Genomic DNA, 55,145 nt, shown 5'->3' with positions numbered 1-55,145 from the left:
ACGGGATCACCAGCGTCAGGCCGGCAATGTACCCGTTACTGACCCAGGCAAGCGCTGAAGGCGTGGCGTTAAAATCGTGTGCCATCGCCGGAAAGGCGACGCTGGCAATGAACATATTGATCAGATCAAGAAAAAAGCCCAGCAGGTAGACTGCGGCGACTTTGCTGCGATACGTCATGGTAGATCCTCCGGTGAGGTGGCGTATCGTATCGGCCGGTGACGCACGGATAAACCTGACAAAGCGCGATATACTGTCAAAATTATTTTGACAATAAAAAGAGCGATGATGATTAACTTACAGCGCACGCAGATGTTTGTTGCGGTGGCCGACACCGGCAGCTTCACGGCGGCAGCGGATGCGATGGGCCTGACAAAAGCGGTGGTCAGCTTCAATATTCGCCAGCTCGAAGCTGAGCTGGGCGTCACCCTGCTGCTGCGATCCACCCGCCGTCTGACGTTAACCGAGGCGGGCGCGCTGTTTCATCAGCGCAGCGTCGCACTTCTGAAGGACGCAGAACAGTTGCAGGATGATGTCCGCGCCAACCATGCGGGGCTCACGGGGGAACTGCGGATCACGACAACGCCCGAGTATGGCTCGCAGGTCGTGGTGCCGCTGCTAGCCAGGTTTAGCCAGCAGCATCCGGATCTTCGCGTGCGTCATGTTTCGTCGTCACTGCACGCCGACCTTATCTCGGAGCGCTTTGACGTGGCCATCCGGCTGGGAACGCTTGCCGATTCACGCTACCACGCCGCGCTGATTTCGCACTTCTCCATTCTCCCCGTTGCGGCGCCCGAGTGGCTCGTGAGCCATCCGGTCGAATCGCTGGCGCAGCTGGCGCAGGCCGACTGGATTATTCACGAGCGCGTCGCGTCGCCGCTGCGCTGGCAGGTGAAAGATGCCGGCGGTGCGCCTGAAACGCTGGAGATTAAAAAAGCACCGCGTTTGTTTGCCGACAGCGCTCAGGCGCTTATGGCCTTTGCGCTTGCGGGAGGTGGGATGGCGTTACTGCCGGAATGGCTGGCGCGCGAGGCGCTTGCTGCGGGAAAACTTGTCCCGGTTTTACCGGAATATACCTTTGCGCAGCAGGGCATCTATGCGGTCTATCCGGATGCCCGGCATGTGCCAGCGAAGGTGCGCACCTTTATTGATTTTATGCGCACCAGCGTGAATTAACCGTGCATCATCTTTTTGATGAGGGCAGAGAATTGCTCCCGCTCGGCCTGAGAGAGACGTCCTAAAAACGCCTCATCCACCGCGTTGCCCACCGGCTTACAGCCTGCAAGCAGAGCTTCACCTTCTGGCGTCAGGAAGACAAACCGGCGGCGCTTGTCTGCCGGGTCGTGCTCGCGCTTGACCAGCCCGCGCGCCTCCATGCGGCTCAGCATTTCCGCCAGGGTCGCTTTCGTGCTGACCGCCACTTCGGTCAATGCCACCTGTTCAATACCCGGATGCTCGGCAACTGAGCGCATAACCGCGTACTGCGGCTTGGTCAGTTCCGGTAAGGCATGCTGCCACTGCGCGGTATGCTGTTGAAAAAGCTGACGTAACAGGTGGAACGCCTCTTGTCTTAGTTCCATGAACACTCCGACGGGAAAAATCTCCCACTATGATAGCCGCTATTGCTCCGGATTTTAACGCGGCATTTTTTAGCTATTCGTGTGATCGTGTGCGAACGATCTTGTCAGGAAAACGTTCCGGGAGTAGCTTATCTATAATGTTCGTGTACGAACAAACTGATTGAGGTGCTGAATGAGATTGATCGTGGGAATGACCGGGGCGACGGGCGCTCCGCTGGGCGTGGCGCTGCTGCAGGCGCTGCGGGAAATGCCGGAGGTGGAGACCCACCTGGTAATGTCGAAGTGGGCAAAAACCACCATTGAGCTGGAAACGCCCTACACCGCGCAGGACGTTGCTGCCCTGGCTGACGTTGTCCACAGTCCGGCCGATCAGGCCGCCACCATCTCCTCCGGTTCGTTTCGCACCGACGGCATGATCGTCATTCCCTGCAGCATGAAAACGCTGGCGGGTATCCGCACTGGCTACGCCGAAGGGCTGGTGGGCCGTGCTGCAGATGTGGTGCTGAAAGAGGGGCGCAAGCTGGTGCTGGTTCCCCGTGAAACGCCGCTAAGCACCATTCATCTGGAGAACATGCTTGCGCTTTCCCGCATGGGCGTGGCGATGGTGCCGCCCATGCCTGCGTATTACAACCATCCGCAAACCGCCGATGACATCACCCAGCATATCGTGACGCGCGTGCTCGACCAGTTTGGTCTGGAGCATAAAAAGGCGCGCCGCTGGAACGGGTTGCGCGAGGCGAAACATTTTTCACAGGAGACTAAAGATGGCATTTGATGATTTGAGAAGCTTCCTGCAGGCGCTCGATGAGCAAGGGCAACTGCTGAAAATTCAGGAAGAAGTGAACGCTGAGCCGGATCTGGCGGCGGCGGCCAACGCGACCGGACGCATAGGCGACGGCGCACCGGCGCTGTGGTTCGATAATATTCGCGGGTTTACCGATGCCCGCGTGGTGATGAACACCATCGGCTCCTGGCAGAACCACGCCATTTCGATGGGGCTACCGGCGAATACCCCGGTGAAAAAACAGATCGACGAGTTTATTCGCCGCTGGGATAAATTCCCGATCGCGCCGGAGCGCCGGGCCAACCCTGCATGGGCGCAGAATACGGTGGACGGTGAAGACATTAACCTGTTCGACATCCTGCCGCTGTTTCGCCTGAACGACGGGGACGGGGGTTTTTATCTCGACAAAGCGTGCGTTGTCTCGCGCGATCCGCTCGACCCGGATAACTTCGGCAAGCAGAACGTCGGGATCTACCGCATGGAAGTGAAGGGCAAGCGTAAGCTTGGCCTGCAGCCGGTACCGATGCACGATATCGCTCTGCATCTGCACAAAGCGGAAGAGCGTGGTGAAGACCTGCCGATTGCGATTACGCTGGGCAACGATCCGATCATCACCCTGATGGGCGCGACGCCGCTGAAATACGATCAATCCGAGTATGAAATGGCGGGAGCGCTGCGTGAAAGCCCGTACCCGATTACGACCGCGCCGTTGACCGGCTTCGATGTGCCGTGGGGATCAGAAGTGATCCTGGAAGGGGTGATCGAAGGCCGTAAGCGTGAAATTGAAGGACCGTTCGGTGAGTTTACCGGCCACTATTCGGGCGGGCGCAATATGACGGTCGTGCGTATTGATAAAGTCTCGTACCGCACCAAACCGATTTTCGAATCCCTCTACCTCGGCATGCCGTGGACCGAGATTGACTATCTGATGGGGCCAGCCACCTGTGTGCCGCTTTACCAGCAGCTGAAAGCAGAATTCCCGGAAGTGCAGGCGGTGAACGCGATGTACACCCACGGTCTGCTGGCGATCATCTCCACCAAAAAGCGTTACGGCGGTTTTGCCCGCGCGGTCGGTTTACGCGCCATGACCACGCCGCACGGTCTGGGCTACGTGAAGATGGTGATTATGGTGGATGAGGATGTCGATCCGTTCAACCTCCCACAGGTGATGTGGGCGCTGTCATCGAAAGTGAACCCGGCAGGAGATCTGGTGCAGCTGCCGAACATGTCGGTGCTTGAACTCGACCCGGGATCCAGCCCGGCGGGCATTACCGACAAACTGATTATCGATGCCACCACGCCTGTCGCACCGGACACCCGTGGCCACTATAGCCAGCCGGTACAGGATCTCCCTGAAACCAAAGCCTGGGCTGAAAAACTGACCGCCATGCTGGCAGCACGTCAATAAGGAGGAAAAGATGATTTGTCCACGTTGTGCCGATGAGCATATTGAAGTGATGGCAACATCACCGGTGAAAGGGATCTGGACGGTTTATCAGTGCCAGCATTGTCTGTATACCTGGCGCGATACCGAGCCGCTGCGTCGTACCAGCCGCGAGCACTACCCTGAAGCGTTTCGCATGACGCAGAAGGATATTGACGAGGCACCGCAGGTGCCGACCATTCCACCGCTGTTGTAAAAAAAAACCGGTGGCGCTGCGCTTACCGGGCGATAACATCGTGCGGTCTGTTTTGCCGGGTGGCGGCTTCGCCTTACCCGGCCTACAAAACCCGTAGGCCCGGTAAGCGCAGCGCCACCGGGCAAAAGACCGCAGAAAACTAGACCAGACTCTTCAGCCGATAAATCCACTCCAGCGCCTGTCGCGGCGTCAGGGAATCCGGATCGAGGTTCTCCAGCGCTTCTACCGCCGGAGAGGTCTCTTCCGCAGGTGCCAGCAGCGACATCTGCGTACCGTCAATCTGCGTCGCCGCCGCGTTTGGTGACAGGCTTTCCAGTTCACGCAGTTTCTGACGCGCGCGCTTGATCACCTCTTTCGGCACGCCTGCCAGCGCCGCGACGGCCAGACCATAGCTTTTGCTCGCCGCGCCCTCCTGCACCGTATGCATGAAGGCGATGGTATCGCCGTGCTCCAGCGCATCAAGATGGACGTTTGCCACGCCTTCCATTTTCTCCGGCAGTTGCGTCAGCTCGAAATAGTGGGTAGCAAACAGCGTCATGGCCTTGATTTTATTCGCAAGGCTTTCAGCACAGGCCCAGGCCAGCGACAGGCCATCGTAGGTTGACGTTCCGCGTCCGACTTCGTCCATCAGCACCAGGCTGTGCTCCGTCGCGTTATGCAGAATGTTAGCCGTTTCGGTCATTTCGACCATGAAGGTTGAGCGGCCGCTCGCCAGATCGTCCGCTGCCCCGACGCGGGTAAAGATACGGTCGATAGGGCCAATCTCCACTTTTTGCGCCGGAACGTAGCTGCCGATATAGGCGAGCAGGGCGATCAGCGCCGTCTGACGCATATAGGTACTCTTACCGCCCATGTTCGGACCAGTAATAATCAACATTCTTCGCTGCGGCGACAGGCTCAGCGGGTTAGCGATGAACGGTTCGTTCAGCACCTGCTCAACCACCGGGTGACGGCCTTCAGTGATGCGAATGCCGGGTTTGTCGGTAAATGTCGGACAGGTATAGTTCAGCGTTTCCGCGCGTTCCGCCAGATTTACCAGCACGTCCAGTTCCGCCAGCGCGCTGGCGCTCAGCTGCAGGTCGGCAAGGTGCGGCATCAGCATGTCAAACAGCTCTTCATACAGCTGTTTTTCCAGCGCCAGCGCTTTGCCTTTCGAGGTGAGAACTTTGTCCTCGTACTCTTTCAGCTCGGGGATAATATAGCGTTCAGCGTTTTTCAGCGTCTGGCGACGCACGTAGTGAATCGGTGCCAGGTGGCTCTGCCCGCGGCTGATCTGAATGTAATAACCGTGTACCGCGTTATAGCCCACCTTCAGGGTGTCCAGCCCAAGGCGCTCGCGCTCGCGGATTTCCAGCTTATCAAGGTAGTCCGTTGCGCCGTCGGCCAGCGCGCGCCACTCGTCCAGCTCCTCGTTGTAGCCTGGGGCAATCACGCCGCCATCGCGCACCAGAACCGGAGGCGCATCGATAATGGCGCGTTCAAGCAGCTCGCGAAGCTCGGTAAATTCGCCCATGGTTTCGCGGAGCTTCTGTACCGGCGCGCTGTCAACGTCGCTCAGCTGTGCACGCAGTTCCGGCAACTGCTGGAAAGCATGACGCATCCGCGCGAGATCGCGTGGTCGCGCGGTTCGCAGAGCCAGACGGGCCAGGATACGCTCCATATCGCCCACCTGGCGCAGGACGGGCTGCAGCTCGGTATAGCGATCCTGCAAAGCGGCAATTGTCTGCTGACGGCAAACAAGCGTGTCGGTATCGCGAACCGGCATATGCAGCCAGCGTTTGAGCATGCGGCTGCCCATTGGCGTCACCGTACTGTCGAGGACCGACGCGAGCGTATTTTCTACGCCCCCCGCCAGGTTCTGGGTAATCTCCAGGTTACGGCGCGTGGCGGCATCCATGATGATGCTGTCCTGCTGGCGCTCCATGGTGATAGAGCGGATATGCGGCAGGGCGGTGCGCTGGGTATCTTTCACGTACTGCAGGAGGCAACCTGCCGCACACAGCCCGCGCGGGGCATTTTCAACGCCAAAGCCAATCAGATCGCGGGTGCCAAACTGCAGATTCAGCTGCTGGCGCGCGGTATCAATTTCGAATTCCCACAGCGGACGACGGCGCAATCCGCGACGACCTTCAATCAGCGCCATTTCGGCGAAATCTTCGGCATAGAGCAGTTCTGCCGGGTTGGTACGCTGTAGTTCGGCCGCCATCGTTTCACGATCGGCCGGTTCGCTCAGACGAAAACGTCCGGAGCTGATATCCAGCGTCGCGTAGCCAAACCCCTTGCCGTCCTGCCACAGCGCGGCCAGCAGGTTATCCTGGCGTTCCTGCAGCAGGGCTTCATCGCTGATGGTGCCTGGCGTGACGATGCGTACGACTTTGCGCTCAACCGGACCTTTCGAGGTCGCCGGATCGCCAATCTGTTCGCAGATGGCGACGGACTCACCCTGATTCACCAGCTTCGCCAGGTAATTCTCTACCGCGTGATGCGGGATACCGGCCATGGGAATGGGCTCGCCTGCCGATGCGCCACGTTTGGTCAGCGAGATGTCGAGCAGCTGCGATGCGCGTTTGGCATCGTCATAAAACAGCTCGTAAAAATCGCCCATACGGTAAAACAGCAGGATTTCAGGATGCTGTGCTTTCAGCTTCAGATACTGCTGCATCATCGGCGTATGTGCGTCGAAATTGTCGATTGTGCTCATGGAGTTATGATGTCCATTTCTTTGAAAATAAACCGTTTTGAGCGGCTCAGTGGCCGTTTGTTCCTTCTATTGTCGCATGAAAAAAAGATACGGCGCAGAAAAATGTCGTCGCTTTACGAGGTGCCTTCCGACATGAGCTCAATGACGATTTTTCCGTGCTCCACGCCCACTCTGACCCGGGAATGGGTGGTAAACCCCGCCTGTTCAAGCCAGTCGCCTTTCAGGCTCAGCGCCGCATGCACGCTGTAACGCTTCGGTATCTTGGTATTGCGGTCTTCATGGCGCTTTCTAAAATATCCCACTTTTAAATGGCGATAGGGTTTGCTGCTCGCTCTCTCTTGCATAGGGTCTCCTGAAAACATGGACAACGGTCATGTTTGATGCCTGTATAAAATACCAGTGATTGTCGGGCGGTGCAGGGCTAAAACTGGAATCAGGCTTCAGAAAACGGCATGCAACAACTGAAATTCTGCGCTTAAAGGTGTATTGTGAATGCACTTTATTATTAGGTAAGCCGTTATGTCCGGTAAACGCATATCACGAGAAAAAGAGACCATCGCGAAGATGATCGCGTTGTATGAAAAGCAGTGCCCGCAGGCTTCGCAGGACGCAGGTCATTATCAGGCGCTCAAGGCGTATGCGGAAAAGCGCCTGGATAAATGCGTTTTTGGGGAGGAAAAGCCGGCCTGCAAACAGTGTCCGGTGCACTGCTACCAGGCCGCCAGGCGCGAAGAGATGAAGCAGGTTATGCGCTGGGCAGGCCCGCGTATGTTATGGCGCCATCCCATCCTGACCGTTCGTCATCTGATTGATGACCGCCGTCCCGTGCCGGAATTGCCGGAGAAGTACCGTCCGAAAAAGTGACCGGTTCAGCGTCTCAGCGGGCGGAAAATCACGTTGAGGGCCAGCGCGCTAAAGAGCGGGAAAATTGCCAGCAGGAGCCAGGGGTATATCGCCTGCGTTGAGGGCACCAGAGCGCGATCCAGTAGATTGCCAAACAGCAAATTTCCAGCCAGTACCGCGACGCCTCCGGCGGTAGAGAGTGCGCCGTAATGCGCCCCCAGCGTTGATTCCTCGGCGAAGCGCGGAATGAGATCTTTCGCCGATGGCACCAGCAGCATCTGTCCCAGCGTCAACAGCGTCACAAAACATACCGACGGCATAAGCCGCAGCCAGCCCTCAGGCGGTTCTGTCGCCGCAAACATCGCCACGCTCGCAAAGGCGGCGGAGAGCAGCAAGAAGCCCACCGGCAGAATTCTCACCGCCCCCACGCGTCGGGCGAAGCGGGCCAGCGGTAGCTGCAAAGTGATGATCAGCACCGAGGCCAGCATAAACAGCGGGCCAAGATCTTTCTCGTTTCCGCCAGAGCGCTGGATTTCTACCGGCAGCGCCAGATAGAGCTGGTTATAGCTTAACAGCCACGAGCTGTAGGCAATGATAAAGGCGACAAAGCGCGGCTGGCGGAACGTCGTCCACCAGGGCTGTATGTTTAGCGTCTGTGAGCGGTGGTGGGAAGCAGGAAGGCAGAAGTACAGCACCACCAGGGCAATAATGAAAACCCCTGCACCCGCCAGCGCCACCTGGCGGAAGCCAAGCCCAGTCAGCAGAGCACCGACAACCGGGCCCAGTACCGCGCCGAGTTCACCGCAGACGGCAAAGAGGGCAAACCACTCCGCCCGGCTGCGCTTGCCTCTCGCCTCGCTTTGCGTGCCTGCTTTTGCCAGCAGTGCCTCAATCGAGGGGGAGAACAATGCGCCGCCGATACCGGTCAGGCACGCCCCAAGAATGATGGGCCAGAGTGCGTGACCGAACGCCAGCAGCAGATAGCCCGCGACGCGAATAATACACCCGCTCAGAATAACGACTTTCGCGCCAAACCGGTCCGAGAGCGCACCGCCGACGATAAACATCCCCTGCTGGGAGAACGTGCGAAGGCCCAGGATCAGCCCGATAAGCCCGCCTGAGAGCAGCATATCGTCGCGCAGGAATATCGCCAGGAAGGGAACAACGGCGTAAAAGCCAATGTTAAAAACAAACTGGCTGCCCAGTAAAACGGGCGGCCAGAGCGTGGTGGCAGGGCGAAGGAGCATCGTCGTTCACTCGCCCCTAAACGATAAAGTGAATGTGCTTTTTGCCATGGAACGGCGAGATCTCAATTTTGGTTTTGACCCGGAAGACATCCCACAGCAGCGACTCGGATAAAATGTCCTGCGGCGTTCCCGTCGCCACAATTTGCCCTTTCTGCATCACAATCAGCGAGTCACAGAACATCGAGGCGTGATTGAGATCGTGGATTGCGACAATGCTGGTGACCGGTAATTCGCTGATCAAATGCATCAGCTGCATCTGATGATGAATGTCCAGGTGGTTGGTCGGTTCATCCAGCAGGATTTCAGTCGGGGTCTGAGCCAGCGCGCGGGCAATGTGTACGCGCTGGCGCTCGCCGCCGGAGAGGCTCAGCCAGCCCTGGTCGCTTTTATCCAGCATATCCACGCGCTGCAGGGCGGCGGTGACGGTCTCGTCATCGTGCGTGCTCCAGTTGGAGAAAGGGGAGTGGTGCGGAATACGCCCGAGCTTCACCACGTCGCGCACGCGCATATTGGCGTCGGTCATCCCGTGCTGTTCAACGAAGGCGACCCGGCGGGCAAGCTGCTTTTTGGCAATGCGAGAGATGTCCTGGCCGTCCAGCGTCACACAGCCCGCATCCGGGCGGCGCAGACCAGCCAGAATGCGCAGAAGCGATGATTTACCGCAGCCGTTAGGGCCAAGCAGTCCTACCGTTTCTCCCCGTGACACCTTCAGTGAAACGTCATTAACGATGACTTTTTTACCCACCTTCCAGGTAATATTTTCAGCGCAGATACTCATCACTTATTCCTTGAGCGGTAGATAATCACGGCAAAGAACGGAACGCCAACCAGCGCGGTTACCACGCCCACGGGCAGGCTTTGCGGGGCAATCAGCATGCGCGAGGCGATATCTGCCAGCACCATCAGGATTGCGCCTGCCAGCGCGCTGGCAATCAGCAGCGTACGGTGCAGCGGCCCGAACAGGAAACGCATGACGTGCGGTACCACCAGCCCCACAAAGCCGATTGAGCCCGCCATGCTAACGATGGTCGCGGTAATCAGTGCGGTGGTGGTGAAGAGCGCCAGGCGCACCCACGGGACGGCGATGCCCAGAGACGCCGCGGCGTCATCGCCGAACGTAAAGGCATCCAGCGCCCGGGAATAGTAAAGGCAAACGGCTAGCCCAATCAGCACCACCACCAGTGCCAGCTGGAACTCAGGCCAGCGAACGCCGCTGAAGCTGCCCAGCAGCCAGAACATTACGTCGCGCGCCTGCTGCGCGCTGGCGGAGGTGCTGATGGTGTAGGCGGTAATGGCGTTAAACAGCTGAGAGGCGGCTACGCCCGCCAGAATGGTGCGTTCATTGCCGCCGCGCGCGCCGTTGGTCAGGAAGGCGACAAACGCAAAGGCGGCGAACGCCCCGGCAAAGGCGCCGGCGGAGAGCGACACCGCGCCGGTGCCGATCCCCAACACCACGACGGATACCGCCCCGGTCGACGCGCCTGCGGACACGCCAAGCACGTACGGCTCCGCCAGCGCGTTCTTCAACAGGCTCTGCAATACGGCACCGCAGATGGCCAGCCCTGCGCCGCAGCAGGCTGCCACCAGCGCGCGGCTCAGGCGAAAGTCCCAGATAACGCTCTCATAGATGCGGTTGAGCGGAACCCCGGTGAACCCCATTTTATTGCTGATGGCATAAAAGACGTTCTGCAGCGGGATGGACAGCTCGCCGACGCTGACGCTTAGCGCGATAACCAGAAATAACAGGACAAAGGCGAGCAGGCACGAGCTCGTCAGCACCAGGCTCTGCCGGGCCTGAAGAACGGCGGATGTCATCAGTTCAGCCCCAGTTTTCTGAGCTGTTCGCCGACCTGCTCAGCCCCGTAAATCGTGCGGATTGTCGGGTTCATCGCCTGGCCGTCCATCACCACGATATGGCCTTTTTTCACCGCGTCCAGCTGGCTTACCGCCGGATCGCTCTTCAGGAATTTGATTTTTTCTTCCGCGTTATCCAGCGCCCAGCGGTTGCGGTCGAGGCTGGACACCACGATGACATCCGGATTGGCGGCAATAATGCTTTCCCAACCGACGGTTGGCCATTCGGTCTCAGAAGTGATGGCGTTGTGCCCGCCCAGCACGTCAGCGATGAACCCTGAGGCGCTGTTTTTACCGCCGACGTAGGCGTCCGCAGAAGGGGATGAGCTGGAGAACCAGAAGACAAACGACAGGTCTTTTTTATTCTTGCTGAATTCCTTACGCAGGTCGGCCTCGCGTTTTTTGAAATCCGCAATGACGGCCTGGCCGCGATCTTCAACGTTGAAAATTTTAGCGAAATCCTCAATCTCTTTATAGAGATAGGTCATATCCCACAGCTTCTGGCGGCTGCCGTACATATCGCCGGCGGCCTTTTTGGTCGCGCACATGCCCGGTGATAAATAGCTGTTCACGCCGACGGTGGCCAGATCTTCACGCTTTGCGACCTTACTCTCCGGCCCGAGCAGCAGAGGAAGCTGGGCAGGAACAAAATCAGGGTTTTGCGACAGGATGGATTCCAGCGTCGGGATTTCTACCGTCAGGGTTTTGATTTTTGCATTCTGTTCCGCCAGCTGCGGCAGCACTTTGGTCGGCCAGAAGGCGCTGGCCTTCACCTTATCTTCCAGGCCCAGCAGGAGCAAAATTTCGACGGTGTTCTGACCCAGGGCCACGACGCGTTCCGGCGCTTTGGTGAACGTCTCTTTATAGCCACAGTTTTCAATCGTCAGGGGATATGTGGTTGCCAGAGCAGAACCGACCGACGCAATCGCCAGGCCTAACGCGCAGATGACCTTTTTCATTAAACGCTACCCTTCATAAATATTATTGTTGTTGCAAATGAAACTCATTATTAAGGCGGAATTTTATACAGAGGAAACGATTTTGTGTCAATGAGGGACAGTTGCGCAGGGTAACGAATGGCGGTGTCAGAAAAACACCGCCGGAACGCGGCCTTAAGCCAGGCTCTCTTTATCAATCCCGAGACGCTTCATGCGCGACAGCAGGGTGGTACGTTTTAACCCCAGGCGCTGGGCGGCACCTTTTGGTCCGGCGACCACGCCGTTGGTCTCTTTCAGCACGCGCATTATGAGCTGATATTCATCTTCTCCCTCTTTTGCTGTCTCGGCGGCGGGCGCGATCGCGTCAGGAAGCGTAACCTCAGGCAGGGAGAGCTGCAGCACATTGCCGCGCGTCAGCAGCACCGCGCGCTCAATGACGTTTTCCAGCTCGCGCACGTTGCCGGGCCATTCCATTGATGAAAGGGTGCGTAACGTCTCGGCAGGGATACTGTCGATGTTGCGTCCCATCCGGCGCGCAATCTTCGCGGTAAACGCTTTGACCAGCAGGGGAATATCTTCCGGGCGTTCGCGCAGCGGCGGCAGGAAGATCGGGAAGACGTTCAGGCGATAGTAAAGATCGCTGCGAAACTCGCGGTCGGCGACCATTTTTTTCAGGTCGCGGTTGGTGGCGGCAATCAGCCGCACGTCGGTCTGGATAAGCTTGTTGCTGCCCAGGCGCTCAAACTCCTGCTCCTGCAGGACGCGCAGCAGCTTCGGCTGTAGCTCCAGCGGCATATCGCCCACTTCGTCGAGGAACAGCGAGCTTTTGTCCGCCAGCTCAAAACGGCCCAGACGCTGGCTGCTGGCCCCGGTAAACGCGCCGCGCTCGTGGCCGAACAGGTCGCTTTCCAGCAGTCCCGCTGGCATCGCGGCGCAGTTCATCTTCACCATCCTGCGGCTGTTGCGGTTGCTCAGATTGTGGATGGCGCGGGCAATCAGCTCTTTACCCGTGCCGGTTTCGCCCAGGATCAGCACCGTGCTGTCGCTTTGCGCCACCATTTCAACCTGCTTGAGCACGCTGTACATGGCATCGCTGCGCCCGATGATTTCACCAAACTCGCTGTCCACGTTGTTGAGCTGTTCGGTCAGGGCGAGGTTCTCATCCACCAGCCGCTCTTTCAGACGATGAATTTCCTGATAGGCGAGGGCGTTATCCAGGGCGATGGAAATACGCTCGGCGATCTGGCGCAGCAGCTTCAGGTTGGCGGTGGTGAATACGCCCTCCTCACACTGCGCCAGCTTCAGCACGCCGAGCATGGTGTCACCGGACATGAGGGGCAGCAGGCACAGCGTCTGAATTTTGTTGCCCCAGGTGTTGAACAGCATTCGCTCGTAAGGGGCCACCGGATCCTGTTCGTTCAGGTTGAGCAGCAGGATCTCTTTGCTTTTAAACACCCGCTCGGAGAGCGTACCGGCCTCATCGACCTCGCTCTGCTCGTGTGCCGGATTGGCCTCATCAAGATAGTGGGTGGAGTAGATGTTGAGCTTGCCCTTGCGATGGCCGCGCAGCGCGATGCTGATAGCGTCGATTTTAAAATAGTGGTGGATCTCTTTTGAGACTTCGCTGACCAGCTCGTCCATGTCGAGCCGTGACAGCACGGCGTTGGTGATGGCGACCAGAATGCGGAAGTTGTCGCGCTCGCGGCTCAGCAGGTCGTAATCGACGTTATTGGTGACGCGGCTTTGGATCTGCTCCGCGACGACGGCCACAATCTGGGTAAAGGTGTGCAGGCGTTCGTACTCCGCCTCGCGCCACGGCTGGTCGGTGGTGCGGATAAACTCGCAGCCGCCAAAAATCTGGCCCTCTGCCGCCAGCGGCAACATGCAGTAATGCCCGAAAGGCTGATAAAGGTTGCTCTCCGCAAGCCTCGGCCACGCCTGCCGGAACTCGTCAAAATTGCAGTGCAGCACTTCAGGCCGGGAAAGAATGCGGCGCACCGGGCCATGCGCCAGATACGTTTCGTCTTCGTATTCAAACGTTTTGCCATTATCGCGCGTTGAGTAGTAGCTCGCGCGATGCGTTCCGCTATGCCAGAGCACAATCGCGGCGCTGTCGGCCAGCGCCGACTGCCTGACCAGCCGCGTCAGGGCATCGCTCAGCGCGCCGAGATCGGGCTGCTGTAAAAGTGTGCGCGTGATGTCAAACAGGCCCTGCTGTCCAAGATCGCTCATCGGTGTATACGGCATATTGCTTTCCAATAGAAACTGGCAAAAAGAGACGTTCAGTGCTGACCGCTTTTGGCGCGGTTCTAGCAAATACGGGGTAAGGGTTCCGCGTGCGGCAGATCCAGCGTGCGTTTCACGCCGTAAAGCCCGGTCAGGCGCACCCCTTTGCGCTCAACCACTTCACCAATGATTGCCGCCTCGCGTCCTGAGGGGTGCGCCCGCAGCTGTTCAAGCACGGCCTGTGCCGCGGCGCGTTCAACGCCAACCACCAGCTTGCCTTCGTTGGCAAAGTTGAGCGGGTCAAGCCCCAGCAGTTCGCAAAGCCCGCGAACGGCGGGCTTAACGGGCAGGCTGCGCTCGGCGAGCTCAATCCCGCACCCGCAGCTTGCCGCAAATTCATGGACCACGGCGTTTACGCCGCCTCGCGTCGCGTCCCGCAGGGTCTTCACGCCGGGGATCGCGCGCAGCGTCTGAATCAGCGGGGTGAGTACCGCGCAGTCGCTGCGCAGTTCGCCGTCCAGCCCCAGGCCTTCGCGCAGGTTCAGGATGGTCGCCCCGTGGCAGCCCAGCGTTCCGGTCACGATCAGCACGTCGCCCACGCCGAGGCGCTGCGCGCCCCAGTGAATATCGGCGGGGATTGCCCCCATGCCGGCGGTGTTGATGAACAGTTTGTCGGCCGCGCCGCGCTGTACCACTTTGGTATCGCCGGTGACGATAGCAATCCCCGCCTCGCGCGCGGTCTGCGCCATGCTGTTGACCACCGCGGTGAGCGTCTCCATCGGCAACCCCTCTTCAAGGATAAACCCGCAGGAGAGGTAGCGCGGAATGGCGCCGCTGACGGCGACGTCGTTCGCCGTACCGCAGACGGCGAGCTTGCCGATATCGCCGCCCGGGAAGAACAGCGGGTCAATCACGTAGCTGTCCGTAGAGAAGGCCAGCCTGTCGCCCTGCGCGGTGAGGGTCGCGAGGTCAATGCGCGCCTGGTCTTCCTGCTCGGCGAGCCAGGGGTTGTTGAAGGCTTCCATAAACAGCCGGTTAATCAGTTGCTGCATCGCCTGTCCGCCGCTTCCGTGCGCCATTTCAACCGTATTCATGCTTCACTCTCCTGGTTGCGATACTGATACCACGCGGCACACGCCCCTTCGGAGGAGACCATCAGCGCGCCAAACGCCGTTTGCGGATTACAAGTGTTGCCGTATAGCGGGCATTGATCAGGCTTGCATTTACCGGTGAGCACCTCGCCGCAGCGGGCACGGGGATCGTCGCAAACCTGCTGCGGCTGCGGGCGGAAATGCGCTTCGGCGTCGAACGCGCGATAGGCCGGCGTCAGGCGCACGCCGGATTCGGCAATCAGCCCCAGGCCACGCCATTCGCTGTCGCCCTCAACGCAAAACACGTCGGCTATCGCCTGCTGGGCCCGTTCATTGCCTGCATCCGGTACCACGCGGCGGTACTGGTTTTCCACTGCACTCAGGGCCGCTATTTTCTGCTCAACCAGCATGGCGACACCTTGCAGTAGATCAAGTGGTTCGAAACCAGCGACCACTAACGGACGATTGTACTGTTCAGCGATAAAACCGTAGGCGTCTGTGCCAATCACCATGCTGACATGCCCCGGCGCCAGAAAGGCGTCAATTCCGTTTCCCGGCTCTTCCAGCAGGCTGCGCAGCGTGGGGATGAGCGTAATGTGCTGGCAGAAGAAGAAAAAGTTATCGACGCCGCGCGCTTTCGCCTGCTGCAGCGTGATGGCGGTGGCGGGCATGGTGGTTTCAAAGCCCAGGCCAAAAAACACCACCTTGCGCGCGGGGTTATCCGCTGCCAGCGTCAGGGCATCCATCGGCGAATAGACGATCCGGATGTCGGCCCCGCGCGCTTTTGCCTGCAGCAGCGAGCCGTTTTTCCCCGGCACGCGCATCGCGTCGCCAAAGGTGCAGAAAATGGCGTCGGGCCGGCTGGCAATCTCGATGCAGCTGTCGATACGCCCCATCGGCAGAACGCAGACCGGGCAGCCGGGGCCGTGAATAAACTCGATGTTGTCCGGCAGCAGCTGGTCGAGGCCAAATTTGAAGATGGCGTGCGTGTGTCCGCCGCACACCTCCATGATCCGCAGCGGTTTTTCTGCCGTGTACTCCAGCAGCGCCGCGCGCGTTTTCAGATGCCCGATAAGCTGCAGCACCTGCTCCGGGGCGCGGTATTCATCAACGTAACGCATGATTATCGCTCCTCGCCGTACAGCAGCGCGCCCACGTCAGGCTCCACGTCGAACATGTTTTGCAGGGCGTCGAGCGTGTCGCGGGCTTCCGCTTCGTTAATTACGCTCATGGCAAACCCCACGTGCACCAGCACCCACTGGCCGAGACGCGATGCGCCGCTTTCATCGCTGCTGCCGACCAGCGTCAGGTCGACGTCGCGCAGGATGCCACAGACCTCGACTTTGGCCTGATTACCGTCGATGGAGTGAATCTGTCCCGGTACGCCTATGCACATCGTTCGTTCTCCAGCCAGCGAAGCCAGCCGTCCATGCCGTCGCCGCGCGTGGCGGAGACCAGCAGAATGTTAATGTCCGGGTTCACCTCTCGGGCGTACGCCAGGCACTTATCCACGTCGAAGTTCAGGTACGGCAGCAGGTCGACTTTGTTCAGCAGCATGAGGGAGGCGGCGGCAAACATATGCGGGTACTTCAGCGGCTTGTCTTCGCCTTCGGTCACCGAAAGCACCGCGACTTTATGCCGTTCACCGAGGTCGAAGCTCGCCGGGCAGACCAGGTTGCCGACGTTTTCAATAAACAGAATACCGTTGTCCGCCAGCGGCAGGCGCGGGGCGGCGTCGGCAATCATTTGCGCATCCAGGTGGCAGCCTTTGCCGGTGTTGACCTGAATCGCCGGTGTGCCGGTTTCGCGAATGCGCGCCGCGTCGTTAACGGTTTGCTGATCGCCTTCGATCACCGCGCAGGAGACGCGCCCGTTCAGGCGCTTGAGCGTTTCCGTGAGCAGCGTGGTTTTGCCGGAGCCGGGGCTGGAGACCAGGTTCAGCACCAGCTGCTTGCGGGTGGCAAAGCGGGCGCGGTTGCGGGCGGCGAGCTGGTTATTTTTGTCCAGCACGTTGATCTCCACCTCCAGCATCTGGCGCTGGCTGATGCCCGGCGCGTGGGTACCCGCTTCGCCGTGGCCGTAGTGCAGATCGCCCGCATCGGAGCGTTGCGGGGCGAAAGCGATCCCGGTCAGTGCCGCAGAGGGACGTGGGGCTGGTGAAAAGGGCGCGGAGCGAAACGCGGAATGAGGATGGTGTTCATCCCCTTCTATATACAGGTTGCCTTCGGCGCAACCGCAGGTGCTACACATACTTTACTCCTTCTCGATTTCGAGGCGTTGGATCTGCATGCCGTCATCTGCCACGATGCGCAGCCCGGTGCTCTGGCACTGCGGACAGCGCTGAACCTTCGATGACAGCAGGGTGACGTACTGCTGGCACTGCCCGCACCAGCACTCCGCCTGCTGCTCTTCAATATGCAGTTCGCAACCTTCCGCCAGCGTGCCGCGGCACACCAGCTCAAAACAGAAGTTCAGGGCGCTGGTCTCGACGCAGGAAAACGCCCCGACCTTCAGCCAGACGCCGGTGACGCGCTTCGCGTGGTTTTGCACTGCCTGCTGTTCGATAAGTTCCAGAGCCCGCTGGCAGAGGGTGATTTCGTGCATGACGCCTCCTCAATGAATTGCGCCATTGAATGCAATAACAGTGCCAGCTTGATTTTTGTTAAGGCGTGTCGATGTCAACGCTGTCGAAATGACACGTCGACACCGCGGCGTTGACAGCGTCTTTTTGGTTTAATTTCTTTAAAATCAGTCAAATAAAAACTGGCATGGAATCTGCTTAACAGCCGCTATCTCCATTAAACGGATACCTTCTATGACTATTTGGGAAATCAGCGAAAAAGCGGATTACATCGCGCAGCGTCATCAGCAGCTGCAGGACCAGTGGCACCTCTACTGCAACTCTCTGGTCCAGGGCATTACCCTCTCGAAAGCGCGTCTTCACCACGCGATGAGCTGTGCGGCGCAGGGCGACATGCAGTTTGTCCTCTTCGGCCATTTCATCATCAACGTTACCCTGGCGGATAACTTCAACAGCCACACCATTGAGTACCACCTCGAGACAAAAGACGGCCAAAAACAGTGTATTGCGAAGGCGCAGCTGATGGCCGATGGCATGGTGGACGGCCACGTCAGCAACCGCGATCGCCAGCAGGTGCTGGAGCACTATCTGGAAAAAATCGCGCCGGTTTATAACGGCCTGTACGCCGCAGTCGAGAACGATCTCCCGGTCAACCTGAAGCAGCTGATGGACGGAAATGCCTCAGCAAACGTGGCCTGACCGATGCGTGTCGAGAAGTGTCGACAAGACAGTTTTTCGTCAAAAATGACTATCACCAGAGGATGACCCGGTGAACCGTTTTGTAATTGCTGACTCGACGGTCTGTATTGGCTGTCGAACCTGTGAGGCGGCGTGTTCGGAAACGCATCGCCTGCATGGGCTGCAGTCCATGCCGCGCCTGCACGTCATGCGTAATGAAAAAGAGTCTGCCCCGCAGCTCTGCCACCACTGTGAAGATGCCCCCTGCGCAGGCGTCTGTCCCGTGAATGCCATCACCCGCGTTGATGGCGCTGTCCAGCTGAACGAAAGCCTGTGCGTAAGCTGCAAGCTGTGCGGCATTGCCTGCCCGTTCGGCGCGATTGAATTTTCCGGCAGCCGCCCGCTGCACATTCCGGCGAACGCCAACTCGCCAAAAGCCCCGCCGGCGCCGCCGGCGCCTGCGCGCGTAAGCACGCTGCTGGACTGGGTGCCCGGCATCCGCGCCGTTGCGGTGAAGTGCGATCTGTGCAGCTTTGATGAGCAGGGGCCGGCCTGCGTGCGCACCTGCCCAACCAAAGCGTTGATTCTGGTTAACATTCGCGACATCGCACGTACCAGCAAGCGTAAACGCGAGCTGACCATCAACAGTGATTTTGGCGACCTTTCTCTGCTACAGGCGCTTAACGAGGGGGCGAAATGAACGCGGCGATGATGATTACCAGCGCGGTAGCCTGTTTTGCTGCCGCCGCCGTTCTGGCGCAGATCTTCTCTTTCCATAAAATCTTCAGCGGCTTGGTCGCCGGGGTCGGCGGGGCGGTAGGTAGCTTGATGACGCTGGCGGCAGGCGGTGCCGTTCTGCTCGGCGGGCACTCCGTTGACGCGCTCGTGCCGCTGATTCGCCACGCCGTTGAGATCGCGCCGCTGAACGCCGTCTGGCTGGTGACGTTTGGCTTGTGCGGGCTGTTTATCAGCCTGTTCAATATCGACTGGCACCGCCACCCGCACGCTAAAGCCAACGGCCTGCTGGTCAATCTGCTGATGGCGACGGCGGTCTGCACCGTTATCGCCAGTAACCTCGGCGCGCTGGTGGTGATGGCGGAGATCATGGCGCTCTGCGGCGTGTTCCTGACGGGCTGCAGCGCCTCCGGCAAGCTGTGGTTTGCATTGGGACGCCTGGGGACGCTGCTGCTGGCGCTGGCCTGCTGGCTGGTGTGGCAACGCTTCGGCACGCTGGACTTTGCTGCGCTCAACGGCCATCCGCTGGGGAATGACGTCTGGCTGCTGGGCGTGATTGGCTTTGGCCTGCTCGCCGGAATCATCCCGCTGCACGGCTGGGTGCCGCAGGCGCATGCAAATGCCTCCGCGCCCGCCGCCGCGCTGTTTTCTGTGGTGGTGATGAAGGTCGGTCTGTTCGGGATTCTGGCGATTACGCTGACCGGCGGCCAGCCGCCGCTGTGGTGGGGCGTCGTGCTGCTGGTCGCCGGGATGGTTACCGCCTTCGTCGGCGGCTTGTACGCCCTGATGGAGCACAATATCCAGCGTCTTCTGGCGTATCACACCCTCGAAAATATCGGCATCATTCTGCTCGGCCTTGGCGCGGGCGTGACCGGGCTGGCGCTGAATCAACCGGCGCTGATTGCCGCCGGCTTTATCGGCGGTCTCTATCACCTCGTCAACCACAGCCTGTTTAAAAGCACCCTGTTCCTCGGCGCGGGAAGCGTCTGGTTCCGCACCGGCCATCGGGATATTGAAAAGCTGGGTGGGATTGGCAAAAAGATGCCGGTGGTTTCACTGGCGATGCTGGTCGGGCTGATGGCGATGGCCGCGCTGCCGCCGCTGAACGGCTTTGCCGGGGAGTGGGTGATCTATCAGTCCTTCTTCGCGCTCGGCCAGAGCGACGTCTTTATCGCACGCCTGCTCGGCCCGCTGCTGGCGGTCGGGCTGGCGATTACCGGGGCGCTGGCGGTGATGTGCATGGCGAAAGTTTACGGCGTCACCTTCCTCGGCGCGCCGCGCACGCGCGAAGCTGAAAACGCCTGCTGCGCACCGGTGTTGATGGGTGTGAGCGTGGTTGCGCTGGCGCTGTGCTGCATCGCGGGCGGGGTTGCCGCGCCGTGGCTGCTGCCGCTGCTGGGTAACGCTATTCCGCTGCCGCTGACCGTGGCGAATACCACCGTCTCTCAGCCCACGATCGCGCTGCTGCTGATTGGCGCACCGCTGCTGCCGTTCGTCCTGATGCTGTTCTTCAAACGCGACCGACTCTCTTCCCGCTCGCGCGGTGCGGCGTGGGCCTGCGGCTACGAACACGAACAGTCGATGGTCATCACCGCCCACGGTTTTGCCATGCCGGTGAAAGAGAACTTTGCCGCGGTGCTGAAGCTGCGCCACTGGCTGAATCCGGTGGGCTGGGTACCCGGCTGGCAAAGTGCTGCCGCGCCCGCACTGTTCCGTCGTCTGGCGGTCATCGAGCTGGCGGTGCTGGTGGTGATTGTGATTTCACGAGGAGCCTGACATGAGTTTGTTACTGGCATTACTTCAGGCGCTGGTGCTGTTCGCCGCTGCGCCGCTGCTTTCCGGGATTAGCCGCGTGGCGCGCGCCCGGATGCACAACCGTCGCGGGCCTGGCGTGCTGCAGGAGTACCGCGATCTGTTCAAGCTGCTCGGTCGCCAGAGCGTCGCCCCGGATGCCGCAGGCTGGGTCTTTCGCCTGACGCCGTTTGTGATGGTGGGGGTGATGCTGACCATCGCCACCGCGCTGCCGGTGGTCAAGGTGGCGTCGCCGCTGCCCGTGCTTGGCGATCTGATTACGCTGATTTACCTCTTCGCCATTGCCCGCTTCTTCTTTGCCATTGCGGGTCTGGACACCGGAAGCCCGTTTACCGGCATCGGCGCCAGCCGCGAGGCGATGCTGGGCGTGCTGGTTGAGCCGATCCTGCTGCTGGGGCTGTGGGTCGCCGCGCAGGTCGCGGGTTCCACCCATATCAGCTTTATCACCGACACCGTTTATCACTGGCCTGTGGCGCGCTCGATCCCGCTGGTGCTGGCGCTGTGCGCCTGCGCGTTCGCCACGTTTATCGAGATGGGCAAACTGCCGTTCGACCTTGCGGAAGCCGAGCAGGAGCTGCAGGAAGGGCCGCTCACCGAATACAGCGGCTACGGCTTCGCGGTGCTGAAATGGGGCATCAGCCTCAAACAGCTGGTGGTGCTGCAGATGTTTGTCGGCGTCTTTTTCCCGTGGGGGCAGATGACGCACTTCTCCACAGGCGGCCTTGTGCTGGCCGTGGTGGTGGCCGCCCTCAAGTTGCTGGTCGGCGTGCTGGTGATTGCCCTGTTTGAAAACAGCATGGCGCGCCTGCGTTTTGTGGAAACGTCGCGCATCACCTGGGCCGGTTTTGGTTTTGCATTTTTAGCGTTCGTCTCCTTGCTGGTGGCGTGATTAAAGAGAGTTTTTATGTCTGAAGAAAAGAAAGGTCAGCAGTATCTCGCCGCGTTGCATCAGGCTTTCCCCGGCGTGGTGCTGGAGGAGTCCTGGCAAACCAAAGACCAGATAACCGTCACCGTAAAGGTGAACTACCTGCCGGAAGTGGTGGAGTTCCTCTATTACCAGCAGGGCGGCTGGCTGTCGGTGCTGTTCGGTAACGACGAGCGTCAGCTGTGCGGCAATTACGCCGTGTACTACGTGATGTCGATGGAGCAGGGGGAGAAGTGCTGGCTCACCGTGCGCGTAGAGGTCGATCCGGCTAAACCGGAATACCCGTCCGTCACGCCGCGCGTGCCTGCCGCCGTCTGGGGCGAGCGCGAAGTGCGCGACATGTACGGCCTGGTGCCGGTTGGCCTGCCGGACGAGCGCCGCCTGGTGCTGCCGGACGACTGGCCGGACGAACTTTATCCGCTGCGTAAAGACAGCATGGACTACCGCCAGCGCCCGGCGCCGACCACCGACAGCGAAACCTACGAGTTCATCAACGAGCTGGGCAGCAAGAAGAACAACGTGGTGCCGATCGGCCCGCTGCACGTCACCTCCGATGAACCGGGCCACTTCCGCCTGTTCGTCGACGGCGAGAATATCATCGACGCCGACTACCGCCTGTTCTACGTCCACCGCGGCATGGAAAAGCTGGCGGAAACCCGCATGGGCTACAACGAAGTGACGTTTCTTTCTGACCGCGTGTGCGGCATCTGCGGCTTCGCCCACAGCACCGCCTACACCACCTCGGTGGAGAACGGCATGGGGATCGTGGTGCCGGAGCGCGCGCAGATGATCCGCGCCATTCTGCTGGAAGTGGAGCGCCTGCACTCGCACCTGCTGAACCTCGGTCTGGCCTGCCACTTCGTCGGCTTTGACTCCGGGTTTATGCAGTTCTTCCGCGTGCGCGAGGCGTCGATGAAGATGGCGGAGATCCTCACCGGGGCGCGCAAAACCTACGGCCTGAACCTGATCGGCGGGATCCGCCGCGACCTGCTGAAAGACGACATGATCCAGACCCGCCTGCTGGCGCAACAGATGCGCCGCGACGTGCAGGAGCTGGTGGACATGCTGCTCAGCACGCCTAACATCGAACAGCGCACCGTGGGCATCGGCCGTCTTGACCCGGAGATCGCCCGCGACTTCAGCAACGTCGGCCCGATGGTGCGCGCCAGCGGCCACGCCCGCGACACCCGCGCCGATCACCCGTTCGTCGGCTACGGCCTGCTGCCGATGACCGTACACAGCGAGCAGGGCTGCGACGTCATATCCCGTCTGAAGGTACGCATCAACGAGGTGTTCACCGCGCTGAACATGATCGACTTCGGTCTGGATAACCTGCCGGGCGGCCCGCTGATGGTCGAGGGCTTCACCTATATTCCGAACCGTTTTGCCCTCGGCTTTGCCGAAGCGCCGCGCGGGGACGACATCCACTGGAGCATGACCGGCGACAACCAGAAGCTTTACCGCTGGCGCTGCCGCGCGGCGACCTACGCCAACTGGCCAACCCTGCGCTATATGCTGCGCGGCAACACGGTTTCCGATGCGCCGCTGATCATAGGCAGCCTCGACCCGTGCTACTCCTGCACCGACCGCATGACCGTCGTGGACGTGCGCAAGAAGAAAAGCCAGGTGGTGCCGTACAAAGAGCTTGAGCGCTACAGCATTGAGCGTAAAAACTCGCCGCTGAAATAAGGACTCGCCATGTTTACCTTTATCAAAAAAGTGATCAAAACCGGCACGCAGACCAGCCGCTATCCGCTGGAGCCGATGCCGGTGGATAAAAACTTTCGCGGCAAGCCGGAGCATAACCCGCAGCAGTGCATCGGCTGTGCGGCCTGCGTCAACGCCTGTCCGTCGAATGCCCTGACGGTGGAAACGGATCTCAAAACCGGCGAGCTGGCCTGGCAGTTTAACCTCGGACGCTGCATCTTCTGCGGCCGCTGCGAGGAGGTCTGCCCGACGGTCGCCATTCGCCTGTCTCAGGAGTACGAGCTGGCGGTGTGGAAGAAAGAGGATTTCCTCCAGCAGTCGTGCTTTGACCTGTGCAGCTGCCGCGTCTGCCGGCGTCCGTTCGCCGTACAAAAAGAGATCGACTACGCCATCGCGCTGCTGCAGCACAACGGCGACGCCCGCGCGGAGCATCATCGTGAAAGCTTTGAAACCTGCCCGGAGTGCAAGCGTCAGAAGTGCCTGCTGCCGTCCGACCGCATTGATATCACCCGCCATATGAGAGAGGCCAGCTGATGGACAATTTACTCGGCCCGCGCGACGCAAACGGCATTCCGGTGCCGATGACGGTGGACGAATCCATCGCCAGCATGAAGGCGTCGCTGCTGAAAAAAATCAAACGCTCGGCCTACGTCTACCGCGTGGACTGCGGCGGCTGCAACGGCTGCGAGATTGAGATCTTCGCCACGCTGTCGCCGCTGTTTGACGCTGAGCGCTTCGGCATCAAGGTGGTGCCGTCTCCGCGCCATGCGGACATCCTGCTGTTCACCGGGGCAGTGACACGCGCCATGCGATCCCCCGCGCTGCGCGCCTGGCAGTCTGCGCCGGACCCGAAAATCTGCATCTCGTACGGGGCCTGCGGCAACAGCGGCGGCATCTTCCACGACCTTTACTGCGTCTGGGGAGGCACCGACAAAATCGTGCCGGTGGACGTCTACATTCCGGGCTGTCCGCCAACGCCCGCCGCGACGCTGTACGGCTTTGCGATGGCGCTCGGCCTGCTGGAGCAGAAAATCCACGCGCGCGAGCCGGGCGAGCTGGATAACCAGCCTGCGGCCATCCTGCACCCGGACATGGTGCAGCCGCTGCGGGTCAAGGTCGACCGCACGGCGCGGAAACTGGCGGGCTACCGCTATGGCCGCCAGATTGCCGACGATTATCTGCGCCTGCTGAGCCAGGGCGACCATCAGGTGGCGCGCTGGCTGGAGGCGGAAAACGATCCGCGCCTCAACGAGATTGTGGCGAACTTGAACAGCGTTGTGGATGAGGCGCGTATCCGATGAGTGAAACGGTGGTGTTCAGCCAGCTGAGCCGTAAGTTTATTGATGAGAACGATGCCGCGCCGGATGCGGCGCAGCAGGTGGTCTATTACAGCCTGGCGATTGGGCACCACCTCGGGGTGATCGACTGCCTGGAGGCGGCGTTAAGCTGCCCGTGGCCCGAGTACCTGACGTGGATCGCCACGCTGGAGGAGGGCAGCACGGCGCGGCGCAAAATGGAGGGCGTGCCGAAGTACGGCGAGATCGTTATCGACGCCAACCACATTGCGATGCTCGCCAACGCCTTTGACGCGGCGCTGAGCAGACAAACCCCCGAGCAGCAGGCGTGGAGCAAAACGCTGCTCGGCATGCTGCATGACATTCATCAGGAGAGCGCCATCTACCTGATGGTGAGGAGATTACGTGACTGACGTTTTACTGTGCGTGGGCAACAGCATGATGGGCGACGACGGCGCGGGGCCGCTGCTGGCAGAGATGTGCGCCGCGAACCCGCAGGGCGGCTGGGTGGTTATCGACGGCGGCAGCGCGCCGGAAAACGACGTGGTCGCCATTCGCGAACTGCGTCCTGACAGGCTGTTAATCGTCGATGCCACCGATATGGGGCTCAACCCCGGCGAGATCCGCCTGATAGACCCGGACGACATCGCCGAGATGTTTATGATGACGACCCACAATATGCCGCTGAACTACCTCGTAGATCAGATCAAGGACGACGTGGGCGAGGTGCTGTTTTTGGGCATTCAGCCGGACATTGTCGGATTTTATTACCCGATGACGCCGCCGGTGAAAGAGGCGGTGGACGTGGTGTATTCACGGCTTGCCGGGTGGGTTGGGGACGGGGGATTTTCCCGGCTCTGAACAGCGCCCGGTGGCGCTACGCTTACCGGGCCTACGGTTTTGTAGGCCGGGTAAGGCGAAGCCGCCACCCGGCAAAACAGGCTACTCGAGATCCGCCCCGTTACTCGCAATCACTTTCTTATACCACCCGAACGACTTCTTGCGCTTGCGGTCCAGCGTGCCGTTTCCGGCGTCGTCCCTGTCAACGTACACAAACCCGTAGCGCTTGCTCATCTCGCCCGTTGAGGCCGACACAAGGTCGATACAGCCCCAGGTGGTGTAGCCCATCAGCGGTACGCCGTCCTCAATCGCGTCGCCCATCGCGCGGATATGCTCGCGCAGGTAGCTGATGCGGTAGTCGTCGTTGATCTCGCCGTTTTCATCAATCACGTCTTTCGCCCCGAGGCCGTTTTCCACCAAGAACAGCGGCTTCTGGTAGCGGTCGTACATCATGTTCATGGTGATACGCAGGCCGAGCGGGTCAATGCCCCAGCCCCATTCGCTCACCTGAATGTGCGGGTTGCGCAGGGACTTCACGATGTTCGCCGCGCTGGTGTTGCCCGCGTTCATGTCCGCCGACGCGCAGCGCGAGGCGTAATAGCTGAACGAAACAAAATCGACGGTGTTTTTCAGCAGTTCATCGTCGCCCGGGTCTTTGACGATCGCCACGCCTTTCTCGCGGAACACGCGGGCGGAGTAGGCCGGATAGCGGCCGCGCGCCTGCACGTCGATAAAGAACAGGTTCTCGCGATCTTTCTCCAGCGCCATCCACACGTCTTCCGGCTTGCAGGAGTACGGGTAGAAATTGCCGCCCGCCAGCATGCAGCCCACCTGGTTTTCCGGGTTCACCTCGTGGGCGATTTTGGTTGCCAGCGCGCTTGCCACCAGCTCGTGGTGCGCGGCCTGGTACTTCACCTGGTCCTCGTTTTCACCTTCCTCGAACACCAGCCCCGCGCCGGAGAACGGGCTGTGCAGCATGATGTTGATTTCGTTGAAAGTCAGCCAGTATTTCACCAGCCCGTTAAACTCTTCAAAGCAGGTGCGGGCGTAGCGGGCGAAGAAATCGACCATCTTGCGGTTGCGCCAGGAGCCGTACTCCGTCACCAGGTGCATGGGGACGTCGAAGTGGCAGAGCGTCACCAGCGGCTCGATATTGTACTTTTTGCACTCCTCGAACACCGCGCGGTAGAAGGCAATGCCTTCCTTATTCGGCAGCGGCTCGTCGCCGTTCGGATAGAGGCGGCTCCAGGCAATCGAGGTGCGGAACACCGTAAAGCCCATCTCCGCCATCAGGGCGATGTCTTCTTTATAGCGATGGTAAAAATCAATCGCCTCGTGGCTCGGGTAGAACTCGTCGTCACGCAGCGAAAAACGCTTTTCCTTACCGAGCTTCACCGCCAGGCGATTCGCGCCGTGGGGGATCATATCGACCGTCGTCAGCCCTTTGCCGCCTTCACGGTAAGCCCCTTCACTCTGGTTAGCGGCAAGCGCGCCGCCCCATAAAAATCCTTGTGGAAAAACAGACATTCTTACCTCGCTTTCAATTTATGCTTGTGCCGCTTTGCTCTGGGCCGGTGCGGTCTGCAGGGCGCGCGCTTTTTCGGCGTGGTCTTCAACCGGGATATCCTCAAAGCCGAGTATCAGGGTCAGAACAAACGACAGCACCACTGCCAGCCCCATCACGCCAAACACCCAGACGATGGTCATCGGGTTCGCCGGGTCAAAGAACTGCACGCTGGTAAACAGCCCTGGCGCCGCCATCGAGTGGCTGGCAAGACCCGCGATGCCGGCCACCGCGCCGCAGATAAAGCCGCTGATCAGGCTCGCAATCAGCGGACGCTTCAGGCGTATTGCCACACCGTACAGCGCCGGTTCAGAGATCCCCGCCATAATGGCGGAAGCTGCCGCCGCCAGCGCCGTCTGGCGCAGCTCCGGGTTTTTGGTTTTCCACGCCACCGCCAGCGACGAGCCGCCGAGCGACAGGTTGGCGCCGATTTCTGACGGCATCACCATCCCCTCTTTGCCCGTTTCGGCAATGGTCTGAATGATAGTTGGCGTAAAGACGCGGTGCATCCCGGTCATCACCAGCAGCGGCCACAGCGCGCCCATAATGGCGACGGAGAGCCAGCCCAGATAGCCGTGAATGGTGTAAACCAGCGCGGAGATGGCGCTACCGATCCAGATGCCCAGCGGCCCAATCAGCACGATGGCAAGCGGGGCGGCAATCAGCACGATCAGCATCGGCTTGAGGAAGTTTTTCGTTACCGCCGGGGTAATGCGATCGACCCAGCGTTCGATGTAAGACAGGCACCAGGTCATCACCAGCGCGGGGATGACGGTGTAGGTGTATTTCACCGCCGTCACCGGGATAAAGGCGAACTCAACGTGCTCGCCCTGCGCGGCTTTCGCCATCAGCTCGATAAAGCTCGGGTGGACCAGCACGCCCGCAATGGCTATCGCCAGCGACATGTTGGTTTTGAACTTCACCGCCGCCGAGGCCGCCACCATCAGCGGCAGGAAGAAGAACGCGCCGTCGCCGATGACGGTCAAAATGGTGAGCGTCGGCGCGCCTTTTGGCAGCACGCCGGTCATCTCAAGGATCATCGCCAGCAGCTTGACCATCGAGCCGCCGATGATCGCCGGGATCAGCGGGGACATGGTACCGATCAGCGCGTCGAGGATCCCGGCGCCGATGCGGCGTAATGTCAGTTTCTGCGGGCCTTCCGGTACAGCAGGCTGCAGGCTGGTTGGCAGCAGGCTCACCACTTCGCGGTACGCCTGAGAAACGGTGTTGCCAATAATGACCTGACACTGGTTGTCATTGCGTACCACGCCGAGCACGCCGCTGATGCTTTTCAGACGCGCGGCGTCGGTAAGGCTTTCGTCTTTCAGGACGAAGCGTAGACGCGTCATGCAGTGGGTGACGGCGACAATGTTCTCTTTGCCGCCCAGCGCGCTGACAACGTCGTTCGCCAGCGCGGCGTAATTTTTGGCCATCGGATGTGATCCTGTTATCGTTGTGAGAAATGTAGGAAACCGGTTCCACATAATCATCATGAGTTTTTATGAATGAAACAAGATCGCTTTTTGACCATTTTTTCGTTTCGTGATGCGGATCGCAATGGGGTGCTAAAAGCGTGATTTCGCCGCTGCGACAATTTCCCCGCGGTGCAGTACACTGCGCATCATCAGAGGCAGACGGATTAACAACATGACCACGATGCTTGAAGTGGCGAAGCGGGCAGGCGTTTCGAAAGCCACGGTGTCCCGGGTGCTGTCGGGAAATGGCTACGTCAGCCAGGAGACCAAAGACCGGGTGTTTCAGGCCATTGAAGAGAGCGGCTATCGCCCGAATTTACTGGCGCGCAACCTGGCGACCAAGCGTACCCAGACGCTGGGGCTGGTGGTGACGAACACCCTTTATCACGGCGTTTACTTTAGCGAACTGCTGTTTCACGCCGCGCGCATGACGGAAGAGAAAGGGCGGCAGCTGATCCTCGCGGACGGCAAGCACAGCGCGGACGAAGAGCGCGAGGCGATCCAGTACCTGCTTGATATGCGCTGCGACGCGGTGATTATCTATCCGCGTTTCCTGAGCGTGGAAGAGATGGATGAGATCGTCGAGAAGTGCGAGCAGCCCATCATGGTGCTCAACCGCCGCCTGCGGAAAAACAGCAGCCACAGCGTCTGGTCCGATCATAAAGCTTCCAGCCAGGACGCGGTGGCGCAGCTGATTGCGAAAGGCCACCGGGACATCGCGTTTATTACCGGCTCGCTGGATTCGCCGACCGGGGTTGAGCGTCTTTCCGGCTACAAAGACGCGCTGGCGCAGCACGGTATTCCGCTGCGCGAGGGGCTGATCGCGCAGGGGAAGTGGAACCCCGCCAGCGGCGCGACGGCGGTGGCTGAACTGCTGACGCGCGGCGAGCGCTTTACGGCGCTGGTGGCGAGCAATGACGATATGGCGATTGGCGCGATGAAGCAGCTGCACGACAGCGGCGTTGCCACCCCGGACGCGGTGTCGGTGATCGGTTTTGACGACGTGGCCATCGCGCCTTACATCGTGCCGTCGCTCTCCAGCGTTCGCATCCCGGTGACGGAGATGATCCAGGAAACCATTAGCCGCCTGATCTTCATGCTCGACGGCGGTGAGTTCAAATATCAGCAAACCTTCTCCGGCGAGCTTGTCCTGCGCGACTCGGTTATTGACGGCCCGCACCGCTGATGTCGACAGCTGTCATCGTCATAAGTGACGATGACAGCGCCGCTGTGATTTTTAAAATCGCTTTAAATCAATAGGTTAATAATTGGCACGGTTTATGAATATCTCCGCGCATAACTGTAATGCTGGAGAAGCAGATGAATCGTTTTATTATGGCCGATGCCAGTAAGTGTATTGGTTGCCGTACCTGTGAAGTGGCGTGCGTGGTTTCCCATCAGGCAGAGCAGGATTGCGCGTCGCTTACCCCTGACACCTTCCTGCCGCGCATTCACGTCATCAAAGGCGTGAATATTTCCACCGCCGCCATCTGTCGTCAGTGCGAAGACGCCCCGTGCGCGAACGTCTGCCCGAACGGGGCGATCAAACGCGAGAAAGGCTTTGTGCACGTGATGCAGGAGCGCTGCATTGGCTGCAAAACCTGCGTAGTCGCCTGCCCGTACGGCGCGATGGAGGTGGTGGTCCGTCCGGTGGTCCGCAACAGCGGAATGGGGCTGAGCGTGCGCGCGGAAAAAGCCGAAGCCAACAAATGTGACCTCTGCTACCACCGCGACGCCGGCCCGGCCTGCATGGAAGCCTGTCCGACGCACGCGCTGGTCTGCGTCGATCGCGACAAGCTTGAGCAGATGAGCGCGGAAAAGCGCCGTCGCGCGGCGTTCGACACCTCCTCATCACTGCTGTTCTGATCCGCCATGAGCAGTAACGGCGTACAGCTGCGCGTGCGCGGCAAGGTGCAGGGCGTGGGGTTTCGTCCCTTCGTCTGGCAGCTGGCGCAACAGCTTCAGCTTGCAGGCGATGTCTGCAACGACGGAGAGGGCGTGCTGGTGCGCCTCGCGGGTAATGGGGGGGCCTTTACCGCGAGGCTGCATCAGGACTGCCCGCCGCTGGCAAGCATTGACCGCGTTGAAACGCAGCCGTTCACCTGGGCGCGCGTGCCGAAGGACTTTACCATCCGCCACAGCGCGGGCGGGGCGATGGACACCCAGATTGTGCCGGATGCCGCGACCTGTCCGGCATGTCTGGCTGAAATGCGCGATCCGCGCGAGCGCCGCTATCGCTACCCGTTTATCAACTGCACCCACTGCGGGCCGCGTTTCACCATTATTCGCGCCATGCCCTATGACCGCCCGGCGACGTCGATGGCGGCATTCCCGCTCTGCGCGCCGTGTGAAGCGGAGTACCGCAACCCTGCCGACCGACGTTTTCACGCCCAGCCGGTCGCCTGCCCGGACTGCGGGCCCGCGCTTGCGTGGCGGGCGGGCGACGTCACTGCTGCCGGTGAGGCTGCGCTGAGCGCGGCGGTGAAGACGCTGAAAAACGGCGGTATTGTCGCCATTAAAGGGCTGGGGGGCTTTCACCTCGCCTGTGACGCACGGGATCCCCAGGCGGTCGCGACGCTTCGCTCGCGCAAGCAGCGTCCGGGTAAACCGCTGGCGGTGATGATCCCGAATGCCGACGCGTTACCCGCGTCGATTCAGACGCTGCTCGGCTCACCCGCTGCACCCATCGTACTCACGCCGAAAGCCTGGCTGCCCGCATTTCCCGACGGCATCGCGCCGGGTCTGGATGCGTTAGGCATCATGCTGCCCGCTAACCCGCTGCATCATTTACTGATGCAGGACTGCCGGCATCCGCTGGTGATGACCTCCGGCAACCTCAGCGGTCGTCCGCCTGCCATAACCAACGAGCAGGCGCTGGAAGAGCTCGGCGAAATTGCGGACGGCTTCCTGCTGCACAACCGCGACATCCTGCAGAGAATGGATGATTCGGTGCTGGATCGGGACGGGGCAGTGCTGCGCCGTGCGCGCGGCTTTGTGCCGGATGCCGTCACGCTGCCGGCAGGGTTTGACGATATCCCCGCCATGTTGGCTACCGGCGCGGAGATGAAGAATACCTTTTGCCTGGTGCGCGGGAACCAGGCGGTGCTGAGCCAGCACTTTGGCGATCTCGGTGACGACGGCGTCGAGGCGCAGTGGCGTTCGGCGCTGGCGGTGATGCAGCAGATCTACGCCTTTCAGCCGCAGCGCGTGGTGTGCGACGCCCACCCCGGCTACCACACCCGGCAATGGGCGCAGGAGCAGGCGCTGCCGGTTGAAACCGTACTGCACCATCACGCCCACGCGGCGGCGTGCCTGGCTGAAAACGGCTGGCCGCGCGACGGCGAAGACGCTATCGCCCTGACGCTGGACGGAACGGGCATGGGCGAGAACGGCGCGCTGTGGGGCGGGGAGTGCCTGCGGGTGAACTATCTCGAGTGTGAACGTCTGGGAGGGCTGCCTGCCGTTGCGTTGCCGGGCGGCGATCTCGCGGCGCGGCAGCCGTGGCGCAACCTGCTCGCCCACTGTCTGGCGTTTGTCCCTGACTGGCAGCAATACCCGGAAACGCGCGCGGTACAGTGCCAGAACTGGCCGCTGCTGGCGACGGCTATCCAGCGCGGCGTCAACGCGCCGCGGTCCTCGTCGTGCGGTCGCCTGTTTGATGCGGTTGCCTGCGCGCTGGGTATCGACACGCAAACCTGGGAAGGCGAAGCGGCCTGCCGGCTGGAAGCGCTGGCGGCACGGTGCAATGGTGTGGAACACCCGGTCACGCTTGCGGTGGATAACCTCGCGCGCTTCTGGCAACAGTGGCTGAACTGGCGGGCGGAACCCAGCGAGCGCGCCTGGGCGTTTCACGATGCGCTGGCAAAAGGGCTGGCGGATCTCGCCGCGTTCCATGCCCGGCGCTTATCGCTTTCGACAATCTGCCTCAGCGGCGGCGTGTTACACAACCGTCTGCTGCGCGCGCGCCTGCGCCATTATCTTTCTGACTTTACGCTTCTTTTTCCTTCGCGCCTGCCTGCAGGCGACGGAGCGATCTCCTTTGGGCAGGCGGCGATCGCCGCTGCCCGGTCATGTTCAAAAAGGATTTAAAATGTTACGACTCTTACGCAATGAACCTCGCGCCGCGCTACTGCTGCTGGCTCTGGTAATGGCAAACCTGCTGGCCTGGGGATGGGCATGGCGCACCTTCAGCGACAGCACGGCGCTGATGGCGGCAAGCCTGCTGGCCTGGTGCTACGGGCTGCGTCATGCGGTAGATGCCGACCACATTGCAGCGATTGATACCGTGACGCGTAAGATGATGCAGCAGGGGAAACGCCCGTCCGGCGTGGGGGCGTGGTTCTCGCTGGGGCACTCCACCATCGTGGTGCTGGCGTCCATTGCCATCGCCGCGACCGCCACGGCATTTCAGAAGAATATGGCGTGGTTTCACGAGACCGGCAGCCTGATTGGCACGGCGGTGTCGGCGACCTTCCTGCTGGCGATGGCGCTGGTGAACATGGTGATCCTGCGCGGCGTCTGGCGCAGTTTTCAGGCGCTGAAAAACGGCAGGCCGGTGCAGGGAGACGTCACGCTCCCGGCGCAGGGCGGAGTGATGAACTGGCTGTTCGGCGCGACGTTCCGCCTGGTGAATAAAAGCTGGCAGATGTACCTGGTCGGTTTTCTGTTTGGCCTGGGGTTTGATACCGCGACCGAGATTGGCGTATTGGGCATTTCTGCCGCCAGCGCCTCTCACGGGATATCGGTCTGGGCAATCATGATCTTCCCGGCGCTCTTTGCGAGCGGCATGGCTCTGGTCGATACCCTCGACAATTTGCTGATGGTGGGTGCCTACGGCTGGGCGTTCAACAAGCCGCAGCGCAAGCTGTACTACAACATGACCATTACCGGCACCTCCGTGGTGGTGGCGCTGTTTATCGGCGGGCTGGAAGCGCTGGGTCTGCTGATGGATAAATTCGCCCTCAGCGGCGGCGTCTGGGATGTAATTGGCGCGGTGAACGATAACCTGGGCAACGCCGGGTTTGTGGTGGTCGGGCTGTTTGTCGCCTGCTGGCTGATCTCCATGGTCAACTACCGCTGGCGCGGCTACGACGCGCTGGTGGTGCGCTCCTGAGCCGGCGGCAGCCAGGCGCGGGTAAAATCAAGCCATCCGCTGGCGGTCAGCACAATACCCTGCACGTTTTCCAGGGTATTAAGACGATAGCGGTAGTGGAACAGCGGCGTGCAGGCGCCGCTTTCGAGCAGGCGCTGAAAGAAGGCGGGCAGATGCGTTCGCAGGCTCTCTTCGCTTTCGCAATAGGTCATCAGCGTCTGCTTCGCTTTTTGCCACGGGGCCTGCCCCAGCGCCGTGGCCCACGCGGGTTCTTCCGTAAACCACTCTGCCAGCGCAAACTCCGGCACCTCGCCCGCCAGATAATCCCCCAGTAAGATATCCGCCTGCGCCAGCGCGTCGGGGGCATGCCACGCCTCACGGTCTTTCCAGCGAATGATGACCTCACAGCCGCGCTTTTTCAGGCGCGCTTGCAGCATGCTGGCCAGATCGCACAGTCCCGGCGCGTGATAGCAGACCAGCGACAGGGTGGCGGGAAGGGTAACGTCGGACGCTGCCGGAAACGCGGGCGTCGTGATGCCGTGCAAAATTTCGGTGCGGGTGTCGATATCGTCCCGGCGGACGTACTGCTGATTAATATGCTGAATTTCCTGACGCAGCCAGGCGGCCAGCGGCTGCGCTAACCCGGCGTTCAGCATCAGCCAGGCGAATCCTCCGCTGGTGGAGGTGACGGACTCCCGGGCATTTTCTCCTTTACCTACGGTGATCCACGCGGGTTTTTCCGGCTCGCTGCGGGTGCGCCAGAACTCTATCGCATGCAGCAGCGGGTGCGCCGCAAAGTACCACGGCTGGCGCTCAAGGCGCAGGTAGTGCGAGTGGTGGTGGGCGATAGCAAAGGGACCTGCGCCAACGGTCGGCTGCTGCGGATGCGGCAGGCGACAGGCGTGATGCGCAAGACGATGCGCCAGCATGGCATCGGGGGCGCTGAGGACGATCTCCAGACACCAGGGGGCGACAAGCGACACCTGGTGAACGTGCGCGAGCCCCGCGCTGCGCGCCGGATCGGCCAGCAGCTGGTGCAGCGCGGCGAGAATATCCTCATCGCTGATGGCTTGCCCGTTGTGCCAGTGCGCGCCGCTGCGCAGATAAAAACGCCAGCAGCGCATGTCGTCGCGGGTATCCCAGTGATGGGCTAAATCCGCGACCGGCTGCGAGTGGCCGGGCGCGTAGCGCGTCAGCCCCGCGTGAACCGCGCAGATAATATGCTGTTCGGCGCGGCGGCGCTGAAGGGCCGGGTGCAGCGACGCGAGCGGGCGATGCCACGGAATGCGCAGCGTCGGCTGGTGCTTAAGCCATTTACCGCCTAAAAACGGGGTGATGATGTGGTGCAGGCTGGCGGGGTCGCCGTCGGCCAGCTGCAGCGCGCTCTGGTAATCTCCTTTCTCCAGGCAGGCGTGCATCAGCGGCGCGCTCAGCTCGCCGGTGGTCGTCAGGCAGTGCAGGATGGCGCGATGCCCGCGCCCCGGCTGCGCGCTCCAGCTTAGCCAGCCGCTTTGCGCGAGCTGGCGCAGCAGGGTGCGCGCATGTCGTTCGCTGCACAGCGCAACTTCCGCGACTTCAGCGATGGTCGTGGGCGCTGGCGCTGCGCCGTAGTGCTGATAAAGCCGTTGATACTGACGGATTTTCTGAAGCTGGCGCATAGCGGCATACCGGAAAAGAAGGATGCTGAGAGTGTAGGGCTTTTTGCGGAATAAATAAGGCCGGGATGAATAAAGTGTTCCGGTTTTTTGCCCCGCGGCGCTATGCTTGCGCGGGCCTACGGGCATTGCAGGCTGGGTAAGCGTAGCGCCCCAGGCAATTACTGCTCAGGTTTACTTACCGGTTCTATCAATTCACGCAGACGTTCAATGCGCGCCTCCGGGCTCAAATAAAGCCAGCGGAATAAAATGTGTTCCGCATTTTTCGTCTGCTGGAAATAATGAGAAAGATAATTGAGTTCTTTATTAAAAGTCGCCATGATTCGCCTCCGGCTGATTAATACCTTTTCAGCGTAAGCCGGATGCGAATAATAAAACAGGGTGATGTTTTTCAGCTGTTCCGCATTTAAGTATCAATGGAAATAATAAATTAGGGATGAATAGCGATGATTTATCTGTTTTGTATTTATTTGATGAATAGAATGCGCAAAAAAAAGCCCCGGGACAGCGGGGCGGCGGACAATAAAATCCAAAGGTTAAGTAAGCGTGGCAGGAGGTTGCGGGTTAAGCGGGCAGCGATTTCAGCAGGGCGAAAGCCTCCTTCATCCGGTCTTCACTGACGACAAAAGCGCGCATCTGGCCCTCGTTATCCGCGCCTCGCGCGACCATGCCTTCCTGCTCGAGGGTGATTTGCCAGTTCAGATCCTTACGCTGGGTTTCACCGGCAAGATGCAGCGGTAATTCCGGCGTTTTGACTTTAACCAGCATGGCGGGTAATTTCAGCGGCGCGCTGCCGCCGAGCAGGTTTTTCGCCAGATACATCGCACTTAATTGAATCGGCTGTAAAAAGGGCAGCACCTGACCGTTAATTTCGGCGCAGTCCCCCAGCGCGTAAATATCGGGCTGCGTGGTTTGCAGGTAGCTATCTACCTTCACGCCGCGCTGTGTTTCCGCGCCGGCACGGTGAGCCAGCGCGGTTTCCGGACGCAGCCCCGTCGCGGCAACCACGACATCCACCTCAACGCTGCGGCCGCCGTCAAGCGATGCGCGAATGCCGCCTTCGGTTTTAGCGAGGCTCTGCAGCTGCGATTTGAGCAGCAGATGGACGCCCATGTCGGTCAAACGATGCTGCAGGCGGCTGCTTACCTCTGCGGGCATCAGCGCCGACAGAATGCTCGCCGCGTGGTCAACCAGGGTAATGGCCTTGCCTGCCCGGCAGAAATCCATCGCCAGCTCGGTACCGATCAGCCCGCCGCCGACAATCATTACACGCTTTGCATCGCGCAGCAGGGTTTCGCTGGCCTGATACTCCTGCTGGCTGTTGAGCGTTATCATCAGCTCGCGGCCTTCAACCGGCGGCACGAACGCAGAGGCTCCCGTTGCCAGCACCAGCTTGTCGTACTGCCAGGTTTTCTCCTTCGCTTTCACCACGTGCGCGGCGGCGTCGATATCGGTGACCCAGGTGTACGGAAACAGACGCAGGTTGAACTGTTCTGCGAACTCCCCCGCCGTCTGGCGGGTGAGATCTTCGGCGCGCTGATTCTGGCTGATGACGTGGCTTAAATCAGGCTTGTTGTACTCGTCCATGCTGTCGGCGGCGATCACCGTCAGCGGCACGTTAGCATCCTGTTTGCGGATATTTTTCACCAGCTGGCGGGCGGCAAAGCCCGAGCCGATGATGACGATGCCGTTATTCATTTTGCCTCCGTACCCAGTTCATCAAAGACGTCTTTACCGAGGGAACATTCCGGGCAGAGGAAGTTGTCCGGCACGTCACTCCACGGCGTGCCTGGCGCAACGTCCTGCAGCGGCTCGCCCAGCTCTGGGTCGTAGATCCACTGGCAGACGCTGCACTGCATGCGTGGGCCGAGATCGGCGGCGGCAGATTCACAGGCGGTCGCTGCAGGCGCTGGGGCCGCGGCGGGTGCGGCTTCCGGAAGCGGTGCAAGCGCCCACTGACGGGCAATATCGCGGCCGTGCTGGCGGCAGATCTCCAGGGCGTCGATATCCGGGCGCCACTTGGCCTTCAGGCTCATGGACATCTCAAAGCCCGCATCCTGTAAGCGGGTGGAGAGACGGTCTACCGCGCCGCCGCTCCAGCCGTGAGAGCCAAAGGCGCTGGCGCGTTTGTTACGGAAGCGCAGGCCGGTCATCTCTTCTACCAGACCGGCAATTTTCGGCATCATCACGTTGTTCATGGTGGAGGTACCCACCAGCACGCCTTTAGAGCGGAAAACGTTGGTGAGGATTTCGTTTTTATCGCTGCGCGCCACGTTGAAGATTTTCACCGCCACGTTAGGATCAACTTCGTTGATGCCCTGGGCAATGGCGTCCGCCATCATGCGGGTGTTGTTGGACATGGTGTCGTAGAAAATCGTAATGCGGTCTTCCTGATAATCCGCCGCCCATTTCAGGTACAGCTCCACTATCTGGGTTGGGTTTTCACGCCACACCACGCCGTGGGAGGTGGCAATCATATCCACCGGCAGGTTAAAGCCGAGGATCTCGGTGATTTTAGGCGTCACCAGACGGCTGAACGGGGTCAGGATGTTGGCGTAGTAGCGCTGGCACTGTTCGAACAGTTCGGTCTGATCCACTTCGTCGTTGAACAGGCGCTCGTCGCAGTAGTGCTGGCCGAAGGCGTCGTTGCTGAACAGCACCGCGTCGCCGGTCATATAGGTCATCATGCTGTCCGGCCAGTGCAGCATCGGGGTTTCCACGAAGATCAGCTGTTTGCCGTTGCCGATATCCAGGGTGTCACCGGTTTTCACGGTGTGGAAATTCCACTCCGGATGGTGGTGGTGACCGTTGATCGAGTCGATGGCGTTGGTGGTGCAGTAGATCGGCGTGTTCGGAATGTAAGACATCAGCTCGGTCAGCGCGCCGGCGTGGTCCTCTTCCGCATGGTTGATGATGATGTAGTCGATGGCGTCGAGATCGATTTCGCTGCGCAGGTTCTGCACGAACTCGCGGCTGAATTTGTGATCGACGGTATCGATCAGCACGTTTTTACCTTCCCGGATGAGATAGCTGTTGTAGCTGCTGCCGCGCAGCGTTTTGTACTCCGTCCCGTGGAAGTCGCGTACTTCCCAGTCACGTTGACCAACCCAATGAATGTTATTTTTAACCAGAATAGACATAGCAACCTCAGCGTAATATCGCGTTTTTCAAATAAGATGGTTTGCTTATATCAAGTTGCGTGCCAACTTTTATTTTATTGATTTTACTGGATTATTATTTTTATGACTCTTAATGGGTAGTCATTATGACTATTCATATTGCAGTCAATATGACAACATGCATTGTCAAAATGACAGCGAGGCAGACATGAGCTTTTCCGTAGACGTGCTGGCGAAGATCGCCATTGAACTGCAAACCGGCATCGGCCATCAGGACCGCTTTCAGCGGCTGATCTCCACGCTGCGCCACGTGCTGGCGTGCGATGCCTCGGCACTGCTCCGCTACGAGGGGCGGCAGTTTATTCCGCTGGCTATCGACGGGCTGTCCAGGGACGTTCTCGGGCGGCGTTTTGCCCTTGAAGGTCATCCGCGGCTGGAGACCATCGCCCGGGCCGGGGACGTGGTGCGTTTCCCGGCGGACAGCGATTTGCCTGACCCGTACGACGGGCTTATTCCGGGCCAGGAGAGCCTGAAGGTGCACGCCTGCATCGGCCTGCCGCTGTTTGCCGGGCAAAACCTGATTGGGGCACTGACGCTCGACGGCATGTCGCCGGACCAGTTCGACACCTTCAGCGACGAAGAGCTGCGCCTGATTGCCGCGCTGGCCGCCGGGGCGCTGAACAACGCCCTGCTGATTGAACAGCTGGAGAGCCAGAACATTCTTCCCGGCAGCCCGGCGGCGTTTGAGCAGGTGGCGCACACGGAGATGATTGGCCTTTCGCCGGGCATGGCGCAGCTCAAAAAAGAGATTGAGATCGTCGCCGCCTCCGATTTGAACGTGCTGATCTTCGGTGAAACCGGCACCGGTAAAGAGCTGGTGGCGAAGTCCATTCACGAAGCCTCGCCGCGCGCGGTTAACCCGCTGGTGTACCTCAACTGCGCCGCGCTGCCGGAGAGCGTGGCGGAAAGCGAGCTGTTTGGTCACGTCAAAGGGGCGTTTACCGGGGCCATCAGCAACCGCAGCGGCAAGTTTGAAATGGCCGATAACGGCACGCTGTTTCTGGATGAGATTGGTGAGCTTTCCCTGTCGTTACAGGCCAAGCTCCTGCGCGTGCTGCAGTACGGCGATATCCAGCGCGTGGGGGATGACCGCAGCCACAGAGTGGACGTGCGCGTGCTGGCGGCGACGAACCGCGACCTGCGTGAAGAGGTACTTGCCGGGAACTTCCGCGCTGACCTGTTCCACCGCCTGAGCGTGTTCCCACTTACCGTGCCGCCGTTGCGCGAACGCGGGGACGACGTGCTGCTGCTGGCGGGCTTTTTCTGCGAGCAGTGCCGTCTCAGGATGGGGCTTTCCCGCGTGGTGTTAAGCCCGGGGGCGAGAGCGCATCTGCTGAGCTACGGCTGGCCGGGCAACGTGCGCGAGCTGGAGCATGCGATTCACCGCGCGGTGGTGCTGGCGCGGGCGACGCGTTCGGGTGACGAGGTGGTGATCCACGCGCGTCATTTTGCGTTGCATGATGATGCTGTACAGACGGTGGTCCAGCGTGAGCCAGAGAGTGCGAATGAGAACCTGCGCGAGGCGACGGAAGCGTTCCAGCGCCAGATGATTACCCGCGCGCTGAAGCAGAACAACCGCAGCTGGGCGGCGTGCGCGCGGGCGCTGGAGATGGACGTCGCCAACCTGCACCGGCTGGCGAAGCGTCTGGGGCTTAAATAATCCCGGCCTGGTAGAAATCCTGCAGGTTAATGGCGCCGCACAGCCTGCCGGCGTCATCCACCACCGGCGCGGCGGTGATTTTACGCTTCATCAGACTCTCTTTGGCCTCAATGGCGCGGCTCTCGGCGTTCAGCGTTAGCCCGCCCTGGGTCATCGCTTCCGAAACCCGCGCTTCCAGCCTGCCGCCGCCCACCAGCCAGCGGCGCAGGTCGCCGTCGGTAAAGACGCCCTTCACGAAGCCGTCGCTGTCGCAAACCGCCACCAGGCCCAGGCCGGTGCGGCTGAGCTCCAGCATCGCGTCCATGACGCTGGTGTCGAGTTTAACCTGCGGAATGGCATCGTCGGTGCGCATCAGGTGATGCACTTTATTGAGCAGCCTCGCGCCGAGTGCCCCCGCCGGATGCGAACGGGCAAAATCTTCTTCGTTAAAGCCGCGCGCCTGCATCACCGCCATCGCCAGCGCGTCGCCCATCATCAGGGTGTTAACGGTGCTGGAGGTTGGGGCGAGGTGCATCGGGCAGGCTTCGCGCTCAACGGAAATGTCCAGCGTCGCTTTGGCGGCCAGCGCCAGCGGCGAGCGGGACTTCCCGGTCATCGCCAGCAGAGCGACCGACTTTTCCTGCAGGCGCGGAATAATGAGATCCAGCTCTTTCGCCGAGCCGGAGTAGGAGATAAACAGCATCACGTCGCGGCTTTCAATCATTCCCAGATCGCCGTGCAGCGCTTCCGCCGGATGCACGAAGAAAGCAGGCGTTCCGGTGCTGGCCAGCGTCGCGGCGATCTTTTTGCCAATATGGCCGGATTTCCCGATCCCGGAGACAACCACCTTTCCTTCGCAGTGAATAATGGTGTTGGCCGCGCGAACAAACTCCTCGCCCAGGCGCTCCGGCAGGCGGCTGGCTTCCTGCAGCTCCAGCATCAGGGTCTGGCGGCCCGCGTTTAACAGAAAATCACTCATCTTTCTCTCCGGTTACGATCACGTCGATGCCTTTTTCTTCCAGCGCTTTTTTGAACGCCGGGTCGATACCCGCGTCGGTAATCAGCTTGTCGACGCTCTCCAGGCTACAGACAATGTTGGGACTTTTGCGGCCAAACTTCGACGAGTCCGCCATCAGAATCACTTCCCGCGCGGCGTTGCACATCGCTTTGCTGACGCTGAACACCTCGTTGAAGGTGGTAACGCCCGCGTTCAGGTCGATGCCGTCGGTGCCCATAAACAGTTTATCGAAGCTGAAGTGGTCGAAGGCGTTCTCCGCCAGCTGGCCGTGAAACGATGCGGATTTTTTACGGAAGGTACCGCCGGGCATCAGGATGGTCTGTTCGCTGTCAAACTCCGACAGGGCGTTGACGATGTGCAGGCTGTTGGTCATCACCGTGATGTTATTAAAGCGGCTGAGCAGGGGGATCATCTGCAGGACGGTGCTGCCGGCGTCAAGGATAATGGAGTCGCCATCGTGGATAAATTTCACCGCCGCTTCGGCGATCAGCGCCTTCTGGTGGGTGTTGATCAGCGTTTTGTGATCGATAGGCGGGTCCGCTTCGTCCTTATTGAGCACCACGCCGCCGTAGGTTCGAATGACGGCGCCAGAGTTTTCGAGCAATACCAAATCCTTGCGTATTGTTGTGCCGGTGGTGTCAAAGTAGTGGGCCAGATCGTCTACCGAGCATTTTCCCTGCTTTTGCAGATGCTCAAGAATGGCCGCCTGCCGCTGACGAGGTTTCATAGGCGCTTCGTTCCTTAGGTTGCGAAATGATAATTTCGCAAGTCTATAGCTTTCACAACGAAATTATCCATGTTTCAGATTAAGCGCTAATGATAGTGCATTCTGACAGAGTGGATCATGGGGAAAGATCACATCAGGCCGCAATTCCTGCAGCGAAATGCCGTTAATTGCCTGGATTTTCACCGGTCGCGCGAAGACCGTCATGCCGCGCATGATGAGCGAATCGCAGACGTTATTATTTTCATCCAGCGCCACGGCGACGACGACCCGCGGTTTGAAGCGTCCGCCGGAACGCCCGACGCCCACGCGGCCTTTCTGACACAGGGCGTCGAACGCGCGGTTAAACTGGTGGATCTGCCAGCCGCCAAACGCCATCTGGCAGATCCAGGCGAGGGCGGCAACGGTGATGAGTGCGGTGACCATATCGGCTCCTTAACTGCCGGGTGGCGGCTGCGCCTTACCCGGCCTACGGGGATTGTAGCCCCGGTAAGCGCAGCGCCACCGGGGAATGAACTCAGAACATTACCTGCCCGCCGGTGACGTTAATCGACTGCCCGGTGCAGTAAGACGCTTTCGGGCTGGCGTAAAACAGCAGCATGTTCAGCACGTCCTGATAGTCGCACCCGCGCTTGAGCGGCACTTTATCGATGTAGTACTGCTCCACCTCTTCCGCTTTGATGCCAAGCTTGGTGGCGTACTGCGGCAGCAGGGACTGGAACATCGGCGATTTCAGCAGGTTGCCCAGCATCAGCGAGTGAACGGTAATCCCGTATTCGGCCAGATCCAGCGCCAGAGACTGCGTCAGTCCCACGCCGCCAAACTTCGCCGCGCTGTAGCCGGAGTTGTGCTTGCTGCCCACTTTCCCTGATTTTGAGTTGATCTGAATGATGCGTCCCTGAATGCCGTCGCGGATCATCAGGCGGGAAAACTCGCGGGCGCAGAGGAAATAGCCCACCAGGTTTACCTGCAGCGAGCGGTCAAAATCCCCCAGCGCGAAATCGCTGATAAAGGCCGCTTTCGCAATTCCCGCGCTGTAGACCAGCAGATCGGTACGCCCAAAAATCTCGTCCACGCCGCGGGCCAGCGCCATCACGCTCTGCTCGCTGGTGGCGTCGGCACCAAAGCCATACGCCATCCCTTCGCCAAACTCGGTGTTGATGGTATCCGCCACGCGGGCGGCTTTTTCACTCTGAATGTCCACTACCGCCACGCGGTAACCTTCTGCGGCAAGCCCACGGCAGAGGAACTCGCCTAAGGTTTGTCCCCCACCAATGACAACGGCAACCTGACTCATGTGTATCTCCTTAATTACGCAACAAATTTTAACGTGCAACCTGGGGTGACAGCCTGCGGAACCGGGCCCGCCACGTGAACCGTACCGGGATACTCCGCCTGCGGCTGGCCGTCGAAACGCAGGGTGATGTGGCCCAGCTCGCGCAGGTTTTGCTCGGCCACGTCGCCGACGGCGGTCACCGCATAGCGCGCCTCGCCCAGTTCAAGCTGGCTTCCTGCCTTCAGCTCACCGTTAAGCTCGCCGTGGCAGTGAATAAAACAAAACTCTTCGATATCCGCCGGGGCGCCTTCCCGGAAAGTGATCAGCATCTGGTCGCTCAGCGCGTCGGCGGCGCTCTGGCCGATGCGGGTAATGGTGGTCTGGTAAATCACGGTCATGACAGGAACCTCTTATTGATAAATAAAACCGGAGACAAACCAGGCAATCAGCACCGTCGGTGCGCCCGTCAGGAAGCGGCTGACCAGGACGGACGGCACGCCCACGCGCACGGTGTCCTGCCGCGCTTCGGCCAGCGACAGCCCAACCGGGATGAAGTCACACGCCGCCTGCGCGTTAATGGCAAACAGGGCGGGCAGGGCGAGGTGCGGGGGAATGTTGCCCAGGCCGATCTGCACGCCAATCAGCACGCCGATGACCTGGGCAATCACCGCGCCCGGGCCGAGGAACGGCGACAGCAGCGGGAAGGAGCAGATCAGCGCCAGCGTCACCAGGCCGAGCGGGTGGCTGGCGAGCGGGGCGAGGCCGTGGGCAATCCAGTCACCCAGGCCGGACGCCATGATGATGCCGATGAGTGCCGAGACGAACGCCATAAACGGCAGGATGGTTTTCAGCACCGTGTCGATGGTGTCGCGCCCGGACTGGAACAGCACCGCCACGGCGGACCCCATGCCCATCCCGACCTTCGCCAGCAGGCCGTCGCTCTGCTCGGTGATCTTCTTGCTGGTGTCGTACTCGCGCGGTGCCGCTTTTTGCGGCGCGGCAGTGCCATTCACCAGAGTGATGTTGTCCTCCTTCACGCCCGAGACATAAATGTCTTCAAGGATGTACTGCGCCAGCGGGCCTGATTTTCCGGTGGAGTGAATATTCACCGTCGGAATGCGACGCTTCGGATAGATGCCGCAGCGCAGCGTGCCGCCGCAGTCGATGACCGCCACGCCGATTTCTGCTTCCGGCGGCTCGCCCTCTTTGAAGCCGTCGACCGCTTCCCAGCCGGTCAGCTCGCGCAGCTTATCGACGATCGCCGGGCGCGTGCCCGCGGTGATGTAGACGATCTTTTTGCCTTCTGTGGCGTCGAACTCCAGCGGGCCGCCCCAGCCGCCCGTGCCTTTCTCAATGCGGATCCGGTTCATGCTGTGGCTCCTGAAAGATGGACTTTTTGTTCAAGCTGAATGCCCATTTTCTTCTCGAAAATGGCGGTGGTGAGGTCCGTCACCCAGCCGCGGAAGAAGTTGGTCACCAGACCAACCAGCAGATAGCTCACCGCCAGCGGGCCGAGCGGCAGGCCAAGGGTGGTGAGGCCGCTGGCGATCCCGAGATAGACAAACAGCTCGCCGGGGTTGATGTGCGGAAACAGGCCGTTCATGGAATGGCAGCTGTAGGAGGCGGCGGCGTAATAGCTCGGCTTGTACTTTTCCGGCATGAAGCGACCTAGGCTTAAGGTCATCGGGTTGCAGAACACGAAGGTGCCGATGAAGGGTAAAACCAGGTAGCGGGACAGCGGGTTCCCGGCGCAGCGCTGGGCGAAGCGTTCAATGCGCTGCTGGCCGATAAAGTTAATCAGCGCGTTCATGATCACCAGCAGGCTGATCAGCAGGGGCAGGATCCCGGTCACCATGCCGGTGAACACTTCTCCGCCTTTCTGAAACAGCCCGATGAACCACTCGGCGCCATGGGTGATGGTTTCTATCATTCTTCTCTCCTGTGGGGCTTTTTTGTTTTTGTCTGACTGCGGTTAATAATAATCACTTTGAAAGGTTTTAAAGTGTTAGTTAGATCTCACAATGAAAGAAAAATGGGTTATTTTGAAAGTTAATTGATGGAGTGAATGGTTTTCGGTGGAAAAAAGGGCGGATTTGCGTTGGGGAGGTGCGTACCGCTTCCTTGAGGTGTTGCGGATGCTTTACCATACTGGGTTCTTATCGAACCCGTTAAATGGATGTCTCATGTTCAAGCGTCGTTATGCAGCGCTGTTGCCTGCGCTTATTCTGCTGTCTGCCTGTAGCAGCAAACCTAAGACCGAAGCCGTTCAGCAAACGGCGGGCGCGCCTTCCGGGGGATTCCTGCTGGAGCCGCAGCACAATATGATGCAGATGGGCGGCGACTTCGCGAATAACCCGGCGGCCGAGCAGTTCATCGATAAAATGGTGAGCAAACACGGCTTCGACAGACAGCAGCTGCACGAAATTTTGTCGCAGGCCAAGCGTCTGGACTACGTGCTGCGCCTGATGGACAGGCAGGCGCCGACGGCTCAGGTGCCGAGCGGGCCGAACGGCGCGTGGCTGCGCTATCGCAAACAGTTTATTACCCCGGACAACGTGCAAAACGGCGTGGCGTTCTGGAATCAGTATGAAGATGCGCTCAACCGCGCGTGGCAGGTGTACGGCGTACCGCCGGAAATCATCGTCGGGATTATCGGCGTGGAAACCCGCTGGGGCCGCGTGATGGGGAAAACCCGCATCCTTGACGCGCTGGCGACGCTCTCCTTTAACTACCCGCGCCGCGCGGAGTATTTCTCTTCCGAGCTGGAAACCTTCCTGCTGATGGCGCGCAGTGAACAGGATGACCCGCTCGATCTGAAAGGGTCGTTTGCCGGCGCGATGGGCTACGGCCAGTTTATGCCGTCCTCCTATAAGCAGTATGCCGTCGACTTTAACGGGGATGGTCATATCAACCTGTGGGATCCGGTGGATGCCATCGGCAGCGTGGCAAACTACTTTAAAGCGCACGGCTGGACGCCGGGCGGACAGGTGGCGGTGCAGGCTAACGGCGAGGCGTTTGGTCTGGACAACGGCTTCAAAACTAAGTACAGCGTCGCACAGCTGACGGCGGCGGGCTTAACGCCAACCCAGCCGCTGGGCAATGTTGACCAGGTGAGCCTGCTGCGTCTGGACGTAGGAACCGGCTATCAGTACTGGTACGGCATGCCGAACTTCTATGCGATTACCCGCTACAACCACAGCACCCACTATGCGATGGCGGTGTGGCAGCTGGGGCTGGCGGTATCGCAGGCCCGCGTGCCGGCAGCGTCACCGTTTAGTCAGTAAGTCGCTCAGACGGGTAGGCCGGGTAAGGCAACGCCGCCACCCGGCATGGCTGCACTCACGGTGCGGCCTGATGCCCTCACCCTTACCCTCTCCCACGGGAGAGGGAAGTTTTGCAGAAACATTTCGCCACACTCCCTTTTCAAACGCGCCATTTACATCTCAATCGCCTTTCATTATTGTTATGTTATAACATTAAGTGTGGTGTCGAGATGTCAACGTCCCTTTTTTCTCTCTCTGCGCTGGTTCGGCTTTTGCTGGCGCTGGTACTTGTTGTTTTCATCGGGCTGGCCGTGCGCTGGGCGGTGGCATTGCCATGATTGTGATGAATGCGCTTACGGCGGGCTATGACCGCCAGCCGGTTACGCGTCCTCTTTCGGGCGTGATCGAACGGGGAAGCATGACCGCCATTATCGGCGCTAACGGCTGCGGGAAATCCACGCTGCTGAAAACGCTGGCGGGGTTTATTCCTCCCGTGAGCGGCGGCTTCCGCTGGCAGGGAAAGCGCCCGGTGATTGGCTGGCTGGCACAGCGTCACGCGCTGGAGGCGCAGTTTCCGCTGACCGTACAGGACGTCGTCAGCATGGGCTGCTGGCCGGGCATTTCGCTTTTTTCCGGGTTTCGCCGCGAAACGCGGTTGCGCATCAGGAGCGCGCTGGAGCGCGTCGGGCTGGAGTCCATGGCGTTATCCACCATCGATGAACTCTCCGGCGGCCAGTTTCAGCGCATGCTGTTTGCCCGCATACTGGTGCAGCAGGCGCCGCTGGTGATGTTGGATGAACCTTTTACCGGCGTCGATGAAGCCACCTGCAACGTGCTGATGGACCTGATGCTGGAGATGTATATGCAGGGGCAAACGCTGCTTGCGGTACTGCACGACAGCGAGCGCGTGTCGCGCCACTTCCCGCAGACGCTACGGCTGGACGCCGACGTTCCCCAGTGGAAAACCGAGCGGGTGAGGGTGGCATGATCTGGCATCTCTTTTTCCAGCCGTTTATTGAGTACGGCTTTATGCGCCGCGCGCTGGTGGTTTGCCTGGCGCTTTCCGTCAGCACCACCGCGCTCGGCGTGTTTCTGCAGCTGCGTCGCATGAGCCTGATGGGCGACGCGCTTTCTCACGCCATTTTGCCGGGTGTCGCCGTGGGATACCTGCTCAGCGGCATGTCGCTGCTGGCAATGAGTATTGGCGGTTTTATCGCGGGAATTACCGTGGCGCTGATGGCCGGTCTGGTTAGTCGACGCACGCCGCTTAAAGAGGATGCCAGCTTTGCCGGGTTTTATCTTGGCTCACTGGCGCTGGGCGTCACGCTGGTGTCGCTTCGCGGGTCGAATGTCGATCTGCTGCATCTGCTGTTTGGATCCATCCTCGCCGTGGACAACGACGCCGCGCTGTTCGTCACGGGCGTTTGCATGTTCACCCTTATCACGCTGGCGATTTTCTATCGCGGGCTGGTCACGGAAGCGTTTGATACCGCCTGGCTCCAGGTGAACGCACGCTGGCTGCCTGGCCTGCTGCACGGTCTGTTTCTGGCGCTGCTGGTGCTTAATCTGGTGGCCGGTTTTCAGGTCCTCGGCACGCTGATGGCCGTCGGGCTGATGATGCTGCCGGCCGTGGCGGCCCGCTGCTGGGTGCGCACGCTGCCGGGGTTGCTCCTGATGGCGGGCATCAGCGGTATTTTCTGCGCGTGGCTGGGGCTGAGCCTCTCCTGGGCGATGAGTTTGCCTGCCGGGCCATCCATCGTGCTTACCGCCAGCGCGCTGTTCTTTATTTCCATTTTACTGGGAACGCGAAGCAGGCTCGCAGGCAGCCTGCGCGCGCTTTTTTAACGCAAGGGGAAACGATGAAACGTACAGGATTAGTCATGGCGCTCGCGCTGGGGATGATGTCACACGGCGTGATGGCCAAAACGCTGAATGTGGTCACCAGCTTTTCGATACTGGGGGATATCATGCAGGAGGTGGGCGGCGATCGCGTGAACGTGACGACGCTGGTGGGGCCGGACGGCGATCCGCATACCTTCGAGCCGTCACCGAAAGACAGCGCGGCGCTGAGCAAGGCTGATGTGGTGGTGGTGAACGGTTTGGGTCTGGAGGGCTGGCTCGATCGGCTGGTGAAGGCCTCCGGATTTAAAGGACAGCTAGTGGTGGCGTCGACCGGGGTGAAAACGCACACCCTGGAGGAAGAGGGCAAAACCGTGACCCGTCCACACGCGTGGAACAGCGCGGCGAACGGGGCGCTGTATGCGCAAAATATTCTGAACGGGCTGGTGAAAGCCGATCCGCAAGATAAAGCGGCGCTCGAAGCTACCGGTAAGCCGTATATCGCGCAGCTGACGCAGCTGGATGGCTGGGCCAAAACGCGCTTTAGCCAGATCCCGCAGGCGAAGCGTAACGTGCTGACCAGCCATGACGCATTCGGCTATTTCAGCCGTGCCTACGGCGTAAGGTTTATGGCGCCGCAGGGCCTGTCGTCTGAGAGTGAGGCCAGCGCGGCGCAGGTTGCTGAGATCATCAATCAGATTAAAGCCGACGGCGTGAAAACCTGGTTTATGGAAAATCAGCTCGATCCGCGGCTGGTGAAACAAATTGCGTCGGCGACGGGCGCGCAGCCGGGGGGCGAACTTTATCCGGAAGCGCTGTCGGCAAAAGGCGGGGTGGCAGATACCTACGTTAAGGCGTTTCGCCACAACGTGAATACCCTCGCTGACAGCATGAAGTAGCATTCTTCCAGGCCGGTGTGCCCGCATCGGCTTTTTTCTGAAGCGCCCTCGTAAAACCTGAAGCGTATCCCCATATCTGATGAGAAAGTGCTATCTTGTGCAGCACGTTTTTCTGATGCCTGGAGCGAGAATGACTGACCATGAATTGATGCAGCTGAGCGAGATAGTTGGGCTGGCGCTTAAGCAACGTGGTGCGACGATAACCACCGCAGAGTCCTGTACCGGCGGCTGGGTGGCGAAAGCGATTACCGATATTGCCGGCAGTTCCGCCTGGTTTGAACGTGGCTTTGTGACCTACAGTAACGAAGCTAAAGCACAGATGATTGGCGTTCGGGAATCCACGCTTGAACAGCATGGCGCGGTCAGCGAACCGGTGGTGATCGAGATGGCCATTGGTGCGCTCAAAGAGGCACGGGCAGATTACGCGATTTCCATTAGCGGCATTGCAGGCCCGGACGGCGGCAGCGACGTGAAGCCTGTCGGCACCGTCTGGTTTGGGTTTGCCACCTCCAGAGGAGAGGGGATCACCCGCCGGGAGTGCTTTAGCGGCGATCGCGAAAGCGTGCGTCGTCAGGCCACCGTTTATGCGTTAAAAACGCTCTGGCAACAATTTCTACAAAACACTTGATACTGTATGACCATACAGTATAATTGCACCAACAGAACAGAAATCCACGGTGAAGCACAGTCGCTTCTCCCGGCATGACAGGAGTAATAATGGCTATCGACGAAAACAAACAGAAAGCGTTGGCGGCAGCACTGGGCCAGATCGAAAAGCAATTCGGTAAAGGCTCCATCATGCGCCTGGGTGAAGACCGTTCCATGGATGTGGAAACTATCTCCACCGGTTCGCTTTCTCTGGATATCGCGCTGGGCGCTGGCGGTCTGCCTATGGGCCGTATCGTAGAAATCTACGGGCCAGAGTCCTCCGGTAAAACGACGCTGACCCTGCAGGTTGTTGCTGCGGCACAGCGCGAAGGTAAAACCTGTGCGTTTATCGATGCCGAGCACGCGCTGGACCCTGTCTATGCCCGTAAACTGGGTGTTGATATCGACAACCTGCTGTGTTCCCAGCCGGACACCGGCGAGCAGGCGCTGGAAATTTGTGATGCGCTGGCGCGTTCAGGTGCCGTTGACGTTATCGTTGTCGACTCCGTTGCTGCGCTGACGCCAAAAGCGGAAATCGAAGGCGAAATCGGTGACTCTCACATGGGCCTCGCGGCACGTATGATGAGCCAGGCGATGCGTAAGCTGGCCGGTAACCTGAAGCAGTCCAACACGCTGCTGATCTTCATCAACCAGATCCGTATGAAAATTGGTGTGATGTTCGGTAACCCTGAAACCACCACCGGTGGTAACGCGCTGAAATTCTACGCGTCTGTCCGTCTGGATATCCGCCGTATCGGTGCGGTGAAAGAGGGCGAGAACGTCGTCGGCAGCGAAACCCGCGTGAAGGTTGTGAAGAACAAAATCGCTGCACCGTTCAAACAGGCTGAATTCCAGATCCTCTACGGCGAAGGGATTAACTTCTTCGGTGAGCTGGTTGACCTGGGCGTGAAAGAGAAGCTGATCGAAAAAGCGGGCGCCTGGTACAGCTACAACGGTGACAAAATTGGACAGGGTAAAGCGAATGCTATCTCCTGGCTGAAAGAGAACCCGGCTGCAGCGAAAGAGATTGAGAAGAAAGTGCGTGAGCTTCTGCTGAACAACCAGGACTCCAAACCTGATTTCGTGGTCGATGCCGCGGATGCTGAAGAAACTAACGAAGACTTTTAATTCTCTCGTTTAATGATGAAGGGCTGCTGATGCGGCCCTTTTTGCATTTCTGAAACAGCAGGTTGTTTATGAGTGAACCTACATCACGTCGACCGGCGTACTCACGCTTACTGGATCGTGCGGTACGCATTCTTGCCGTCCGCGACCACAGTGAACAGGAGCTACGGCGAAAACTGTCGGCTCCGGTGATGAGTAAAAACGGGCCGGAAGAGATTGATGCCACAGCGGAAGATTATGACCGCGTGATTGCCTGGTGCTATGAGCATCACTATCTCGATGACTCGCGTTTCGCCTCGCGGTTTCTCGCCAGCCGCGGTCGCAAGGGATATGGCCCCGCGCGCATTCGGCAGGAGCTGAACCAGAAAGGGGTGGCCCGGGAGTCGATTGAAAAAGCGATGCGCGAGTGCGAGATTGACTGGTGCGAACTGGCAAAAGAGCAGGCCATTCGCAAGTACGGTGAACCGCTGTCGCGTGATTTTTCAGAAAAAGTTAAAATCCAGCGCTTTTTGCTCTACCGCGGCTTTCTGATGGAAGATATTCAGGATATCTGGCGTAATTTTGCCGATTGAACGCATGCGGGATTTTACTTCCCACCAAAGAAAACTTATCTTATTCCCACTTTTTCCAGTAGCTGGTCTGTCCAACGGTTTACCGAAACAGGCTGGCTACGACATTTCGTTAGCTTGATTTCAGGATAATTATGAGCAAGAGCACCGCTGAGATCCGTCAGGCGTTTCTCGATTTTTTCCATAGTAAGGGACACCAGGTTGTTGCCAGCAGCTCCCTGGTACCGAACAACGATCCGACTCTGCTGTTTACCAACGCCGGGATGAACCAGTTCAAGGACGTGTTCCTTGGTCTCGACAAGCGTAATTATTCCCGCGCCACAACCTCACAGCGTTGCGTGCGTGCGGGCGGTAAACACAACGACCTGGAAAACGTCGGTTACACCGCGCGTCACCACACGTTCTTCGAAATGCTGGGTAACTTCAGCTTCGGCGACTACTTCAAACACGATGCCATTCAATATGCGTGGGAACTGCTGACCGGTGAAAACTGGTTCAACCTGCCGAAAGAGCGTCTGTGGGTTACCGTCTATGAAACCGATGACGAAGCCTACGAAATCTGGGAAAAAGAAGTCGGGATCCCGCGCGAGCGTATTATTCGCATCGGTGATAACAAAGGCGCGCCATACGCGTCTGACAACTTCTGGCAGATGGGTGATACCGGTCCTTGCGGTCCGTGCACCGAGATCTTCTACGATCACGGCGACCACATCTGGGGCGGCCCTCCCGGCAGCCCGGAAGAAGACGGCGATCGCTACATTGAGATCTGGAACATCGTCTTCATGCAGTTCAACCGTCAGGCCGACGGTACGATGGAGCCGCTGCCGAAACCTTCTGTTGATACCGGTATGGGCCTGGAGCGTATTGCCGCGGTTCTGCAGCACGTTAACTCCAACTACGAGATTGACCTGTTCAGCACCCTGATCAAAGCCGTTGCGGAAGTGACCGGCGCGACCGATCTGAACAACAAATCTCTTCGCGTTATCGCGGACCATATTCGTTCCTGTGCGTTCCTGATTGCCGACGGCGTTATCCCGTCGAATGAGAACCGTGGCTACGTGCTGCGTCGCATCATTCGTCGTGCTATCCGTCACGGCAACATGCTGGGCGCGAAGGACACCTTCTTCTATAAACTCGTTGGGCCATTGGTTGGCGTAATGGGTGCCGCTGGTGATGAGCTGAAACGCCAGCAGGCACAGGTAGAGCAGGTTCTGAAAACCGAAGAAGAGCAGTTTGCTCGTACGCTGGAGCGCGGTCTGGCGCTGCTGGACGAAGAGCTGGCGAAGCTTAAAGGCGACACGCTGGATGGCGAAACTGCTTTCCGCCTGTACGACACCTACGGTTTCCCGGTTGACCTGACGGCGGACGTTTGCCGCGAGCGCAACATTAAAGTTGACGAAGCGGGCTTCGAAGCCGCGATGGAAGAGCAGCGTCGTCGCGCACGTGAGTCCAGCGGTTTCGGTGCAGACTACAACGCGATGATCCGCGTTGATGGCGCGTCTGAATTCAAAGGTTATGAAGCGCTGGAGCTGACCGGCAAAGTGACTGCCCTGTTTGTAGACGGTAAAGCAGTTGACAGCATCAGCGCGGGTCAGGATGCGGTCGTCATTCTGGACAAAACGCCGTTCTATGCAGAATCCGGCGGCCAGGTAGGCGATAAAGGTGAACTGAAAGGCAATGGCTTTAGCTTCAGCGTCAGCGACACCCAGAAATACGGTCAGGCGATCGGTCATCAGGGCAAACTGATTTCCGGTTCTCTGAAAGTGGGCGAGGGCGTTCAGGCGAACGTGGATGAAGCTCGCCGCGCGCGCATTCGTCTGAACCACTCTGCAACCCACCTGATGCACGCTGCCCTGCGCGACGTGCTGGGTACCCACGTTGCACAGAAAGGTTCTCTGGTTAACGACAAAGTGCTGCGTTTCGACTTCTCGCATTTTGAAGCGATGAAACCGTCTGAAATCCGTGCGGTGGAAGATCTGGTGAACGCGCAGATCCGTCGTAACCTGCCAATCGAAACCCATATCATGGATCTCGAAGCGGCGAAGAAAAAAGGCGCGATGGCCCTGTTTGGTGAGAAATATGACGACCGTGTTCGCGTGTTGAGCATGGGCGACTTCTCTACCGAGCTGTGTGGCGGAACTCACGCCTCCCGCACCGGTGACATCGGCCTGTTCCGCATTGTTTCCGAGTCAGGTACGGCGGCCGGTGTGCGTCGTATTGAAGCGGTGACCGGTGAAGGCGCAATCGCCAGCCTGCATGCGCAGAGCGATCAGCTGCACGACATCGCGCAACTGCTAAAAGGCGATAGCCAGAACCTGGGCGAGAAAGTGCGCGTGGCGCTGGATCGCACGCGTCAGCTGGAAAAAGAGCTGCAGCAGCTGAAAGAGCAGGCTGCGGCGCAGGAGAGTGCAAACCTCTCCAGCAAGGCTGTAGACATTAAGGGCGTCAAACTGCTGGTCAGCGATCTGGCGGGCGTTGAGCCTAAGATGCTGCGTACTATGGTCGACGATCTCAAGAACCAGCTTGGTTCTACCGTTATCGTGCTGGCGACAGTGGCAGAAGGTAAGGTTTCTCTGATTGCGGGCGTCTCTAAGGATGTGACCGACCGCGTAAAAGCAGGGGAACTGATTGGTATGGTCGCTCAGCAGGTGGGCGGCAAGGGTGGCGGTCGTCCGGACATGGCGCAAGCCGGTGGTACGGATGCGGCGGCACTCCCTGCAGCATTGGCCAGCGTTGAAAGCTGGGTAAGCGCGAAACTGTAATAACTACAAAGCACAAGCAGACGCCATAGCGGTAACGTTATGGCGTCTTGTTCACTGTGCTATCGATAACGATAAAGTCAGGTTGAGTTTGTGTATATCGGCTAAACTTACGTTTAACAGAATGTGATGCCGTGACTGCTTACACTTTACGTGTTTGTCATCGCTTACTTTTTGGCGTTATATGATGGATAATGCCGGGATACAAGAGACCCGACTCTTTTAATCTTTCAAGGAGCAAAGAATGCTGATTCTGACTCGTCGAGTTGGTGAGACCCTCATGATTGGGGATGAGGTCACCGTGACAGTTTTAGGGGTAAAGGGTAACCAGGTACGTATTGGTGTTAACGCTCCTAAAGAAGTATCTGTCCACCGTGAAGAGATCTACCAGCGTATCCAGGCTGAAAAATCCCAGCAGTCCAGTTACTGATATTGTCGCGTCTCGCTGTCGGGCGAGACGCAACCTCTCCCGTCATTTTCCCTGCTTAAAGTTACCGTTTAATTTCAATCGCTCTCTTTTTAACCACTCCTTTGCCCTTTACTCGTCTCAACACCGCCATTTCTGCCCAGGTTTTCTGTGAAGATGCCTGCAAAATCCGCTTATAAAACACCCTCTTTGCGGCTTTTACATGCGAATTGCGTGTGATTTGTGCAAACGATAAAAGCTTTTGGAAAATTGTTTGACTTATAAGTCCCAGAAAGTAATATATGCGCCACGCAGCGACGAGAAGCTCTTAACGAGTTACTCGAAGCACTCGAAAGAGGCGTTGTGTGGTGAGGTGGCCGAGAGGCTGAAGGCGCTCCCCTGCTAAGGGAGTATGCGGTCAAAAGCTGCATCCGGGGTTCGAATCCCCGCCTCACCGCCATTTTGCATCCGTAGCTCAGCTGGATAGAGTACTCGGCTACGAACCGAGCGGTCGGAGGTTCGAATCCTCCCGGATGCACC

The 55,145-nt window shown here is 59.5% G+C and carries 55 protein-coding genes and 2 tRNA genes (1 of these 57 running past the window's edge); 30 read left to right on the top strand and 27 right to left on the bottom strand.

Features of this window, described 5'->3' with window-relative positions; all coding sequences use genetic code 11:
- On the bottom strand, positions 1-178 hold the start of the coding sequence (locus AC3WOK_RS20400; protein ID WP_492355039.1) for an MFS transporter. Its footprint begins 1,025 nt before the window's first position; 178 of the gene's 1,203 nt are visible here — the first part of the coding sequence; it begins with the start codon at positions 176-178; its stop codon lies beyond the left edge, outside the window.
- A 108-nt stretch (positions 179-286) separates the two neighbouring features.
- Here AC3WOK_RS20400 and AC3WOK_RS20395 point away from each other — a divergent pair, with 108 nt between their 5' ends.
- Positions 287-1,174: a LysR family transcriptional regulator gene (locus tag AC3WOK_RS20395; protein WP_492355050.1), complete on the top strand. Its 888-nt coding sequence runs from the start codon at positions 287-289 to the stop codon at positions 1,172-1,174.
- Here the strand turns inward: AC3WOK_RS20395 and AC3WOK_RS20390 are convergent.
- The gene (locus AC3WOK_RS20390; RefSeq protein ID WP_047348029.1) at positions 1,171-1,578 is read right to left on the bottom strand and encodes a MarR family winged helix-turn-helix transcriptional regulator; all 408 of its coding nucleotides are present in this window, start codon (positions 1,576-1,578) and stop codon (positions 1,171-1,173) included. The genes AC3WOK_RS20395 and AC3WOK_RS20390 overlap by 4 nt on opposite strands.
- 172 nt (positions 1,579-1,750) lie before the next feature.
- Here AC3WOK_RS20390 and AC3WOK_RS20385 point away from each other — a divergent pair, with 172 nt between their 5' ends.
- From AC3WOK_RS20385 to AC3WOK_RS20375, 3 genes are read left to right on the top strand one after another with little or no spacing between them, the layout of a single operon-like run.
- Positions 1,751-2,353 (top strand): non-oxidative hydroxyarylic acid decarboxylases subunit B, encoded by a 603-nt coding sequence (locus AC3WOK_RS20385; RefSeq protein ID WP_492355038.1) that lies wholly within the window; start codon positions 1,751-1,753, stop codon positions 2,351-2,353.
- Entirely contained in the window at positions 2,343-3,770 is a 1,428-nt protein-coding gene (locus AC3WOK_RS20380; RefSeq protein WP_492355037.1) for a non-oxidative hydroxyarylic acid decarboxylases subunit C, read from the top strand. Before AC3WOK_RS20385 ends, AC3WOK_RS20380 begins: the two co-directional genes overlap by 11 nt.
- A gap of 10 nt (positions 3,771-3,780) precedes the next feature.
- Entirely contained in the window at positions 3,781-4,002 is a 222-nt protein-coding gene (locus tag AC3WOK_RS20375; protein ID WP_059311755.1) for a non-oxidative hydroxyarylic acid decarboxylases subunit D, read from the top strand.
- A 139-nt stretch (positions 4,003-4,141) separates the two neighbouring features.
- Here the strand turns inward: AC3WOK_RS20375 and mutS are convergent, their stop codons facing one another.
- Together mutS and AC3WOK_RS20365 are read right to left on the bottom strand one after the other, a co-directional pair.
- Entirely contained in the window at positions 4,142-6,703 is a 2,562-nt protein-coding gene (gene mutS, locus AC3WOK_RS20370) for a DNA mismatch repair protein MutS (protein ID WP_047348032.1), read from the bottom strand.
- Between the two features lie 113 nt (positions 6,704-6,816).
- The gene (locus AC3WOK_RS20365) at positions 6,817-7,047 is read right to left on the bottom strand and encodes a SymE family type I addiction module toxin (RefSeq protein ID WP_047348033.1); all 231 of its coding nucleotides are present in this window, start codon (positions 7,045-7,047) and stop codon (positions 6,817-6,819) included.
- A 175-nt stretch (positions 7,048-7,222) separates the two neighbouring features.
- On the opposite strand from AC3WOK_RS20365, the gene AC3WOK_RS20360 reads away from it, so the two are divergent.
- Complete coding sequence (locus AC3WOK_RS20360) at positions 7,223-7,567, top strand: nitrous oxide-stimulated promoter family protein (protein WP_059312529.1); 345 nt, start codon at positions 7,223-7,225, stop codon at positions 7,565-7,567.
- Positions 7,568-7,572: 5 nt separating this feature from the next.
- Here AC3WOK_RS20360 and AC3WOK_RS20355 read toward each other — a convergent pair whose 3' ends face one another.
- From AC3WOK_RS20355 to hypA, 10 genes are all read right to left on the bottom strand, one after another.
- Entirely contained in the window at positions 7,573-8,793 is a 1,221-nt protein-coding gene (locus AC3WOK_RS20355; protein ID WP_447856131.1) for an MDR family MFS transporter, read from the bottom strand.
- Positions 8,794-8,809: 16 nt separating this feature from the next.
- Positions 8,810-9,571 carry a siderophore ABC transporter ATP-binding protein EitC gene (gene eitC / locus AC3WOK_RS20350; RefSeq protein WP_047348036.1) on the bottom strand — a complete coding sequence of 254 codons (762 nt, stop codon included), beginning with the start codon at positions 9,569-9,571 and terminating at the stop codon, positions 8,810-8,812.
- Positions 9,571-10,608, bottom strand: a complete 1,038-nt coding sequence (locus tag AC3WOK_RS20345; protein ID WP_063430541.1) for a FecCD family ABC transporter permease — start codon at positions 10,606-10,608, stop codon at positions 9,571-9,573. The genes eitC and AC3WOK_RS20345 overlap by 1 nt, the downstream gene beginning before the upstream one ends.
- Positions 10,608-11,606 carry a siderophore ABC transporter substrate-binding protein EitA gene (gene eitA / locus AC3WOK_RS20340; protein WP_059312532.1) on the bottom strand — a complete coding sequence of 333 codons (999 nt, stop codon included), beginning with the start codon at positions 11,604-11,606 and terminating at the stop codon, positions 10,608-10,610. Before eitA ends, AC3WOK_RS20345 begins: the two co-directional genes overlap by 1 nt.
- 153 nt (positions 11,607-11,759) lie before the next feature.
- Positions 11,760-13,832 (bottom strand): formate hydrogenlyase transcriptional activator FlhA, encoded by a 2,073-nt coding sequence (flhA, locus tag AC3WOK_RS20335; protein WP_447856130.1) that lies wholly within the window; start codon positions 13,830-13,832, stop codon positions 11,760-11,762.
- 62 nt (positions 13,833-13,894) lie between these two features.
- Positions 13,895-14,905, bottom strand: coding sequence for a hydrogenase expression/formation protein HypE (gene hypE, locus AC3WOK_RS20330; protein ID WP_063956871.1), 1,011 nt, complete (start codon positions 14,903-14,905; stop codon positions 13,895-13,897).
- Positions 14,902-16,023: a hydrogenase formation protein HypD gene (gene hypD, locus AC3WOK_RS20325; RefSeq protein WP_492355036.1), complete on the bottom strand. Its 1,122-nt coding sequence runs from the start codon at positions 16,021-16,023 to the stop codon at positions 14,902-14,904. Before hypD ends, hypE begins: the two co-directional genes overlap by 4 nt.
- Positions 16,024-16,025: 2 nt before the next feature.
- Positions 16,026-16,298, bottom strand: coding sequence for a HypC/HybG/HupF family hydrogenase formation chaperone (locus tag AC3WOK_RS20320; RefSeq protein ID WP_047348042.1), 273 nt, complete (start codon positions 16,296-16,298; stop codon positions 16,026-16,028).
- A complete protein-coding gene (gene hypB, locus AC3WOK_RS20315; RefSeq protein WP_059312536.1) occupies positions 16,289-17,152 on the bottom strand; it encodes a hydrogenase nickel incorporation protein HypB in 864 nt (287 codons plus the stop codon). The genes AC3WOK_RS20320 and hypB overlap by 10 nt, the downstream gene beginning before the upstream one ends.
- Positions 17,153-17,155: 3 nt before the next feature.
- Positions 17,156-17,506, bottom strand: coding sequence for a hydrogenase maturation nickel metallochaperone HypA (gene hypA / locus AC3WOK_RS20310; protein ID WP_047348044.1), 351 nt, complete (start codon positions 17,504-17,506; stop codon positions 17,156-17,158).
- Between the two features lie 211 nt (positions 17,507-17,717).
- Here hypA and hycA point away from each other — a divergent pair, with 211 nt between their 5' ends.
- The 9 genes from hycA to hycI all read left to right on the top strand — a co-directional run bounded on the left by hycA (position 17,718) and on the right by hycI (position 25,496).
- The gene (hycA, locus tag AC3WOK_RS20305) at positions 17,718-18,182 is read left to right on the top strand and encodes a formate hydrogenlyase regulator HycA (protein WP_059312537.1); all 465 of its coding nucleotides are present in this window, start codon (positions 17,718-17,720) and stop codon (positions 18,180-18,182) included.
- Positions 18,183-18,252: 70 nt separating this feature from the next.
- The gene (locus AC3WOK_RS20300) at positions 18,253-18,861 is read left to right on the top strand and encodes a 4Fe-4S dicluster domain-containing protein (RefSeq protein ID WP_023308971.1); all 609 of its coding nucleotides are present in this window, start codon (positions 18,253-18,255) and stop codon (positions 18,859-18,861) included.
- Complete coding sequence (hycC, locus tag AC3WOK_RS20295; protein ID WP_492355035.1) at positions 18,858-20,672, top strand: formate hydrogenlyase subunit 3; 1,815 nt, start codon at positions 18,858-18,860, stop codon at positions 20,670-20,672. The genes AC3WOK_RS20300 and hycC overlap by 4 nt, the downstream gene beginning before the upstream one ends.
- Before the next feature lies 1 nt (position 20,673).
- Positions 20,674-21,597 (top strand): respiratory chain complex I subunit 1 family protein, encoded by a 924-nt coding sequence (locus AC3WOK_RS20290; RefSeq protein WP_492355034.1) that lies wholly within the window; start codon positions 20,674-20,676, stop codon positions 21,595-21,597.
- A 15-nt stretch (positions 21,598-21,612) separates the two neighbouring features.
- Positions 21,613-23,322: a formate hydrogenlyase subunit HycE gene (gene hycE, locus AC3WOK_RS20285; RefSeq protein WP_059312540.1), complete on the top strand. Its 1,710-nt coding sequence runs from the start codon at positions 21,613-21,615 to the stop codon at positions 23,320-23,322.
- A gap of 9 nt (positions 23,323-23,331) precedes the next feature.
- Positions 23,332-23,874: a formate hydrogenlyase complex iron-sulfur subunit gene (locus AC3WOK_RS20280; RefSeq protein WP_492355033.1), complete on the top strand. Its 543-nt coding sequence runs from the start codon at positions 23,332-23,334 to the stop codon at positions 23,872-23,874.
- Positions 23,874-24,641, top strand: a complete 768-nt coding sequence (locus tag AC3WOK_RS20275) for an NADH-quinone oxidoreductase subunit B family protein (protein ID WP_059312542.1) — start codon at positions 23,874-23,876, stop codon at positions 24,639-24,641. Before AC3WOK_RS20280 ends, AC3WOK_RS20275 begins: the two co-directional genes overlap by 1 nt.
- Positions 24,638-25,048 carry a formate hydrogenlyase maturation HycH family protein gene (locus AC3WOK_RS20270; RefSeq protein WP_492355032.1) on the top strand — a complete coding sequence of 137 codons (411 nt, stop codon included), beginning with the start codon at positions 24,638-24,640 and terminating at the stop codon, positions 25,046-25,048. The genes AC3WOK_RS20275 and AC3WOK_RS20270 overlap by 4 nt, the downstream gene beginning before the upstream one ends.
- Entirely contained in the window at positions 25,041-25,496 is a 456-nt protein-coding gene (gene hycI, locus AC3WOK_RS20265) for a hydrogenase maturation peptidase HycI (protein ID WP_120159340.1), read from the top strand. Before AC3WOK_RS20270 ends, hycI begins: the two co-directional genes overlap by 8 nt.
- 81 nt (positions 25,497-25,577) lie before the next feature.
- On the opposite strand, the gene AC3WOK_RS20260 is transcribed toward hycI, so the two are convergent.
- Both AC3WOK_RS20260 and ascF read right to left on the bottom strand, forming a co-directional pair.
- A complete protein-coding gene (locus tag AC3WOK_RS20260) occupies positions 25,578-27,002 on the bottom strand; it encodes a 6-phospho-beta-glucosidase (RefSeq protein ID WP_492355031.1) in 1,425 nt (474 codons plus the stop codon).
- Between the two features lie 18 nt (positions 27,003-27,020).
- Positions 27,021-28,472, bottom strand: a complete 1,452-nt coding sequence (ascF, locus tag AC3WOK_RS20255) for a PTS cellobiose/arbutin/salicin transporter subunit IIBC (protein WP_492355030.1) — start codon at positions 28,470-28,472, stop codon at positions 27,021-27,023.
- A gap of 214 nt (positions 28,473-28,686) precedes the next feature.
- Between ascF and AC3WOK_RS20250 the strand changes: the two genes are divergently transcribed.
- From AC3WOK_RS20250 to AC3WOK_RS20235, 4 genes are all read left to right on the top strand, one after another.
- Positions 28,687-29,700, top strand: coding sequence for a LacI family DNA-binding transcriptional regulator (locus tag AC3WOK_RS20250; RefSeq protein ID WP_059312433.1), 1,014 nt, complete (start codon positions 28,687-28,689; stop codon positions 29,698-29,700).
- 134 nt (positions 29,701-29,834) lie between these two features.
- Entirely contained in the window at positions 29,835-30,380 is a 546-nt protein-coding gene (gene hydN, locus AC3WOK_RS20245) for an electron transport protein HydN (protein WP_023308960.1), read from the top strand.
- A gap of 6 nt (positions 30,381-30,386) precedes the next feature.
- The gene (gene hypF, locus AC3WOK_RS20240; RefSeq protein WP_492355029.1) at positions 30,387-32,603 is read left to right on the top strand and encodes a carbamoyltransferase HypF; all 2,217 of its coding nucleotides are present in this window, start codon (positions 30,387-30,389) and stop codon (positions 32,601-32,603) included.
- A gap of 1 nt (position 32,604) precedes the next feature.
- Complete coding sequence (locus tag AC3WOK_RS20235; protein ID WP_063432060.1) at positions 32,605-33,627, top strand: HoxN/HupN/NixA family nickel/cobalt transporter; 1,023 nt, start codon at positions 32,605-32,607, stop codon at positions 33,625-33,627.
- Here AC3WOK_RS20235 and AC3WOK_RS20230 read toward each other — a convergent pair.
- The 4 genes from AC3WOK_RS20230 to norV form a co-directional block, all read right to left on the bottom strand.
- Positions 33,600-35,264: an SgrR family transcriptional regulator gene (locus AC3WOK_RS20230; protein ID WP_492355028.1), complete on the bottom strand. Its 1,665-nt coding sequence runs from the start codon at positions 35,262-35,264 to the stop codon at positions 33,600-33,602. The two genes, AC3WOK_RS20235 and AC3WOK_RS20230, sit on opposite strands and share 28 nt — an antisense overlap.
- 158 nt (positions 35,265-35,422) lie before the next feature.
- Positions 35,423-35,581, bottom strand: coding sequence for a hypothetical protein (locus tag AC3WOK_RS20225; protein WP_173829303.1), 159 nt, complete (start codon positions 35,579-35,581; stop codon positions 35,423-35,425).
- A gap of 244 nt (positions 35,582-35,825) precedes the next feature.
- Positions 35,826-36,959, bottom strand: a complete 1,134-nt coding sequence (gene norW / locus AC3WOK_RS20220; protein ID WP_492355027.1) for an NADH:flavorubredoxin reductase NorW — start codon at positions 36,957-36,959, stop codon at positions 35,826-35,828.
- Entirely contained in the window at positions 36,956-38,401 is a 1,446-nt protein-coding gene (norV, locus tag AC3WOK_RS20215) for an anaerobic nitric oxide reductase flavorubredoxin (RefSeq protein WP_063956844.1), read from the bottom strand. The genes norW and norV overlap by 4 nt, the downstream gene beginning before the upstream one ends.
- Positions 38,402-38,588: 187 nt before the next feature.
- On the opposite strand from norV, the gene norR reads away from it, so the two are divergent.
- A complete protein-coding gene (gene norR, locus AC3WOK_RS20210) occupies positions 38,589-40,100 on the top strand; it encodes a nitric oxide reductase transcriptional regulator NorR (RefSeq protein ID WP_063956842.1) in 1,512 nt (503 codons plus the stop codon).
- Here norR and gutQ read toward each other — a convergent pair.
- From gutQ to srlA, 7 genes are all read right to left on the bottom strand, one after another.
- A complete protein-coding gene (gene gutQ / locus AC3WOK_RS20205) occupies positions 40,093-41,058 on the bottom strand; it encodes an arabinose-5-phosphate isomerase GutQ (protein ID WP_492355026.1) in 966 nt (321 codons plus the stop codon). The two genes, norR and gutQ, sit on opposite strands and share 8 nt — an antisense overlap.
- Positions 41,051-41,824 (bottom strand): glucitol operon DNA-binding transcriptional repressor SrlR, encoded by a 774-nt coding sequence (gene srlR / locus AC3WOK_RS20200; RefSeq protein ID WP_028016820.1) that lies wholly within the window; start codon positions 41,822-41,824, stop codon positions 41,051-41,053. Before srlR ends, gutQ begins: the two co-directional genes overlap by 8 nt.
- A gap of 63 nt (positions 41,825-41,887) precedes the next feature.
- Positions 41,888-42,247 carry a transcriptional regulator GutM gene (gene gutM, locus AC3WOK_RS20195; RefSeq protein ID WP_045286053.1) on the bottom strand — a complete coding sequence of 120 codons (360 nt, stop codon included), beginning with the start codon at positions 42,245-42,247 and terminating at the stop codon, positions 41,888-41,890.
- 91 nt (positions 42,248-42,338) lie between these two features.
- Positions 42,339-43,118: a sorbitol-6-phosphate dehydrogenase gene (gene srlD / locus AC3WOK_RS20190; RefSeq protein ID WP_047348067.1), complete on the bottom strand. Its 780-nt coding sequence runs from the start codon at positions 43,116-43,118 to the stop codon at positions 42,339-42,341.
- Positions 43,119-43,132: 14 nt separating this feature from the next.
- Positions 43,133-43,495: a PTS glucitol/sorbitol transporter subunit IIA gene (gene srlB / locus AC3WOK_RS20185; RefSeq protein WP_008499554.1), complete on the bottom strand. Its 363-nt coding sequence runs from the start codon at positions 43,493-43,495 to the stop codon at positions 43,133-43,135.
- Positions 43,496-43,507: 12 nt separating this feature from the next.
- Positions 43,508-44,467 (bottom strand): PTS glucitol/sorbitol transporter subunit IIB, encoded by a 960-nt coding sequence (gene srlE / locus AC3WOK_RS20180; RefSeq protein ID WP_047348068.1) that lies wholly within the window; start codon positions 44,465-44,467, stop codon positions 43,508-43,510.
- Entirely contained in the window at positions 44,464-45,027 is a 564-nt protein-coding gene (gene srlA, locus AC3WOK_RS20175; protein ID WP_023333189.1) for a PTS glucitol/sorbitol transporter subunit IIC, read from the bottom strand. The genes srlE and srlA overlap by 4 nt, the downstream gene beginning before the upstream one ends.
- A gap of 253 nt (positions 45,028-45,280) precedes the next feature.
- On the opposite strand from srlA, the gene mltB reads away from it, so the two are divergent.
- The 11 genes from mltB to AC3WOK_RS20120 all read left to right on the top strand — a co-directional run bounded on the left by mltB (position 45,281) and on the right by AC3WOK_RS20120 (position 55,143).
- Positions 45,281-46,381 carry a lytic murein transglycosylase B gene (mltB, locus tag AC3WOK_RS20170; RefSeq protein WP_173829302.1) on the top strand — a complete coding sequence of 367 codons (1,101 nt, stop codon included), beginning with the start codon at positions 45,281-45,283 and terminating at the stop codon, positions 46,379-46,381.
- A 313-nt stretch (positions 46,382-46,694) separates the two neighbouring features.
- A complete protein-coding gene (locus AC3WOK_RS20165; protein WP_492355025.1) occupies positions 46,695-47,348 on the top strand; it encodes a metal ABC transporter ATP-binding protein in 654 nt (217 codons plus the stop codon).
- Positions 47,345-48,205 (top strand): metal ABC transporter permease, encoded by an 861-nt coding sequence (locus AC3WOK_RS20160; protein ID WP_059312443.1) that lies wholly within the window; start codon positions 47,345-47,347, stop codon positions 48,203-48,205. Before AC3WOK_RS20165 ends, AC3WOK_RS20160 begins: the two co-directional genes overlap by 4 nt.
- Before the next feature lie 14 nt (positions 48,206-48,219).
- Complete coding sequence (locus AC3WOK_RS20155) at positions 48,220-49,098, top strand: metal ABC transporter substrate-binding protein (protein ID WP_492355024.1); 879 nt, start codon at positions 48,220-48,222, stop codon at positions 49,096-49,098.
- A 130-nt stretch (positions 49,099-49,228) separates the two neighbouring features.
- Positions 49,229-49,726, top strand: a complete 498-nt coding sequence (pncC, locus tag AC3WOK_RS20150) for a nicotinamide-nucleotide amidase (RefSeq protein WP_047348073.1) — start codon at positions 49,229-49,231, stop codon at positions 49,724-49,726.
- Positions 49,727-49,815: 89 nt separating this feature from the next.
- Positions 49,816-50,874 carry a recombinase RecA gene (gene recA, locus AC3WOK_RS20145; protein WP_059312445.1) on the top strand — a complete coding sequence of 353 codons (1,059 nt, stop codon included), beginning with the start codon at positions 49,816-49,818 and terminating at the stop codon, positions 50,872-50,874.
- Positions 50,875-50,942: 68 nt separating this feature from the next.
- Positions 50,943-51,443 (top strand): recombination regulator RecX, encoded by a 501-nt coding sequence (recX, locus tag AC3WOK_RS20140; RefSeq protein ID WP_063956833.1) that lies wholly within the window; start codon positions 50,943-50,945, stop codon positions 51,441-51,443.
- Positions 51,444-51,574: 131 nt separating this feature from the next.
- A complete protein-coding gene (gene alaS / locus AC3WOK_RS20135; protein WP_447856117.1) occupies positions 51,575-54,202 on the top strand; it encodes an alanine--tRNA ligase in 2,628 nt (875 codons plus the stop codon).
- 241 nt (positions 54,203-54,443) lie between these two features.
- Positions 54,444-54,629 carry a carbon storage regulator CsrA gene (gene csrA, locus AC3WOK_RS20130; protein ID WP_000906486.1) on the top strand — a complete coding sequence of 62 codons (186 nt, stop codon included), beginning with the start codon at positions 54,444-54,446 and terminating at the stop codon, positions 54,627-54,629.
- 343 nt (positions 54,630-54,972) lie between these two features.
- Positions 54,973-55,065, top strand: a tRNA-Ser gene (locus AC3WOK_RS20125).
- Between the two features lie 4 nt (positions 55,066-55,069).
- A tRNA-Arg gene (locus tag AC3WOK_RS20120) sits at positions 55,070-55,143 on the top strand.
- Positions 55,144-55,145: the final 2 nt, after the last annotated feature.

It is taken from the genome of Enterobacter sp. FW301-JW81, from assembly GCF_058788735.1.
The sequence above is the reverse complement of the archived record's forward strand: the minus strand, read 5'-3'. Positions and strand labels throughout refer to the sequence as shown.

What these genes read in the sequence shown, in the direction of transcription:
- AC3WOK_RS20395 (WP_492355050.1), top strand. Translation starts at nt 287, where the DNA reads ATGATTAACTTACAGCGCACGCAGATGTTTGTTGCGGTGGCCGACACC.
- AC3WOK_RS20390 (WP_047348029.1), bottom strand. Translation starts at nt 1,578, where the DNA reads ATGGAACTAAGACAAGAGGCGTTCCACCTGTTACGTCAGCTTTTTCAA.
- AC3WOK_RS20385 (WP_492355038.1), top strand. Translation starts at nt 1,751, where the DNA reads ATGAGATTGATCGTGGGAATGACCGGGGCGACGGGCGCTCCGCTGGGC.
- AC3WOK_RS20380 (WP_492355037.1), top strand. Translation starts at nt 2,343, where the DNA reads ATGGCATTTGATGATTTGAGAAGCTTCCTGCAGGCGCTCGATGAGCAA.
- AC3WOK_RS20375 (WP_059311755.1), top strand. Translation starts at nt 3,781, where the DNA reads ATGATTTGTCCACGTTGTGCCGATGAGCATATTGAAGTGATGGCAACA.
- mutS (WP_047348032.1), bottom strand. Translation starts at nt 6,703, where the DNA reads ATGAGCACAATCGACAATTTCGACGCACATACGCCGATGATGCAGCAG.
- AC3WOK_RS20365 (WP_047348033.1), bottom strand. Translation starts at nt 7,047, where the DNA reads ATGCAAGAGAGAGCGAGCAGCAAACCCTATCGCCATTTAAAAGTGGGA.
- AC3WOK_RS20360 (WP_059312529.1), top strand. Translation starts at nt 7,223, where the DNA reads ATGTCCGGTAAACGCATATCACGAGAAAAAGAGACCATCGCGAAGATG.
- AC3WOK_RS20355 (WP_447856131.1), bottom strand. Translation starts at nt 8,793, where the DNA reads ATGCTCCTTCGCCCTGCCACCACGCTCTGGCCGCCCGTTTTACTGGGC.
- eitC (WP_047348036.1), bottom strand. Translation starts at nt 9,571, where the DNA reads ATGAGTATCTGCGCTGAAAATATTACCTGGAAGGTGGGTAAAAAAGTC.
- AC3WOK_RS20345 (WP_063430541.1), bottom strand. Translation starts at nt 10,608, where the DNA reads ATGACATCCGCCGTTCTTCAGGCCCGGCAGAGCCTGGTGCTGACGAGC.
- eitA (WP_059312532.1), bottom strand. Translation starts at nt 11,606, where the DNA reads ATGAAAAAGGTCATCTGCGCGTTAGGCCTGGCGATTGCGTCGGTCGGT.
- flhA (WP_447856130.1), bottom strand. Translation starts at nt 13,832, where the DNA reads ATGCCGTATACACCGATGAGCGATCTTGGACAGCAGGGCCTGTTTGAC.
- hypE (WP_063956871.1), bottom strand. Translation starts at nt 14,905, where the DNA reads ATGAATACGGTTGAAATGGCGCACGGAAGCGGCGGACAGGCGATGCAG.
- hypD (WP_492355036.1), bottom strand. Translation starts at nt 16,023, where the DNA reads ATGCGTTACGTTGATGAATACCGCGCCCCGGAGCAGGTGCTGCAGCTT.
- AC3WOK_RS20320 (WP_047348042.1), bottom strand. Translation starts at nt 16,298, where the DNA reads ATGTGCATAGGCGTACCGGGACAGATTCACTCCATCGACGGTAATCAG.
- hypB (WP_059312536.1), bottom strand. Translation starts at nt 17,152, where the DNA reads ATGTGTAGCACCTGCGGTTGCGCCGAAGGCAACCTGTATATAGAAGGG.
- hypA (WP_047348044.1), bottom strand. Translation starts at nt 17,506, where the DNA reads ATGCACGAAATCACCCTCTGCCAGCGGGCTCTGGAACTTATCGAACAG.
- hycA (WP_059312537.1), top strand. Translation starts at nt 17,718, where the DNA reads ATGACTATTTGGGAAATCAGCGAAAAAGCGGATTACATCGCGCAGCGT.
- hycC (WP_492355035.1), top strand. Translation starts at nt 18,858, where the DNA reads ATGAACGCGGCGATGATGATTACCAGCGCGGTAGCCTGTTTTGCTGCC.
- AC3WOK_RS20290 (WP_492355034.1), top strand. Translation starts at nt 20,674, where the DNA reads ATGAGTTTGTTACTGGCATTACTTCAGGCGCTGGTGCTGTTCGCCGCT.
- hycE (WP_059312540.1), top strand. Translation starts at nt 21,613, where the DNA reads ATGTCTGAAGAAAAGAAAGGTCAGCAGTATCTCGCCGCGTTGCATCAG.
- AC3WOK_RS20280 (WP_492355033.1), top strand. Translation starts at nt 23,332, where the DNA reads ATGTTTACCTTTATCAAAAAAGTGATCAAAACCGGCACGCAGACCAGC.
- AC3WOK_RS20275 (WP_059312542.1), top strand. Translation starts at nt 23,874, where the DNA reads ATGGACAATTTACTCGGCCCGCGCGACGCAAACGGCATTCCGGTGCCG.
- AC3WOK_RS20270 (WP_492355032.1), top strand. Translation starts at nt 24,638, where the DNA reads ATGAGTGAAACGGTGGTGTTCAGCCAGCTGAGCCGTAAGTTTATTGAT.
- AC3WOK_RS20260 (WP_492355031.1), bottom strand. Translation starts at nt 27,002, where the DNA reads ATGTCTGTTTTTCCACAAGGATTTTTATGGGGCGGCGCGCTTGCCGCT.
- ascF (WP_492355030.1), bottom strand. Translation starts at nt 28,472, where the DNA reads ATGGCCAAAAATTACGCCGCGCTGGCGAACGACGTTGTCAGCGCGCTG.
- AC3WOK_RS20250 (WP_059312433.1), top strand. Translation starts at nt 28,687, where the DNA reads ATGACCACGATGCTTGAAGTGGCGAAGCGGGCAGGCGTTTCGAAAGCC.
- hydN (WP_023308960.1), top strand. Translation starts at nt 29,835, where the DNA reads ATGAATCGTTTTATTATGGCCGATGCCAGTAAGTGTATTGGTTGCCGT.
- hypF (WP_492355029.1), top strand. Translation starts at nt 30,387, where the DNA reads ATGAGCAGTAACGGCGTACAGCTGCGCGTGCGCGGCAAGGTGCAGGGC.
- AC3WOK_RS20235 (WP_063432060.1), top strand. Translation starts at nt 32,605, where the DNA reads ATGTTACGACTCTTACGCAATGAACCTCGCGCCGCGCTACTGCTGCTG.
- AC3WOK_RS20230 (WP_492355028.1), bottom strand. Translation starts at nt 35,264, where the DNA reads ATGCGCCAGCTTCAGAAAATCCGTCAGTATCAACGGCTTTATCAGCAC.
- AC3WOK_RS20225 (WP_173829303.1), bottom strand. Translation starts at nt 35,581, where the DNA reads ATGGCGACTTTTAATAAAGAACTCAATTATCTTTCTCATTATTTCCAG.
- norW (WP_492355027.1), bottom strand. Translation starts at nt 36,959, where the DNA reads ATGAATAACGGCATCGTCATCATCGGCTCGGGCTTTGCCGCCCGCCAG.
- norV (WP_063956844.1), bottom strand. Translation starts at nt 38,401, where the DNA reads ATGTCTATTCTGGTTAAAAATAACATTCATTGGGTTGGTCAACGTGAC.
- norR (WP_063956842.1), top strand. Translation starts at nt 38,589, where the DNA reads ATGAGCTTTTCCGTAGACGTGCTGGCGAAGATCGCCATTGAACTGCAA.
- gutQ (WP_492355026.1), bottom strand. Translation starts at nt 41,058, where the DNA reads ATGAGTGATTTTCTGTTAAACGCGGGCCGCCAGACCCTGATGCTGGAG.
- srlR (WP_028016820.1), bottom strand. Translation starts at nt 41,824, where the DNA reads ATGAAACCTCGTCAGCGGCAGGCGGCCATTCTTGAGCATCTGCAAAAG.
- gutM (WP_045286053.1), bottom strand. Translation starts at nt 42,247, where the DNA reads ATGGTCACCGCACTCATCACCGTTGCCGCCCTCGCCTGGATCTGCCAG.
- srlD (WP_047348067.1), bottom strand. Translation starts at nt 43,118, where the DNA reads ATGAGTCAGGTTGCCGTTGTCATTGGTGGGGGACAAACCTTAGGCGAG.
- srlB (WP_008499554.1), bottom strand. Translation starts at nt 43,495, where the DNA reads ATGACCGTGATTTACCAGACCACCATTACCCGCATCGGCCAGAGCGCC.
- srlE (WP_047348068.1), bottom strand. Translation starts at nt 44,467, where the DNA reads ATGAACCGGATCCGCATTGAGAAAGGCACGGGCGGCTGGGGCGGCCCG.
- srlA (WP_023333189.1), bottom strand. Translation starts at nt 45,027, where the DNA reads ATGATAGAAACCATCACCCATGGCGCCGAGTGGTTCATCGGGCTGTTT.
- mltB (WP_173829302.1), top strand. Translation starts at nt 45,281, where the DNA reads ATGTTCAAGCGTCGTTATGCAGCGCTGTTGCCTGCGCTTATTCTGCTG.
- AC3WOK_RS20165 (WP_492355025.1), top strand. Translation starts at nt 46,695, where the DNA reads ATGATTGTGATGAATGCGCTTACGGCGGGCTATGACCGCCAGCCGGTT.
- AC3WOK_RS20160 (WP_059312443.1), top strand. Translation starts at nt 47,345, where the DNA reads ATGATCTGGCATCTCTTTTTCCAGCCGTTTATTGAGTACGGCTTTATG.
- AC3WOK_RS20155 (WP_492355024.1), top strand. Translation starts at nt 48,220, where the DNA reads ATGAAACGTACAGGATTAGTCATGGCGCTCGCGCTGGGGATGATGTCA.
- pncC (WP_047348073.1), top strand. Translation starts at nt 49,229, where the DNA reads ATGACTGACCATGAATTGATGCAGCTGAGCGAGATAGTTGGGCTGGCG.
- recA (WP_059312445.1), top strand. Translation starts at nt 49,816, where the DNA reads ATGGCTATCGACGAAAACAAACAGAAAGCGTTGGCGGCAGCACTGGGC.
- recX (WP_063956833.1), top strand. Translation starts at nt 50,943, where the DNA reads ATGAGTGAACCTACATCACGTCGACCGGCGTACTCACGCTTACTGGAT.
- alaS (WP_447856117.1), top strand. Translation starts at nt 51,575, where the DNA reads ATGAGCAAGAGCACCGCTGAGATCCGTCAGGCGTTTCTCGATTTTTTC.
- csrA (WP_000906486.1), top strand. Translation starts at nt 54,444, where the DNA reads ATGCTGATTCTGACTCGTCGAGTTGGTGAGACCCTCATGATTGGGGAT.